The 56,262-nt window shown below is 69.3% G+C and carries 58 protein-coding genes and 2 pseudogenes (1 of these 60 only partly in view); 30 read left to right on the top strand and 30 right to left on the bottom strand.

What is annotated here, in order from left to right; translation table 11 throughout:
* Positions 1 to 571, top strand: the 3' portion of a protein-coding gene (locus DQP57_RS10920) for a tyrosine recombinase XerC (protein ID WP_112632990.1). Its footprint begins 326 nt before the window's first position; 571 of the gene's 897 nt are visible here — the last part of the coding sequence; its start codon lies beyond the left edge, outside the window; its stop codon occupies positions 569 to 571.
* Between the two features lie 12 nt (positions 572 to 583).
* On the opposite strand, the pseudogene DQP57_RS10915 reads toward DQP57_RS10920, so the two are convergent.
* Positions 584 to 1,069: pseudogene (locus DQP57_RS10915) on the bottom strand (M23 family metallopeptidase); the annotation flags it as partial.
* Positions 1,070 to 1,369: 300 nt separating this feature from the next.
* Between DQP57_RS10915 and rpsB the strand changes: the two are divergent.
* The 3 genes from rpsB to DQP57_RS10895 all read left to right on the top strand — a co-directional run bounded on the left by rpsB (position 1,370) and on the right by DQP57_RS10895 (position 4,513).
* Entirely contained in the window at positions 1,370 to 2,203 is an 834-nt protein-coding gene (gene rpsB, locus DQP57_RS10905) for a 30S ribosomal protein S2 (protein WP_112632987.1), read from the top strand.
* Between the two features lie 12 nt (positions 2,204 to 2,215).
* Entirely contained in the window at positions 2,216 to 3,031 is an 816-nt protein-coding gene (gene tsf / locus DQP57_RS10900; protein ID WP_112632986.1) for a translation elongation factor Ts, read from the top strand.
* A gap of 78 nt (positions 3,032 to 3,109) precedes the next feature.
* Positions 3,110 to 4,513 carry an amidase gene (locus tag DQP57_RS10895; RefSeq protein ID WP_112632985.1) on the top strand — a complete coding sequence of 468 codons (1,404 nt, stop codon included), beginning with the start codon at positions 3,110 to 3,112 and terminating at the stop codon, positions 4,511 to 4,513.
* A gap of 32 nt (positions 4,514 to 4,545) precedes the next feature.
* Here the strand turns inward: DQP57_RS10895 and DQP57_RS10890 are convergent, their stop codons facing one another.
* Positions 4,546 to 4,965 carry a MarR family winged helix-turn-helix transcriptional regulator gene (locus tag DQP57_RS10890; protein ID WP_112632984.1) on the bottom strand — a complete coding sequence of 140 codons (420 nt, stop codon included), beginning with the start codon at positions 4,963 to 4,965 and terminating at the stop codon, positions 4,546 to 4,548.
* 122 nt (positions 4,966 to 5,087) lie between these two features.
* Here DQP57_RS10890 and DQP57_RS10885 point away from each other — a divergent pair, with 122 nt between their 5' ends.
* The gene (locus tag DQP57_RS10885; RefSeq protein ID WP_112632983.1) at positions 5,088 to 5,501 is read left to right on the top strand and encodes a ChaB family protein; all 414 of its coding nucleotides are present in this window, start codon (positions 5,088 to 5,090) and stop codon (positions 5,499 to 5,501) included.
* Between the two features lie 61 nt (positions 5,502 to 5,562).
* Here DQP57_RS10885 and DQP57_RS10880 read toward each other — a convergent pair whose 3' ends face one another.
* A complete protein-coding gene (locus DQP57_RS10880; RefSeq protein ID WP_112632982.1) occupies positions 5,563 to 6,402 on the bottom strand; it encodes an SDR family oxidoreductase in 840 nt (279 codons plus the stop codon).
* 395 nt (positions 6,403 to 6,797) lie between these two features.
* Here DQP57_RS10880 and DQP57_RS10875 point away from each other — a divergent pair, with 395 nt between their 5' ends.
* On the top strand, positions 6,798 to 7,361 hold the full coding sequence (locus DQP57_RS10875; protein WP_112632981.1) for an MPT63 family protein: 564 nt from the start codon (positions 6,798 to 6,800) through the stop codon (positions 7,359 to 7,361).
* 97 nt (positions 7,362 to 7,458) lie between these two features.
* Positions 7,459 to 8,397, top strand: a complete 939-nt coding sequence (locus DQP57_RS10870) for a lysophospholipid acyltransferase family protein (RefSeq protein WP_112632980.1) — start codon at positions 7,459 to 7,461, stop codon at positions 8,395 to 8,397.
* A gap of 50 nt (positions 8,398 to 8,447) precedes the next feature.
* On the opposite strand, the gene DQP57_RS10865 is transcribed toward DQP57_RS10870, so the two are convergent.
* Together DQP57_RS10865 and mbp1 are read right to left on the bottom strand one after the other, a co-directional pair.
* A complete protein-coding gene (locus DQP57_RS10865) occupies positions 8,448 to 9,158 on the bottom strand; it encodes a winged helix-turn-helix domain-containing protein (RefSeq protein WP_112632979.1) in 711 nt (236 codons plus the stop codon).
* A 201-nt stretch (positions 9,159 to 9,359) separates the two neighbouring features.
* On the bottom strand, positions 9,360 to 9,599 hold the full coding sequence (mbp1, locus tag DQP57_RS10860) for a microaggregate-binding protein 1 (protein ID WP_112632978.1): 240 nt from the start codon (positions 9,597 to 9,599) through the stop codon (positions 9,360 to 9,362).
* A gap of 343 nt (positions 9,600 to 9,942) precedes the next feature.
* On the opposite strand from mbp1, the gene pyrH reads away from it, so the two are divergent.
* From pyrH to DQP57_RS10830, 6 genes are all read left to right on the top strand, one after another.
* Positions 9,943 to 10,776: a UMP kinase gene (gene pyrH / locus DQP57_RS10855; RefSeq protein WP_112632977.1), complete on the top strand. Its 834-nt coding sequence runs from the start codon at positions 9,943 to 9,945 to the stop codon at positions 10,774 to 10,776.
* A gap of 64 nt (positions 10,777 to 10,840) precedes the next feature.
* Entirely contained in the window at positions 10,841 to 11,398 is a 558-nt protein-coding gene (frr, locus tag DQP57_RS10850) for a ribosome recycling factor (RefSeq protein ID WP_112632976.1), read from the top strand.
* A gap of 32 nt (positions 11,399 to 11,430) precedes the next feature.
* Positions 11,431 to 12,360 (top strand): phosphatidate cytidylyltransferase, encoded by a 930-nt coding sequence (locus tag DQP57_RS10845; RefSeq protein WP_112632975.1) that lies wholly within the window; start codon positions 11,431 to 11,433, stop codon positions 12,358 to 12,360.
* A 33-nt stretch (positions 12,361 to 12,393) separates the two neighbouring features.
* Entirely contained in the window at positions 12,394 to 13,488 is a 1,095-nt protein-coding gene (gene rlmN, locus DQP57_RS10840; protein ID WP_112632974.1) for a 23S rRNA (adenine(2503)-C(2))-methyltransferase RlmN, read from the top strand.
* Between the two features lie 74 nt (positions 13,489 to 13,562).
* Positions 13,563 to 14,069: a protein disulfide oxidoreductase gene (locus DQP57_RS10835; protein WP_112632973.1), complete on the top strand. Its 507-nt coding sequence runs from the start codon at positions 13,563 to 13,565 to the stop codon at positions 14,067 to 14,069.
* 5 nt (positions 14,070 to 14,074) lie between these two features.
* Complete coding sequence (locus DQP57_RS10830; protein ID WP_112632972.1) at positions 14,075 to 14,932, top strand: cytochrome c biogenesis CcdA family protein; 858 nt, start codon at positions 14,075 to 14,077, stop codon at positions 14,930 to 14,932.
* Positions 14,933 to 14,949: 17 nt separating this feature from the next.
* Here the strand turns inward: DQP57_RS10830 and DQP57_RS10825 are convergent, their stop codons facing one another.
* Positions 14,950 to 15,204 (bottom strand): DUF2631 domain-containing protein, encoded by a 255-nt coding sequence (locus tag DQP57_RS10825; protein WP_112632971.1) that lies wholly within the window; start codon positions 15,202 to 15,204, stop codon positions 14,950 to 14,952.
* A gap of 109 nt (positions 15,205 to 15,313) precedes the next feature.
* Between DQP57_RS10825 and dxr the strand changes: the two genes are divergently transcribed.
* The 13 genes from dxr (at position 15,314) to DQP57_RS10760 (ending at position 29,978) form a co-directional block, all read left to right on the top strand.
* Complete coding sequence (gene dxr / locus DQP57_RS10820; protein WP_165821797.1) at positions 15,314 to 16,525, top strand: 1-deoxy-D-xylulose-5-phosphate reductoisomerase; 1,212 nt, start codon at positions 15,314 to 15,316, stop codon at positions 16,523 to 16,525.
* Positions 16,526 to 16,544: 19 nt separating this feature from the next.
* Positions 16,545 to 17,759, top strand: a complete 1,215-nt coding sequence (locus tag DQP57_RS10815) for a M50 family metallopeptidase (RefSeq protein WP_112632969.1) — start codon at positions 16,545 to 16,547, stop codon at positions 17,757 to 17,759.
* Between the two features lie 16 nt (positions 17,760 to 17,775).
* Positions 17,776 to 18,954: a flavodoxin-dependent (E)-4-hydroxy-3-methylbut-2-enyl-diphosphate synthase gene (gene ispG, locus DQP57_RS10810; RefSeq protein WP_112632968.1), complete on the top strand. Its 1,179-nt coding sequence runs from the start codon at positions 17,776 to 17,778 to the stop codon at positions 18,952 to 18,954.
* A gap of 54 nt (positions 18,955 to 19,008) precedes the next feature.
* On the top strand, positions 19,009 to 19,863 hold the full coding sequence (locus DQP57_RS10805; RefSeq protein ID WP_112632967.1) for a GNAT family N-acetyltransferase: 855 nt from the start codon (positions 19,009 to 19,011) through the stop codon (positions 19,861 to 19,863).
* Between the two features lie 165 nt (positions 19,864 to 20,028).
* The gene (locus DQP57_RS10800; RefSeq protein WP_112632966.1) at positions 20,029 to 21,843 is read left to right on the top strand and encodes a penicillin-binding transpeptidase domain-containing protein; all 1,815 of its coding nucleotides are present in this window, start codon (positions 20,029 to 20,031) and stop codon (positions 21,841 to 21,843) included.
* A gap of 92 nt (positions 21,844 to 21,935) precedes the next feature.
* Positions 21,936 to 22,520, top strand: a complete 585-nt coding sequence (locus DQP57_RS10795; protein WP_112632965.1) for a DUF1707 SHOCT-like domain-containing protein — start codon at positions 21,936 to 21,938, stop codon at positions 22,518 to 22,520.
* Positions 22,521 to 22,617: 97 nt separating this feature from the next.
* Positions 22,618 to 23,475: a type I methionyl aminopeptidase gene (gene map / locus DQP57_RS10790; protein WP_112632964.1), complete on the top strand. Its 858-nt coding sequence runs from the start codon at positions 22,618 to 22,620 to the stop codon at positions 23,473 to 23,475.
* Positions 23,476 to 23,485: 10 nt separating this feature from the next.
* Positions 23,486 to 24,991 carry a cobyric acid synthase gene (locus tag DQP57_RS10785; RefSeq protein WP_112632963.1) on the top strand — a complete coding sequence of 502 codons (1,506 nt, stop codon included), beginning with the start codon at positions 23,486 to 23,488 and terminating at the stop codon, positions 24,989 to 24,991.
* A gap of 129 nt (positions 24,992 to 25,120) precedes the next feature.
* Entirely contained in the window at positions 25,121 to 25,672 is a 552-nt protein-coding gene (locus DQP57_RS10780; protein WP_112632962.1) for an alpha/beta hydrolase, read from the top strand.
* Between the two features lie 65 nt (positions 25,673 to 25,737).
* On the top strand, positions 25,738 to 27,090 hold the full coding sequence (locus DQP57_RS10775) for a glutamine synthetase family protein (RefSeq protein ID WP_240631737.1): 1,353 nt from the start codon (positions 25,738 to 25,740) through the stop codon (positions 27,088 to 27,090).
* Entirely contained in the window at positions 27,071 to 27,829 is a 759-nt protein-coding gene (locus DQP57_RS10770) for a gamma-glutamyl-gamma-aminobutyrate hydrolase family protein (RefSeq protein ID WP_240631736.1), read from the top strand. The genes DQP57_RS10775 and DQP57_RS10770 overlap by 20 nt, the downstream gene beginning before the upstream one ends.
* 1 nt (position 27,830) lies before the next feature.
* Entirely contained in the window at positions 27,831 to 29,195 is a 1,365-nt protein-coding gene (locus tag DQP57_RS10765) for an aldehyde dehydrogenase family protein (RefSeq protein WP_112632960.1), read from the top strand.
* Positions 29,196 to 29,198: 3 nt separating this feature from the next.
* Positions 29,199 to 29,978, top strand: coding sequence for a 3-oxoacyl-ACP reductase (locus DQP57_RS10760; RefSeq protein WP_112633016.1), 780 nt, complete (start codon positions 29,199 to 29,201; stop codon positions 29,976 to 29,978).
* On the opposite strand, the gene DQP57_RS10755 is transcribed toward DQP57_RS10760, so the two are convergent.
* From DQP57_RS10755 to DQP57_RS10655, 22 genes and pseudogenes are all read right to left on the bottom strand, one after another.
* Positions 29,975 to 30,937, bottom strand: a complete 963-nt coding sequence (locus DQP57_RS10755) for a PPE family protein (protein ID WP_112632959.1) — start codon at positions 30,935 to 30,937, stop codon at positions 29,975 to 29,977. The genes DQP57_RS10760 and DQP57_RS10755 overlap by 4 nt on opposite strands.
* 122 nt (positions 30,938 to 31,059) lie before the next feature.
* The gene (locus DQP57_RS10750) at positions 31,060 to 31,515 is read right to left on the bottom strand and encodes a hypothetical protein (RefSeq protein ID WP_112632958.1); all 456 of its coding nucleotides are present in this window, start codon (positions 31,513 to 31,515) and stop codon (positions 31,060 to 31,062) included.
* A gap of 85 nt (positions 31,516 to 31,600) precedes the next feature.
* Positions 31,601 to 32,734, bottom strand: coding sequence for an alkaline phosphatase family protein (locus DQP57_RS10745; protein ID WP_112632957.1), 1,134 nt, complete (start codon positions 32,732 to 32,734; stop codon positions 31,601 to 31,603).
* A 22-nt stretch (positions 32,735 to 32,756) separates the two neighbouring features.
* Positions 32,757 to 33,491 carry a DUF6390 family protein gene (locus tag DQP57_RS10740; RefSeq protein WP_276310824.1) on the bottom strand — a complete coding sequence of 245 codons (735 nt, stop codon included), beginning with the start codon at positions 33,489 to 33,491 and terminating at the stop codon, positions 32,757 to 32,759.
* Positions 33,488 to 34,618, bottom strand: a complete 1,131-nt coding sequence (hypD, locus tag DQP57_RS10735) for a hydrogenase formation protein HypD (protein WP_112632955.1) — start codon at positions 34,616 to 34,618, stop codon at positions 33,488 to 33,490. Before hypD ends, DQP57_RS10740 begins: the two co-directional genes overlap by 4 nt.
* A gap of 12 nt (positions 34,619 to 34,630) precedes the next feature.
* Positions 34,631 to 34,903 carry a HypC/HybG/HupF family hydrogenase formation chaperone gene (locus DQP57_RS10730; RefSeq protein ID WP_112632954.1) on the bottom strand — a complete coding sequence of 91 codons (273 nt, stop codon included), beginning with the start codon at positions 34,901 to 34,903 and terminating at the stop codon, positions 34,631 to 34,633.
* 21 nt (positions 34,904 to 34,924) lie between these two features.
* Complete coding sequence (gene hypE, locus DQP57_RS10725; RefSeq protein ID WP_112632953.1) at positions 34,925 to 36,040, bottom strand: hydrogenase expression/formation protein HypE; 1,116 nt, start codon at positions 36,038 to 36,040, stop codon at positions 34,925 to 34,927.
* Positions 36,037 to 36,711, bottom strand: a complete 675-nt coding sequence (locus tag DQP57_RS10720) for a D-sedoheptulose-7-phosphate isomerase (protein WP_112632952.1) — start codon at positions 36,709 to 36,711, stop codon at positions 36,037 to 36,039. The genes hypE and DQP57_RS10720 overlap by 4 nt, the downstream gene beginning before the upstream one ends.
* Positions 36,708 to 37,499, bottom strand: coding sequence for a HypC/HybG/HupF family hydrogenase formation chaperone (locus tag DQP57_RS10715; protein WP_240631735.1), 792 nt, complete (start codon positions 37,497 to 37,499; stop codon positions 36,708 to 36,710). The genes DQP57_RS10720 and DQP57_RS10715 overlap by 4 nt, the downstream gene beginning before the upstream one ends.
* Positions 37,496 to 39,859 carry a carbamoyltransferase HypF gene (gene hypF, locus DQP57_RS10710; protein WP_112633015.1) on the bottom strand — a complete coding sequence of 788 codons (2,364 nt, stop codon included), beginning with the start codon at positions 39,857 to 39,859 and terminating at the stop codon, positions 37,496 to 37,498. The genes DQP57_RS10715 and hypF overlap by 4 nt, the downstream gene beginning before the upstream one ends.
* A gap of 5 nt (positions 39,860 to 39,864) precedes the next feature.
* Entirely contained in the window at positions 39,865 to 40,125 is a 261-nt protein-coding gene (locus DQP57_RS10705; protein WP_112632951.1) for a HypC/HybG/HupF family hydrogenase formation chaperone, read from the bottom strand.
* A gap of 3 nt (positions 40,126 to 40,128) precedes the next feature.
* Complete coding sequence (locus DQP57_RS10700) at positions 40,129 to 40,620, bottom strand: hydrogenase maturation protease (RefSeq protein WP_112632950.1); 492 nt, start codon at positions 40,618 to 40,620, stop codon at positions 40,129 to 40,131.
* A 17-nt stretch (positions 40,621 to 40,637) separates the two neighbouring features.
* Positions 40,638 to 40,757: a DUF6893 family small protein gene (locus DQP57_RS27615; RefSeq protein WP_430918788.1), complete on the bottom strand. Its 120-nt coding sequence runs from the start codon at positions 40,755 to 40,757 to the stop codon at positions 40,638 to 40,640.
* Positions 40,748 to 42,101 (bottom strand): annotated as a pseudogene (locus tag DQP57_RS10695) (hypothetical protein); the annotation flags it as partial. The gene DQP57_RS27615 and the pseudogene DQP57_RS10695, both read right to left, overlap by 10 nt.
* Complete coding sequence (locus DQP57_RS10690; protein WP_112632948.1) at positions 42,098 to 42,739, bottom strand: DUF6084 family protein; 642 nt, start codon at positions 42,737 to 42,739, stop codon at positions 42,098 to 42,100. The gene DQP57_RS10690 and the pseudogene DQP57_RS10695, both read right to left, overlap by 4 nt.
* Complete coding sequence (locus DQP57_RS10685) at positions 42,736 to 43,380, bottom strand: DUF5947 family protein (RefSeq protein WP_112632947.1); 645 nt, start codon at positions 43,378 to 43,380, stop codon at positions 42,736 to 42,738. The genes DQP57_RS10690 and DQP57_RS10685 overlap by 4 nt, the downstream gene beginning before the upstream one ends.
* A 46-nt stretch (positions 43,381 to 43,426) precedes the next feature.
* Positions 43,427 to 44,338, bottom strand: coding sequence for a NifU family protein (locus DQP57_RS10680; RefSeq protein ID WP_112632946.1), 912 nt, complete (start codon positions 44,336 to 44,338; stop codon positions 43,427 to 43,429).
* 58 nt (positions 44,339 to 44,396) lie between these two features.
* Positions 44,397 to 46,196, bottom strand: a complete 1,800-nt coding sequence (locus tag DQP57_RS10675; RefSeq protein ID WP_112632945.1) for a nickel-dependent hydrogenase large subunit — start codon at positions 46,194 to 46,196, stop codon at positions 44,397 to 44,399.
* Between the two features lie 102 nt (positions 46,197 to 46,298).
* Positions 46,299 to 47,354, bottom strand: coding sequence for a hydrogenase expression protein HypE (locus DQP57_RS10670; protein WP_066870342.1), 1,056 nt, complete (start codon positions 47,352 to 47,354; stop codon positions 46,299 to 46,301).
* A 247-nt stretch (positions 47,355 to 47,601) separates the two neighbouring features.
* Positions 47,602 to 48,375 (bottom strand): hydrogenase nickel incorporation protein HypB, encoded by a 774-nt coding sequence (hypB, locus tag DQP57_RS10665; protein WP_112632944.1) that lies wholly within the window; start codon positions 48,373 to 48,375, stop codon positions 47,602 to 47,604.
* Positions 48,376 to 48,402: 27 nt separating this feature from the next.
* A complete protein-coding gene (locus tag DQP57_RS10660) occupies positions 48,403 to 48,738 on the bottom strand; it encodes a hydrogenase maturation nickel metallochaperone HypA (RefSeq protein WP_112632943.1) in 336 nt (111 codons plus the stop codon).
* A 97-nt stretch (positions 48,739 to 48,835) separates the two neighbouring features.
* On the bottom strand, positions 48,836 to 49,948 hold the full coding sequence (locus DQP57_RS10655) for a HoxN/HupN/NixA family nickel/cobalt transporter (RefSeq protein ID WP_112632942.1): 1,113 nt from the start codon (positions 49,946 to 49,948) through the stop codon (positions 48,836 to 48,838).
* A gap of 159 nt (positions 49,949 to 50,107) precedes the next feature.
* Between DQP57_RS10655 and DQP57_RS10650 the strand changes: the two genes are divergently transcribed.
* The gene (locus DQP57_RS10650; protein ID WP_112632941.1) at positions 50,108 to 50,608 is read left to right on the top strand and encodes a Fur family transcriptional regulator; all 501 of its coding nucleotides are present in this window, start codon (positions 50,108 to 50,110) and stop codon (positions 50,606 to 50,608) included.
* A gap of 2 nt (positions 50,609 to 50,610) precedes the next feature.
* On the opposite strand, the gene mtr is transcribed toward DQP57_RS10650, so the two are convergent.
* Both mtr and DQP57_RS10640 read right to left on the bottom strand, forming a co-directional pair.
* Complete coding sequence (mtr, locus tag DQP57_RS10645) at positions 50,611 to 51,990, bottom strand: mycothione reductase (protein ID WP_112632940.1); 1,380 nt, start codon at positions 51,988 to 51,990, stop codon at positions 50,611 to 50,613.
* A gap of 4 nt (positions 51,991 to 51,994) precedes the next feature.
* Positions 51,995 to 52,999, bottom strand: a complete 1,005-nt coding sequence (locus DQP57_RS10640; protein WP_112633014.1) for an alpha/beta hydrolase — start codon at positions 52,997 to 52,999, stop codon at positions 51,995 to 51,997.
* Positions 53,000 to 53,158: 159 nt separating this feature from the next.
* On the opposite strand from DQP57_RS10640, the gene mqo reads away from it, so the two are divergent.
* From mqo to DQP57_RS10625, 3 genes are all read left to right on the top strand, one after another.
* Entirely contained in the window at positions 53,159 to 54,697 is a 1,539-nt protein-coding gene (gene mqo / locus DQP57_RS10635; RefSeq protein ID WP_112632939.1) for a malate dehydrogenase (quinone), read from the top strand.
* Positions 54,694 to 55,164: a GNAT family N-acetyltransferase gene (locus DQP57_RS10630; protein ID WP_112632938.1), complete on the top strand. Its 471-nt coding sequence runs from the start codon at positions 54,694 to 54,696 to the stop codon at positions 55,162 to 55,164. Before mqo ends, DQP57_RS10630 begins: the two co-directional genes overlap by 4 nt.
* Positions 55,161 to 56,262 (top strand): ATP-binding protein (locus tag DQP57_RS10625; RefSeq protein WP_165821796.1); only part of this gene is annotated, 1,102 nt, incomplete at its 3' end. The genes DQP57_RS10630 and DQP57_RS10625, both read left to right, overlap by 4 nt.

The following is a 56,262-nucleotide window of genomic DNA, read 5'->3' as shown; positions in this document are numbered from 1 at the left end:
GCTGCGCCAGGACCAGGCCGCCGACGCCATGGCCGCTGCCAAAAGCGGTGCGCAGCAAGGTGATCCGCTAGCGCTGCGCGACCGGCTGATCGTCGAGATGTTGTACGCCACCGGGATCCGGGTCAGCGAGCTGTGCGGCCTGGACATCGACGACGTCGACACCCATCACCGGCTCGTCACAGTGCTCGGCAAGGGCAACAAGCAGCGCAGCGCGCCGTTCGGCCGGCCCGCCGCCGAGGCCCTGGATGCCTGGCTGGCCGACGGACGCCCCGCCCTGGCCAACGCGGAATCGGGGCCGGCGCTGCTGCTGGGTGCGCGGGGCCGCCGGCTCGACGTTCGCCAGGCGCGCACGGTGGTGCATCAGACCGTCGCCGCGGTCCACGGCGCGCCGGACATGGGCCCGCACGGCCTGCGGCACAGCGCGGCCACCCACCTGCTCGAGGGCGGCGCCGACCTGCGCGTGGTCCAGGAGCTGCTCGGGCATTCCAGCCTGGCGACCACCCAGCTCTACACCCACGTCGCGGTGTCCCGGTTGCGCGCGGTGCACGACCAGGCCCACCCCCGGGCCTGAGCCGGCTCACGGGTTCAGCGGTTTGAGCCGGATCGGCGTGGACGTCAGCAATCCCCGCGGATCGACATAGCGGGCGCCCGACGCCGGCCCCCACATCGCGCCCCAGTGCAGACACGCCGCGACCGGGCACCCGGCGTGCCCCGCGACCAGCGCGCCGATCACGCTCGCGGCCGTCACCTGCTGGCCCACCCGCACGCTCGCCCGCACCGGCTCGTAGCTGGTGTGCAACCCACCGGGATGGGCCAGCGACACCACGGGCCGCCCGGCCAGCACACCGGCGAACACCACCGTCCCCGCGCCCGCGGCGTACACCGGCTGACCGGCCGCCCCGGCCAGGTCGACCCCCCGGTGCCCGGGATGCCAGTCCTGGGCCGGGGCGTCGAATCCCCGGACAACGGCCGGCGGCGGGCGCAGCGGCCACTCCAGGCGATCCTCGGCGGCAACCGCCGGCGCCGCGCTGACCAGGGACGCGCACACCAGCAGCGCACTCCACCGCATCCAGCCAGTTCAGCGCGTCCCCGCGGGCCGGTCCACCCGGATCCGGCCGGTCTGTGCAGGAGCGGCCCGGTTGGGGAAGCGTGGCAAAAGCACCTGCTGAGACGGTGTAAACTGCTGGTCGCAGCTCGTTCGCGGGCTGACTTCGCGCGTCTGCATCGCGTCTCTGGTTCCACTAGGAGAACGCAATCGCATGCCGGGCGGTCCCGACCGGGTTTCCCGGCTGGGTCCGGCATCGCAGCAGCCGCCAGGGCCCGGCGTCACCCGATGCCAGGCGACAACCGACACACGTAAGGCACAAGCATGGCCGTCGTAACCATGAAGCAGCTGCTCGACAGCGGCACCCACTTCGGGCACCAGACCCGTCGCTGGAATCCCAAGATGAAGCGGTTCATCTTCACCGACCGCAACGGCATCTACATCATCGACCTGCAGCAGACGCTGACCTTCATCGACCAGGCGTACGAGTTCGTCAAGGAGACCGTCGCCCACGGCGGCAGCATCCTGTTCGTCGGCACCAAGAAGCAGGCGCAGGAATCGGTCGCCGCGGAGGCGACCCGCGTCGGCATGCCCTACGTGAACCAGCGCTGGCTGGGCGGCATGCTGACCAACTTCTCCACCGTGCACAAGCGGCTGCAGCGCCTCAAGGAACTCGAGGCGATGGAGCAGACCGGTGGCTTCGAGGGCCGCACCAAGAAGGAAATCTTGATGCTGACCCGCGAGAAGAACAAGCTCGAGCGCAGCCTCGGCGGTATCCGCGACATGGCCAAGGTGCCGTCGGCGATCTGGGTCGTCGACACCAACAAGGAGCACCTCGCGGTCGCGGAGGCCCGGAAGCTCAACATCCCGATCATCGCGATCCTGGACACCAACTGCGACCCCGACGAGGTCGACTACCCGATCCCGGGCAATGACGACGCGATCCGCTCGGCCGCGCTGCTGACCAAGGTGATCGCCTCCGCGGTCGCCGAGGGCCTGCAGGCCCGCGCCGGGGTCGGCCGCGGCGACGGCAAGCCCGAAGCCGAGGCCGCCGAGCCGCTCGCCGAATGGGAGCAGGAGCTGCTGGCCTCCGCTACCACCACCGCCCCCACCGACGCCGCTGCGGGCACCCCCGAATCAACCACTGAATCCTCATAGGAGGGCTGACCATTGGCGAACTTCACCGCTGCCGACGTCAAGCGGCTTCGGGAACTCACCGGTGCCGGGATGCTCGACTGCAAGAACGCGCTGGCCGAAAATGACGGTGACTTCGACAAGGCCGTCGAGGCGCTGCGGATCAAGGGCGCCAAGGACGTCGGCAAGCGCGCCGAGCGTGCGACGGCCGAGGGTCTGGTCGCGGCCCAGGGCGGCGCGCTGATCGAGCTGAACAGCGAGACGGACTTCGTCGCCAAGAACGCGGAGTTCCAGGCGCTGGCCGACCAGATCGTGGCCGCGGCCGTGTCGTCGAAGGCCACTGACGTCGACGAGCTCAAGGCCGCCAGCGTCGGTGATAAGACCGTCGAGCAGGCCATCGCGGAGCTGTCGGCCAAGATCGGCGAGAAGCTGGAGCTGCGCCGCGTCGCGAACTTCGACGGCACCGTCGAGACCTACCTGCACCGGCGGGCCGCCGACCTGCCGCCCGCGGTCGGCGTGCTGGTGGAATACCAGGGCTCGGACACCGAGGCCGCGCACGCCGTCGCGCTGCAGATCGCCGCGCTCAAGGCCCGCTACCTGTCCCGCGACGACGTGCCCGAGGACGTGGTGGCCAGCGAGCGCCGCATCGCCGAGGAGACCGCCAAGGCGGAGGGCAAGCCGGAGCAGGCCCTGCCCAAGATCGTCGAGGGCCGGCTGAACGGTTTCTTCAAGGACGCGGTGCTGCTCGAGCAGCCGTCGGTGTCCGACAGCAAGAAGACCGTCAAGGCGCTGCTCGACGACGCCGGTGTCACGGTCACGCGGTTCGTTCGCTTCGAGGTGGGTCAGGCCTGATCGAGGCCTGACCGCCCCGGCGGCGGACAAGGCGGGAAACCTCCCGGTGGGGCGGGTGCGCGGGTTAGCGTCAGTGCTATGCGACACGTGCACGCGTTCGGCGACGATGCCCTTGGCGATCTGGACGCGGTCGGCCTGGCCGACGCCCTTCGGTCCGGCCGGGTGGGCCGCGCCGAGGTCATCGAGGCCGCGATCGCCCGCACCGAGGCGGTCGACCCGCTGCTGAACGGCTTGGCGTACGCGGCTTTCGAGCAGGCGCGGGCCGCCGCGGGCGCCCCGGCAACGGGCTACTTCGCCGGCGTCCCGACGTTCATCAAGGACAACGTCGACGTCGCTGGTCAGCCGTCGATGCACGGCACCGACGCGTGGACGCGCCGCGATGCCGCCACCGACAGCGTGTTCACCGAACTGTTCCTGGCCACCGGGCTGACGTCGGTAGGCAAGACGCAGCTGTCCGAATTCGGGTTCAGCGCGTCGGCCGAGCATCCTCGGCTGGGCCCGGTCCGCAATCCGTGGGACACCGACTACACCGCCGGCGCGTCGTCGTCGGGATCGGGCGCCTTCGTCGCCGCCGGCGTGGTGCCCATGGCGCACGCCAACGACGGCGGCGGCTCGATCCGGATTCCGGCCGCCTGCAACGGATTGGTGGGCCTCAAACCGTCGCGCGGCCGGTTGCCGCTGGACGCGACGCTGCGCCGGATGCCGGTCGGTGTCGTCGTCAACGGCGTGGTGACCCGCTCGGTGCGCGACACCGCGGCCTTCTACCGCGAGGCCGAGCGCATCTGGCGCAACCCCAAGCTGGCACCGATCGGCGACGTCACGGCTCCCGGCCGGCAGCGGCTGCGGATCGCGGTGCTCACCCGCTCGATACGGCGCGAGTGCAGCCCCCAGGTGCGGGAGCTGACGCTGAAGTCCGCGGGTCTGCTCGAGGAGCTGGGCCACCGCGTCGAACACGTCGACGAGCCCCCGGTCGCCGCCAGTTTCGTCGACGACTTCGTCATGTACTGGGGGTTTCTGGCGCTGGCCCAGGTGCGCGGCGGGCGACACATGTTCGGCGAGACGTTCGATCGCACCAAGTTGGACAGCCTGACGCTGGGTCTGCTTCGCCACACCAGCCGCAACCTCCACCGCCTGCCGACGGCGATCGTGCGGCTGCGGCGCGCGCGCAGGCGCACCGCGCGCTTCGCCCGCACCTACGACGCGGTGCTCACGCCGACGCTGGCCGACGAGACACCGCGCATCGGGTTCCTGGCACCGACCGACTACCGGCAGGTGATCAGCCGGCTGATCGACTGGGTCTCGTTCACCCCGCTGCACAACGTCACCGGGGAACCCGCCATCTCGCTGCCGCTGGCCCAGTCCGCCGACGGCATGCCGGTGGGCATGATGCTCTCGGCCGACATCGGGCAGGAGGCGCTGCTGCTCGAATTGGCCTTCGAGCTCGAAGAGGCGCAGCCGTGGGCGCGCATCCAGGACGGGTGATCGGGACCCGATGGTCGCTCGTGTGATCGCCGCTAGTCGGAGCCGAGTTTCTCGAGCATCCTTTTGAATTCCCGCTGCTGAGTTTCGGTGAGCTTGCTCAGGATGCGGGCGTCGGCGCCGCGGACCGCTCCTTCGGCGCGCTTGAGCAGCGCGCGGCCCTGGCCGGTCAGGTTGGCCGGCAGCGCGCGCCCCGAGGACACCGACGACGGGCGCGCCACCGCCCCGATTTCTTCCAGCTTGCGCAGCACGGTGTTCATCGCCTGCGGGGTGACGTTGGTGTGGCGAGACAATTCGGCGCTCGACATCCCCGGGAACATCGAAAGAATGCGCAGGCAAACGAATTCGGGCAGGGTCAGCCCCAGCGGGCCCAACACGGCGGAGACCTCGGGTCGCAGCACCGCGCCCACCCGGTAGAGCAGATAACCCAGCGGAGCGTCGTCGGCCTGAATCATGTCAACGATATTGACATATTTCCGCCGGACCGACGCGCACATCGGGCCGACCGTGATTGTCCGCGCCGCAACGGGGTAATCGGTTGGCTACCCGAAGCGGGTGTGGTACACGAGGAGGTTCGATGCCGAAGACGACGAAGGGCGGCGCGGCCAAAAAGAGCGAATTGCCCAGCACGTTGCAACGTTCCAGCGCCAAGGCCCAACGCACGTTTGCGAAGGCCCATGATGCGGCCGCCGACGAGTACGGCAGCGAGGAGCGCGCCCACCGGGTGGCGTACGCGGCTGTCAAGCACAGTTTCGAGAAGGTCGGCGACCACTGGGAGGCCAAGGACGAGAAGGGCCCCTCCGACGAGCGCGCCGAGCGCGGTGGTCTGCGGCCGACCGGGGAGTCGGCCGAGGGCGTCAACGCCAATGCCAGCAAAACCCACCTGCTCGACGTGGCCCGCCGGCTCGACATCGCGGGACGGTCCCGCATGAACAAGTCGGAGTTGGTGGACGCGATCAAGAAGCACAACCGCCGGGTCCGGGGTCGCTGAGCGGGCCGACGGACCGCGTCCAGACCGTCGGCGAGAAGTCGCTGCGGTGCAACGGTTTTGGCTACAGGATCGGTCGGCCGCCCGTCACGGCCACCCGGGCCCCGGAGATGTAGCTCGCGTCGTCGGAAGCCAACAGCACGTAGATCGCGGCGAGTTCGGCCGGCCGGCCGGCACGCCCCAACGGAACGTTGTCCCCGAAAGATTCCACGCTGTCCGGCGGCATCGTCGACGGGATCAAGGGGGTCCAGATCGGACCGGGCGCCACGCTGTTGACTCGAATCCCCTTGTCGCCCAACAGCTGAGCCAGGCTGGCCGAGAAATTCGCGATGGCCGCCTTCGTCGCCGCGTACGGCGCCAGGGTGGGATTGGGGGAATCGGAATTGACCGACGAGCTGCCGATGATCGACGAGCCGGGCCGCATGTGCGGCACGGCGGCCTTCGCGAGGTAGAAGTATGCACCGATGTTGAGCCGGAAGGTGTACTCCCACTCCTCGTCGCTGATCTCGTCGAGACTCTGGTGCATCATCTGGAAGGCGGCGTTGTTGACCAGGACGTCCACGCCGCCCAACTCCTGCACCGCCCGATCCACCACGGCGCGGCAGTGGGCCGCGTCGGAGAGGTCGCCGGGCATCAGCACGCACTTGCGACCGGCGTTGGTGACGTAGCGGGCGACGTCCCGCGCGTCGTCGTCCTCGTTGAGGTAGGCGATCAACACGTCGGCGCCCTCGCGCGCGTAGGCGATGGCGACCGCGCGCCCGATGCCGCTATCGCCGCCAGTGATGATCGCCTTTTTGCCCAGCAGTTTTCCCGAGCCCTGGTAACTGTTTTCGCCACAGTCGGGAATCGGATCCATCTGCCCCTGTACGCCGGGTACGGATTGTTGTTGCGCCGCGAAGCCCATGCCATTTCCTTTACCGATTCAAAGTTGGTTGTGCGATTCACGTTCCGGCCACGCCGAGCAACGGGTGTTGGGAGTTTCCGCGTTGCACCTCACTGCCCCTTTTGCGGCTGTCTCTCGGCCTGCCCACCCTCGCAATTGCGGGCGCGGGCCTCAGCGCACCGGTTACCCGTCGACACCCGCCCTAATCGCGGTGCCCGATGTGAGTGATGATGCGGCTGTTATGAACTGTGGCGAAAGATGCTGTCGCGGAAAACTTCTCTTTTCCGCGGTTAACCGGGCGGTTTGGCTCCATAGGGCGGGGGCGGGCGTTTAAAGCGAAGGCCGGCTGGATATTTGCTGCGTATACCTCTATGCCCTTCTGGGGGGGCAATTGTTCGACACGAAAGGAATGAACAATGAAGGTCACCAAGAGCGCCGTCGCCACAGCCGCCGCTGCCGGGGGGATAGCGATGGCAAGTGTTTTCGCGGCGACGCCCGCTGCTGCCGCGCCCAACATTCAGGGGTTCGGCACCAGCGAACAACTCGTCGACGGGCCGCTGGTCACCAATTACACCGTCAGCAACCTGCAGCCCAGTAATGTCACCATTCCCGGTTACACGCCGAAAGGCACCCTGTACCAGGCCGACATCAGCGCCAGGTCGGACGGTGGGCTGGTCACCCCGATGGTCAACGACTTCATCGCCCGCGGGCCGAACGGCCAGAACTACCGCGTGATCGACAAGGTCGGGGCGCCCAACGGGCTCAACCCCGCGCCGATCGCGCCGGGCAATGAATCGACCGGCACGCTGTACTTCGACGTGACCGGCGCGCCCCCGAACGGAGTCGTCTACAACGACGGCAACCAGGACATCCTGATCTGGACGTCCAACGTGGAGGGTGGGGCGGCGCCCGGTGCGCCGAACAGCCCGGCACCGGGTGCCCCGCCGGCTCCCGCGCCTGCGCCCGCAACCCACACCTGATCTGAGTAGGAAATCTCCCCGCGCCACACCGTCGTGGCGCGGGGAGATTTTGTATTGAGGGGAATCGTGCGCGGCGGAATCGGGTATGCGACTACTCATGAGTAACCCGGATCATAGGACGGCGCCGGTGCGCGCTCAGGCGAAGCGGCACGCCGAGCAAGCCCGCGAGGCCATGGACGAACGACGCCACAAGCAGAGCGGCGGGGTGAGCGGCTGGGTCGCCGAGCGCGCGGCGAGATGGGATCTGTCCGGCCAGGACGAGGCCACCCTGCAGCGTCAGAAGTATCTGTGGAACGTGCTGGTGGACTATTGGTTTCGCATGGAGATCGACGGCTGGGAGAACATTCCCGAGTCGCCGCCGGCGCTGTTGGTGGGGATTCACTCCGGGGCGCCGTTCGTCTGGGACGCGTGGACCGTCGGCCTGCAGTGGTGGCGGCGGTTCGGACAGGAGCGCCCCCTGCACGGGACGGCCCACGACGCGTTGATGGCAATTCCGTTGTTCGGGCGTTACTTCCGGTCGATGGGCGTGCTGCCGGCCGCGCCCGACGCGATTGCCACCGCCTTGGCGGAGGGGCGTGACGTGGCGTTGTGGCCGGGCGGGGAAGTGGACTCGCTGCGCCCGTGGACGGAGCGCGATCAGGCCAACCTGGCGGGGCGGACCGGCTTCGTCAAGATGGCGATCCGGGCCGGCGTGCCGATCGTGCCCATCGCCACCGTCGGCGGTGCCGACGCGATGCCGGTGCTGATTCGCGGCGACCGCTTGTCGAAAGCCCTGCGCCTGGACCGGATCCTGCGGCTCAAGGTGTTTCCGTTGGCGGTCTCGTTGCCGTGGGGGGTCGCGCCGGCGGCGCTTCCGCAGCTGCCCCTGCCGGCTAAGATCCGGACGCGGTTCATGCCCGCGGTGGAACTCGACAACGATCCCGCGCGCGCTGACGACGACGAGTACGTCGAACACAAATACCATGAGGTGCAAGACGCCATCCAGGACGGAATGGATGCGCTTGCCCGTAAGCGCGCCTTCCCCTTATTCGGCTGAGTGACCACCAAAGCCCTTGCGGCCAAACATATTCGGCTCGGGAGGGGTGTTCAGGTGAGGGCTGGCGTCAGCGGGGCGTCGGCGACGGTCCATTGTGGTTGCGGCGGCGTGGCCGCCCGGTAGCCGACGCCCCTCACGGTGTCGACCAGGAATTGGTGCCGGACGCCGAGCTTGGCGCGCAGCCGCCGGATGTGGACGTCGACGGTGCGCACCTTACCGGTGCCGTCATAGCCCCACACCTCCTGCATCAGCCGGGTCCGGGTGAACGCCTGACCGGCATGTTGCACAAGGAAATTCAGCAATTTGAACTCGGTGAGGGTCAGGCACAGGTCGCGGCCGTCCAGCGATGCGGTGAAACTCGCCGGATGCAGGACGAGGTCGCCGAACTTCAGCGTGCCGTCGACCAGGCTGCGTCGGCGCCCGACCGCGAGACGCAACCGGGCTTGCAACTCTTCGGCGCCGGTGCCGGGCAGCATCACGTCGTCGAAATTGCAGTCGACGTCCACGGCCGCGCAGTCCGACGGCGCCACCAGGGCCACCACCGCGGTCGCGGGGTTGTCGGTCGTCAGGCGATGGCTGACCGCCTGGGCCAGTGACACGTTGCTGCGCGCATCGATGATCGCGATGTCGGCCGTCGCGTAGTGCCCGTCGGTGTCGGCCGTCAGCGTGATACGCCGAATCGGTTGGGCGAACGTGGCCAAATCCGGCAGGGCCGATTCGAAATCATCCTCGTCGGTGAGCACCACCACGTCCAACAACATCTCCAAACCTCGTCACGTCCCGGCTTCCCCCCGGTCCGTAGGCACCTCTGCGGAGATGTCTTACAGCGCTACGCCTGGATACCCGTCCCGCCGAAAACTATGCAAAGCCATGCGGGCCGGGCCTGTCTACCGGCCGCTCGGCCGGAAGAAAGACGATGGGCCCGACCCGTTTTCACGGATCAGGCCCATCGCTAACACCTGCTACTGGTTGTCCTTCTGGCGCTCCTCGGCCGCCTTGGCGCCGCCACGCGCGGCCTCCGCCTCGGCTTCCTTCTTGGCCGCGTCGCGCTGCGCGTCGGCCTTGTCCTGCTGCGCCTGTCCCTCGCGGGTCAGGTCGTCACGGCCGGCCACCGCGCCGGCGGCCTCCTTGGCCTTTCCTTTGACGTCCTCGACGACGCCCTTGACAGCTTCGGCAGGTCCCGACTTGTTTTCTTCAGCCATGGAAAGTGTTCCTCCTCGTTGGCGTACTCTGAGCGATCCACGCTCAACGGCGATCGCGAGCGATCCACCCGGTCATACGGCGAGGCTGGTCCTCGTTGCTTAAGACCGCGTAATTCTGCCGCGTTGTTGCGGGTTCCCAAGCCATCCATCGCTCAAACGCGGGGCCGCCAAGCGCATGGACGCCGATGCATTCCGGTACCGAGAGACTCGAAAATTGGTCCGGCACGCCAACTATGCGCATAATGCACCCCGTCGACGTCGCATTGTGCTGCGATGAGGCAGGATGTGAAATGCCGTTCCGGATGGAGATCGCCCGGGATGGCACTCTCATGCGAGGAGTCTGATGACGGAGTCCAGGGAGCCCCAAGTCGCCGGCTCGGCGGCTCCGAGGCCGGAGCCGACAACCGCCAGCAACGGCATACCGAAATCTGCACCGGACAACGGGCTGGCTTCCGACCGGTCGCCGAGCCGGTCCAGGTATTCGCGAGTGCTGCTCAAGCTCGGCGGCGAAATGTTCGGCGGCGGCCAGGTCGGCTTGGACCCCGACGTCGTCGCTCGGGTGGCCCGGCAGATCGCCGAGGTGGTCCGCGACGGTGTCCAGGTGGCCGTCGTGATCGGCGGTGGCAACTTCTTCCGGGGCGCGCAGCTGCAGCAGCGCGGCATGGAACGCACCCGGTCGGACTACATGGGCATGCTGGGCACCGTCATGAACAGCCTGGCGCTCCAGGATTTCCTGGAGAAGGAAGGCATCGTCACCCGGGTCCAGACCGCGATCACCATGGGCCAGGTGGCCGAGCCGTACCTACCCCTGCGCGCCGTGCGTCACCTGGAGAAGGGGCGCGTGGTGATCTTCGGGGCCGGCATGGGACTGCCGTACTTCTCCACCGACACCACCGCCGCGCAGCGCGCCCTGGAGATCGGCGCCGAGGTGGTCCTGATGGCCAAGGCCGTCGACGGCGTGTTCTCGGCGGATCCGCGAGAGCATCCGGACGCCGAATTGATCGCCGCGATCAGTCATCGTGAGGTCATCGACCGCGGGCTACGAGTGGCCGATGCCACCGCCTTCAGCCTGTGCATGGACAATGGCATGCCGATCCTGGTGTTCAACCTGCTGACCAATGGCAATATCGCCCGGGCGGTCGCTGGTGAGAAGATCGGGACTCTGGTCACCACCTGAACCGAAGACGCGATGATTTGCGCTTGCGATGGATCCGCAACGCAGCTGAGGAGGAGCGGCGCACATGATTGACGAGGCTCTCTTCGACGCGGAAGAGAAAATGGAGAAGGCCGTAGCGGTCGCCCGCGACGACTTGTCGACCATCCGGACGGGGCGCGCCAACCCCGGCATGTTCTCGCGGATCGTGATCGACTATTACGGCACGGCCACGCCCATCACCCAACTGGCCAGCATCAACGTCCCCGAGGCGCGCCTGGTCGTCATCAAGCCCTACGAGGCCAGCCAGGTGGGCGCGATCGAGACGGCGATCCGCAACTCCGACCTGGGCGTCAACCCCACCAACGACGGCACCCTGATCCGGGTCGCGGTGCCGCAGCTCACCGAGGAACGCCGCCGCGAACTGGTCAAACAGGCCAAGGGCAAGGGCGAGGACGCCAAGGTGTCGGTGCGCAACATCCGTCGCAAGGCGATGGAGGAGCTGCACCGCATCCGTAAGGACGGCGAGGCGGGCGAGGACGAGGTCGGCCGGGCCGAAAAGGACCTGGACAAGACCACCCACCAGTACATCACCCAGATCGAAGAGCTGGTCAAGCACAAAGAAGGCGAACTGCTGGAGGTCTAGCGACCGCTCAGCAGCTAAGTTCATCCAGGCCAGTGGCTACCCCAGAACCCGGCGCAGGCAACCCGCCCGACCGTTCGGCGCGCGCCGCCAAAAAAACGAGCGCCCAGCCGGGCAAGAAGACATCCCGGGCCGGACGTGACCTGCGCGCCGCCATCGCGGTGGGGGCCGGTATCGGCGGCGTGCTGATCGTCACGCTGGTGTTCGCCCCGCGCTTCTGGGTCCCCATCGTCGCGCTGGCCATCATGGTGGCCACCCACGAAGTGGTGCGTCGATTGCGCGAGGCCGGCTACGTCATACCGGTCATCCCGCTGCTGGCCGGGGGGCAGCTCACCGTCTGGCTGACCTGGCCGTTCCACGCCGCGGGCGCCCTGGCCGGCTTCGGTGTCACCGTCGTGGTCTGCAACGTGTGGCGGCTGTTCATGCAGGACAACAGCAAACGGCCCGAGCCGTTCGACGGGTCACCGTCGGCCAACTACCTCAGGGACGCCTCGGCGACGGTGTTCCTGGCCGCCTGGGTGCCGCTGTTCGCCTCCTTCGGCGTGCTGCTGGTCTACCCGCACGACGGTGCCGGGCGGGTGTTCTGCCTCATGATCACCGTCGTCGCCTCCGACACCGGCGGATATGCCGTGGGGGCGCTGTTCGGCAAGCACCCGATGGTCCCGGCGATCAGCCCCAAGAAGTCCTGGGAGGGATTCGCCGGCTCGATGGTGTTCGGAATCACCGCCGCGACGCTGGCCGCGGTCTTCCTGGCCCACAAGCCGCCGTGGATCGGCGTGCTGCTGGGCGTGGTCCTGGTGCTGACGTGCACGCTGGGCGATCTGGTGGAATCCCAGGTCAAGCGGGATCTCGGCATCAAGGACATGGGCCGGCTGCTGCCCGGCCACGGCGGTCTGATGGATCGCCTCGACGGCGTGCTGCCCTCGGCGGTCGCCGCCTGGACGGTGCTGACGCTCGTTCCTTAGGCCGACCCGGCGACAGGGGATACTGGACGGGTCATGGTTGCACAACTGGTTTTCTCCGAGCCGCGTCCCGGCAGGCCGCCGCGGCACCTCGCCGACCTCGATGAGGAGGGTCGCGCGTCGGCCATCGCGGAGCTGGGCTTGCCGGCGTTTCGCGCCAAGCAGCTGGCGCATCAGTACTACGCGCGGCTGATCGCCGACCCCCGGCAGATGACCGACCTTCCGGCGGGGTTGCGCGACGCCATCGCCGAGACGATGTTCCCGATCCTGCTCACCGCGGCCTCCGAGGTGACCTGCGATGCGGGCCAGACGCGAAAGACGTTGTGGCGGGCCCTCGATGGGGTCACCGTCGAGTCGGTGCTGATGCGCTATCCGCAGCGCAACACGGTGTGTATTTCGTCGCAGGCGGGCTGCGGCATGGCGTGTCCGTTCTGCGCGACGGGGCAGGGCGGGCTGAGCCGCAACCTGTCGACGGCCGAGATCCTCGAGCAGGTGCGCGCCGGCGCCGCGGCCCTGCGCGACGACTTCGGGGACCGGCTGTCCAACGTGGTGTTCATGGGCATGGGGGAGCCGCTGGCCAACTACGCCCGCGTGGTGGCCGCGGTGCGGCGCATTACCGCCGCGCCGCCCCACGGCTTCGGCATCTCGGCGCGTTCGGTGACCGTGTCGACGGTGGGGCTGGCCCCCGCCATCCGCAAGCTGGCCGACGAACGGCTCGGGGTGACGTTGGCGCTGTCGCTGCACGCGCCCGACGACGAGCTGCGCGACGCCCTGGTGCCGGTGAACAACCGCTGGAAGATCAGCGAGGCCCTCGACGCCGCGCGGTATTACGCCGACGCCACCGGCAGGCGGGTGTCGGTGGAGTACGCGTTGATCCGCGACGTCAACGACCAGCCTTGGCGCGCAGACCTTTTGAGCCAACGGCTGCACCGCGCGCTCGGGCCGCTGGTGCACGTCAATCTGATTCCGCTCAACCCGACCCCGGGAAGCGAGTGGGACGCCAGCCCCAAGCCGGTCGAGCGGGAATTCGTCCGGCGCGTCCGCGGCAAGGGGGTTTCCTGCACGGTGCGCGACACGCGCGGGCGGGAGATCAGCGCCGCGTGCGGACAGCTGGCCGCCGAAGGCGGGTAGCTGCCGGGCGAATGAACCTGCGGGGCGGCGCGCACGTCTTAAAGGCATAACGTCAGCAAACCCGGGGGTGCGCCGTGATCCGCTTGTTCTCTCCACTCAAGTTGTTTGTCGCGGCCGTCATCGCCGCCGCGCTACTAGTGGTACTCGGCGGCGCGCCGCGCGCGGCCGCCGCCGATGACCGGCTGCAATTCAGCGGGACGACCCTGAGCGGTGCGCCGTTCAACGGCGCCAGCTTGCAGGGCAAGCCCGCGGTGTTGTGGTTCTGGGCGCCGTTCTGCCCGTTCTGCAACGCCGAGGCGCCTGGCGTCAGCCAGGTGGCGGCCGCCAATCCCGGTGTCACCTTCGTCGGGATCGCGGGGCACTCGGACGTCGGCGCCGAGCAGACCTTCGTCGACAAGTACGGCCTGAGATTCACCAACCTCAACGACGCCGACGGCTCGATCTGGGCCCGCTACAACGTCCCCTGGCAGCCGGCCTACGTGTTCTACCGCGCGGACGGCAGCTCGACGTTCGTCAACAACCCGACCTCGGCGATGTCCCAGCAGGAACTCTCCGACCGGGTCTCGGCCCTGAGGTCCTGAGCTCGGTGGACCAGGGTCTGGTCGGCCTGGCCTTCGCCGCCGGACTGGTGGCCGCGCTGAACCCGTGTGGGTTTGCCATGCTGCCCGCCTACCTGCTGCTGGTGGTGCGCGGCCAGGGTTCGGGGGCGGCGTCGGGCGGGGCCGCCGCCGGGCGGGCGCTGGCGGCCACCGCGGGGATGGCGCTGGGCTTCCTGACGGTGTTCGGCGCGTTCGGCGCCCTGACCGTCTCGGCGGCGACGACGGTGCAGCGGTGGCTGCCGTACGCCACCGTCGGCGTGGGCGTGGTGCTGATCGGGCTCGGGGGGTGGCTGCTGTCGGGCCGGGAGCTGTCGGCCCTGACCCCGCGACCGCTGGGCCCCCGGTGGGCCCCCACCGCCCGGCTGGGCTCCATGTACGGCTACGGCGTCAGCTACGCCATCGCCTCGCTGTCGTGCACCATCGGGCCTTTTCTGGCCGTCACCGCCGCCGGCCTGCGCGGGGGATCGGTCGTCACCGGCGTGGCGATCTACCTCGCCTACAGCGCCGGGCTGACCCTGGTGGTCGGGGTGCTCGCCGTCGCCGCGGCCACGGCCAGCACGGCGATGGTGGACCGGCTGCGCCGCGTCCTGCCGTTCGTCAACCGGATCGGCGGCGCGCTGCTGCTGCTCGTCGGGCTGTATGTGGCCTACTACGGCAGCTACGAGGTTCGGCTGTTCGGCGCGAACGGCAATCCGCGGGACGCGGTGATCACCGCGGCCGGGCGCCTGCAGGGCGCGGCGGCCGGCTGGGTGCATCAGCACGGGATGTGGCCGTGGGTGATCGCCGTGCTCGCGTTGACGGTCGTGGTGATCGGCGGCGCCCGGCATCGCCGGGCGCGGCGCTAGGACAAGGGGCGGGGCGGCTACCTGATCCAGCCGCGGCGGCGGCCCCACAGGTCGCGGATCAGCACCACGAGGATCAGCGCGGCAAACCCGATCAGGAACCAGTTCTCGATGTGGCCGACGTGGTTGCCGCGCAGCATCGCGAGCAGGAAGCCGAATCCGATCAGCCCGGCGATGTGCCAGGTCCGGTGGTTGATCCTGCTCCAACCCCACGCTGCCGACGGCACCTCGACGGCGTCGACGCCGTTGAAGTGCTCCACCTCGGTACTGGCCACGGCGAATCCCCTTCGGATCGGATTGGCTTGTCGAACCCAAATTCTGGCATACCCGCCACCGGGCTTGCGGGGCATGGCCCGCGTCGGCGCTGGGCGGCACAATGAATGGGTGACCAACCCGACCACCGATGGGCAAACGCGGGACCGCCTGCGCGTGCTGGTGCTGGGCAGCACCGGCTCCATCGGCACCCAGGCGCTGGACGTCATCGCCGCCAACCCGGACCGCTTCGAGGTGGTGGGCCTGGCCGCGGGCGGCGCCAACCTGGACACGCTGTTGCGCCAGCGCGCCGAGACCGGTGTGACCAATGTCGCGGTCGCCGACGAGCGCGCGGCGCAGCGGGCCGGCGACATCCCGTTCTGCGGCCCCGACGCGGCCACCCGACTGGTCGAGGAGACCGAGGCCGACGTCGTGCTCAACGCCCTGGTGGGGGCGCTGGGCCTGCGGCCCACGCTGGCCGCGCTGGAATCGGGCGCCCGGCTGGCGCTGGCCAACAAGGAGTCGCTGATCGCCGGCGGTCCGCTGGTGCTGCGGGCCGCCGGGCCGGGACAGATCGTGCCCGTCGACTCCGAACACTCCGCGCTGGCCCAGTGCCTGCGCGGCGGGACCCCCGACGAGGTCGCCAAGCTGGTGCTGACCGCCTCCGGCGGCCCGTTCCGCGGCTGGACCGCCGCCCAGCTCGAGGGCGTCACCCCGGAACAGGCGGGGGCCCACCCGACGTGGTCGATGGGCCCGATGAACACGCTGAACTCGGCCTCGCTGGTCAACAAGGGCCTCGAACTCATCGAGACCCACCTGCTGTTCGGCATCCCCTACGACCGCATCGAGGTCGTGGTGCACCCCCAGTCGATTGTTCATTCGATGGTCACCTTCATCGACGGCTCGACCCTGGCCCAGGCCAGCCCGCCGGACATGAAGCTGCCGATCTCGCTGGCCCTGGGCTGGCCGCAGCGGGTTGCCGGAGCGGCCGCGAGCTGCGACTTCAGCACGGCGTCTAGCTGGGAATTCGAGCCGCTGGACGCCGACGTTTTTCCCGCCGTCGAGTTGGCCCGGCACGCCGGGCAGACCGGCGGCTGCATGACCGCCGTCTACAACGCGGCCAACGAGGAGGCGGCGGAGGCCTTCCTCGCGGGCCGCGTCGGATTCCCCGCGATCGTCGAAACCATCGCCGACGTGCTGCACGCCGCCGACCAATGGGCCGTTTCACCCGCTACCGTGGATGAGGTACTCGACGCGCAGCGCTGGGCACGTGAGCGGGCTCGGCGTTGCGTCGCACACGCCCGCCCCGCCACGGTCTCAGCAAAAGCCTCCGGAATGGTGTGAGAAAGGTCCAGCAGTCCAGATGATGTTCGTAATCGGCATTGTGCTGTTCGCACTGGCCATCCTGATCTCGGTGGCCCTGCACGAGTGCGGGCACATGTGGGTCGCGCGCGCCACCGGCATGAAGGTGCGCCGCTACTTCGTCGGGTTCGGGCCCACGCTGTGGTCGACTCGGCGCGGGGAAACCGAGTACGGCCTCAAAGCCGTTCCGCTGGGGGGCTTCTGCGACATCGCCGGCATGACCTCGGTGGAGGAACTGGCCCCCGACGAGGCCGACCGCGCCATGTTCAAGCAGAAGGTCTGGAAGCGGGTCGCGGTGCTCTTCGCCGGCCCCGCCGCGAACTTCATCATCTGCCTGGTGCTGCTCTACGGCATCGCGCTGATCTGGGGGCTGCCGAACCTGCACCCGCCGACCCAGGCCGTCGTCGGCGAAACCGCTTGTGTGGCACCGGAAGTGGCGCCGGGCAAGATCGCGGACTGCACCGGCCCCGGGCCGGCGGCGCTGGCCGGGATCCGGCCCGGCGACGTCATCGTCAAGGTGGGCGACACCCCGGTGTCGAGCTTCGAGGACATGGCCGCCGCCATCCGCAAGGTGCACGGCAACGTCCCGATCGTCGCCGAGCGCAACGGCACCAAGATCACCACCTACGTCGACGTCACCACCACCCAGCGTTACCTGAGCAACGGGCAGGGCGCTGCGCAGCAACCCTCGACGGTCGGCGCCATCGGCGTCGGCGCCGTCAAGGTGGCGCCCACGCATTACGGGGTGTTCACCGCGATCCCGGCCACCGTCGCCTTCGCCGGTGACCTCACCGGCGAGGTCGGCAAGGCGCTGGTGGCCATCCCGACCAAGGTCGGCGCGCTGGTGCACGCCATCGGCGGCGGGCAGCGCGACCCGCAGACCCCGATGAGCGTCGTCGGGGCCAGCATCATCGGCGGCGACACCGTCGATCACGGGCTCTGGGTGGCGTTCTGGTTCTTCCTGGCCCAGCTGAACCTCATCCTGGGCGCGATCAACCTGGTGCCGCTGCTGCCCTTCGACGGCGGCCACATCGCCATCGCGGTGTTCGAGAAGATCCGTAACCTGGTGCGGTCGGCGCGGGGCATGGTCGCGGCCGCGCCGGTGAACTACCTCAAGCTCATGCCCGCGACGTACGTCGTGCTGGTGTTCGTCGTCGGCTACATGCTGCTGACCGTCACCGCCGACCTGGTCAACCCGATCAGGCTCTTCCAATAGCTAAGGAACTACCACAGTGACCGTTGGCCTGGGCATGCCGGACGCGCCGGCGCCCACGCTCGCCCCCCGCCGCAAGACGCGCCAACTCATGGTCCGCGACGTCGGCGTGGGCAGCGACTATCCGATTTCGGTGCAGTCGATGTGCACCACCAAAACCCACGACGTCAACACGACGCTGCAGCAGATCGCCGAGCTGACCGCCGCCGGTTGCGACATCGTCCGGGTCGCGTGCCCGCGCCAGGAGGACGCCGACGCGCTGGCCGAGATCGCCCGGCACAGCCAGATCCCGGTGATCGCCGACATCCACTTCCAGCCCAAGTACATCTTCGCCGCGATCGACGCCGGGTGCGCCGCGGTGCGGGTAAACCCCGGCAACATCAAGGAATTCGACGGCCGGGTGGGCGAGGTCGCCAAGGCCGCCGGCGCGGCCGGCATCCCGATCCGCATCGGCGTCAACGCGGGCTCGCTGGACAAGCGGTTCATGGAGAAGTACGGCAAGGCCACCCCCGAGGCGCTGGTCGAGTCCGCGCTGTGGGAGGCCTCGCTGTTCGAGGAGCACGGCTTCGGCAACATCAAGATCAGCGTCAAGCACAACGACCCGGTGGTGATGGTGGCCGCCTACGAGCAGCTGGCCGAACAATGCGACTACCCACTGCATCTGGGCGTCACCGAGGCCGGTCCCGCCTTCCAGGGCACCATCAAGTCCGCGGTCGCCTTCGGCGCCCTGCTGTCGCGGGGGATCGGCGACACCATCCGGGTGTCGCTGTCGGCGCCGCCGGTCGAGGAAGTCAAGGTCGGCATCCAGATCCTCGAGTCGCTGAACCTGCGCCGGCGGGGGCTCGAGATCGTGTCGTGCCCGTCGTGCGGTCGCGCCCAGGTCGACGTCTACACCCTGGCCAACGAGGTCACCGCCGGCCTGGACGGCCTCGACGTGCCGCTGCGCGTGGCCGTGATGGGGTGCGTGGTCAACGGTCCGGGCGAGGCGCGCGAGGCCGACCTCGGCGTCGCATCCGGAAATGGCAAGGGCCAGATCTTCGTTCGCGGCGAGGTGATCAAGACCGTGCCCGAAGCCCAGATTGTCGAGACGCTGATCGAAGAGGCCATGCGGCTCGCCGCTGACATGGGCCACGAGATGAACAGCGACGACGGACCGGAAGCAACATCAAGCGGTTCACCTGTTGTCACCGTAAGCTGATGAAGGCCAGCGCCGTTCTGGCCTAAGGAATTCGCACACAGAGAGTTCGCCCCCATGTCGGCTCCGCCCCTGTTCCGCCTTGTCGGTGAGCGACGGGTGTCGGTGGTGCGCGACGCGGCCGCCGTCTGGCGGGTGCTCGACGACGATCCGGTCGCCGCGTGCATGGTCGCGGCCCGGGTGGCCGACCACGGCATCGATCCCAACTCGATCGGCGGCGAACTGTGGACGCTGCGCGGCGCCGACGAATCCCTGTGCTTCGCCGGCGCCAACCTCATTCCGCTGCGGGGCGCGCCGGCCGATCTGAGTGCGTTCGCCGATGAGGCCATGCGCGGGACGCGGCGCTGCTCGTCGCTGGTCGGCAGGGCCGAGCTGGTGATGCCGATGTGGGAGCGGCTCGAGGCGGCCTGGGGCCCGGCCCGCGACGTGCGCGACCACCAGCCGCTGCTGGCGTTGTCCAGCCACCCCAGCTGCGGGCTGGATCCCGGGGTGCGGCAGGTGCGGCCCGAGGAGCTGGACGCCTACCTGGTGGCCGCCGTCGACATGTTCATCGGCGAAGTGGGCGTCGACCCGCGGCTCGGCGACGGCGGACGCGGTTACCGGCGCCGGGTGGCCAGCCTGATCACCGCCGGGCGGGCCTGGGCGCGGTTCGAACACGGCCAGGTCGTCTTCAAGGCCGAGGTGGGTTCGCAGTCGCCGGGCGTGGGCCAGATCCAGGGGGTGTGGGTGCACCCGGAGTGGCGCGGCCTGGGCCTGGGCACCGCCGGCACCGCGACGGTCGCCGCGGTGATCGTCGGCACCGGGCGCACCGCCAGCCTCTACGTCAACGACTTCAACACCGTCGCGCGTGCCGCCTACGCCCGCGTCGGCTTCACCGAGATCGGCACCTTCGCGACGGTCCTGCTCGACTAGCGCGCGTTCACCCCTTTCGGGCCAGTGTGCGGTTGTCCGCACCCTCGGCACCGACTGCGCGGCTGGCCGCACACTCGCATCGATGGGCCCTCAATCCGCGGATAACGGTTGGGTCTCGGTGTGTCGACGCCCCCGCGGCGGTCCACATTCATAACATCTGTACCGATGGTCACAAGAACCCCATTGGTATCGACGGCGGCGGGCGCGCTGCTCGTCGCGGTCGTCGCCCTGTCCGGATGCACGCCGCGGCCCGACGGCCCGGGCCCGGCCGCCGAGAAGTTCTTCCGCGCCCTGGCCATCGGCGACACCGCGACCGCCGCGCAGCTCAGTGACAGCCCGAACGAGGCCCGCGAAGCCCTCAACGCGGCGTGGTCCGGCCTGCAGGCGACCCACCTCGACGCCCAGTTGCTCAACGCCAAGTACGCCGAGGACAGCGGCACGGTCGGCTACCGCTTCACCTGGCACCTGCCCAAGAACCGCACCTGGACCTACGACGGCCAGCTGAAGATGGCCCGCGACGAGGGGCACTGGGCCGTGCGCTGGACCACCACCGCGCTGCACGCCAAGCTGGGCGAGCACCAGACGTTCGCGCTGCGCGCCGACCGGCCGCACCGCGCTTCGGTGAACGAGCTCGGCGGCAGCGACGTGCTGGTGCCGGGCTACCTGTACCACTACACGCTGGACGCCACCCAGGCCGGGCCCGCGCTGATCGGCACGGCGCACGCCGTCGTCGACGTGCTGCACACCTTCAACGGCGCGCTCAACGATCCGCAGCTGCTCGCCGAGCAGGCCAGCTCGACGCCCCATCCGGTGGATCTCGGGGTGACGCTGCACCCCGACGACAACGACAAGGTGTCCCCGCTTGTGGGGCACCTGCCCGGCGTCGTGGTCACGCCCCAGCCCGAAATGCTGCCCACCGACCCGCATTTCGCCCCGGCGGTCATCTCCGCGGTGAAAAAGGCGGTGGTCGACCAGCTCGACGGCGAGGCGGGCTGGCGGGTGGTCAGCGTCAACCAGAACGGTGTCGAGGTCGAGGTGCTGCACGAGGTCGAGGGGTCACCGGCGCCGTCGGTGTCGATCACCCTGGACCGCACGGTGCAGAACGCCGCCCAGCGCGCGGTCGACAACAAGGGCGGCAAGGCGATGATCGTGGTGATCAAGCCGTCGACCGGAGAAATCCTCGCGATCGCGCAGAACGGCGGGGCCGACGCGGACGGATTGCCCGCCACCAACGGCCTGTTCCCACCGGGGTCGACGTTCAAGATGATCACCGCCGGCGCGGCCGTCGACCGCGACATGGCCACGCCCAACTCGATGCTGGGCTGCCCGGGCCACCTCGACATCGGGCATCGCACCGTGCCCAACTACGGCGGCTTCGATCTCGGCGTGGTGTCGCTGTCACGCGCGTTCGCCAGCTCGTGCAACACCACGTTCGCGGAGTTGAGCAGCCGGATGCCGCCCCGCGGCCTGACCCAGACGGCGGCGCAATACGGGATCGGCCTGGACTACACGGTGGACGGCGTCACCACCGTGACGGGGTCGGTGCCGCCGACGGTGGACCTGGCCGAGCGCACTGAGGACGGCTTCGGCCAGGGCAAGGTGCTGGCCAGCCCGTTCGGCATGGCGCTGGTGGCGGCCACGGTCGCCGCCGGCAAGACGCCGGTGCCGCAACTGATCGTGGGCCGGCAGACCGCGGTCCAGGGGGACACCACCCCGATCAGCCCGAAGATGATCGACGCGCTACGGCCGATGATGCGGCTGGTGGTGACCAACGGGACCGCCAAGGAGATCGCCGGCTGCGGCGAGATCTACGGAAAGACCGGTGAGGCCGAGTTCCCGGGCGGATCGCACTCCTGGTTCGCCGGCTACCGCGGCGACCTGGCGTTCGCCTCGCTGATCGTGGGGGGCGGCAGCTCCGAGTGGGCGGTCCGGATGACCAAGTTCATGTTCGAGGCGCTGCCGCCGAACTTCCTTGCCTAGCGCCGTTCGCAAGCGCGGCGCCCGCGCCGGGCGCAGCGGGGCGGCGCCATCCTGCAAGCGCCGCTGGCCCGCATCGGCGGTAAATTGCGAACATGACCGATACCGGCGGCGACATGGTGGCCCTGCGGGTCTCCGACGCCGACCGCAACGGCACGATGCGGCGACTGCACAACGCCGTCGCGCTCGGGCTGATCGATATCGACGAGTTCGAGCAGCGTTCGTCGCAGGTGTCCTACGCGCGCACGCGCGGCGAGCTCGACCATCTGGTCGGCGACCTGCCGGGGCCGGGCGCGATCGTCACCTCCGCGGCCGACCGGGTGGAGCTGCGGGGCTGGGCGGGTTCGCTCAAGCGCCACGGCGAATGGCAGGTGCCCACCCGCCTGGCGCTGGTCCGCCGGCTGGGCTCGGTGGAACTCGACCTCACCAAGGCCCGGTTCGCCGGCCCGGTGGTGGTCATCGAACTCGACATGAGGTTCGGCTCGGTGGAGATTCGATTGCCCGACGGCGCCAGCGCCTCGATCGACGACGTCGAGGTCTATGTGGGCAGCGCCAGCGACCGCCGCAAAGACCCGCCCGGTGAGGGCAGGCCGCACGTCGTGTTGACCGGGCGGGTGGTGTGCGGCTCGGTGATCATCCGGGGGCCGCGCCGCTCGCTGCTGCGCCGCCAGCGGCCCTAGCCGAGCCTGAAAAGTTGCGGCGGAAAAGCGAGTAGCGGCCCGCGGGATTACCGCCTGGGCGAACCCGACGCCCGGTGCGCATCGTTAAGCTGGTCGCATGCCTGCTCGCACCGCGCTTTCCCCCGGAGAGTTGTCCCCGACTCTGCCGGTGCCCGGCAGTATCGCGCGCCCGGAATACGTCGGCAAGCCCACGGCCCAGGAGGGCAGCGAACCGTGGGTGCAGACGCCCGAGGTGATCGAGAAGATGCGCGTCGCCGGACGGATCGCGGCCGGCGCGCTGGTGGAGGCGGGCAAGGCCGTCGCCCCGGGGGTCACCACCGACGAGCTGGACCGCATCGCCCACGAGTACATGGTCGACCACGGCGCCTACCCGTCCACACTGGGCTACAAGGGCTATCCGAAGTCGTGCTGCACGTCGCTCAACGAGGTCATCTGCCACGGGATCCCCGACTCGACGGTGATCGAGGACGGCGACATCGTCAACATCGACGTCACGGCCTACATCAACGGCGTGCACGGCGACACCAACGCGACCTTCCTGGCCGGCGACGTGTCCGAGGAGCACCGGCTGCTGGTGGAACGAACCCGCGAGGCGACGATGCGGGCCATCAACGCCGTCAAACCCGGGCGGGCGCTGTCGGTCGTGGGACGCGTCATCGAATCGTACGCAAACCGGTTCGGGTACAACGTCGTTCGTGACTTCACCGGTCACGGCATCGGCACCACGTTCCACAACGGCCTGGTCGTCTTGCACTACGAGCAGCCGTCGGTGTCCACCATCATGCAACCGGGGATGACGTTCACCATCGAACCGATGATCAACCTCGGCGGCCTGGACTACGAGATCTGGGACGACGGCTGGACGGTGGTCACCCGCGATCGCAAGTGGACCGCGCAGTTCGAGCACACCCTGCTGGTCACCGACACCGGCGTCGAAATCCTCACCTTGCCATGACGTTTGCCGGATGACCGGAGCCCTGCTGGTCGCGGGCACCAGCTCCGACGCCGGGAAATCGGTGGTGGTGGCGGGGCTGTGCCGGTTGCTGGCCCGCGGTGGGGTCCGCGTCGCCCCATTCAAGGCGCAGAACATGTCCAACAACTCCGTGGTGACCGTCGAAGGCGGCGAGATCGGCCGCGCCCAGGCCATCCAGGCGCGCGCGGCGGGGCTGGAACCCAGCGTGCGATTCAACCCGATCCTGCTCAAGCCGGGCAGCGACCGCACCTCGCAGCTGGTGATCAAGGGTCGGGTCGCCGACACGGTCAGCGCGAAAAGCTATGTGCGACACCGGGATAAGCTGTCATCGATCGTTCTCGACGAATTGTCCTGTCTGCGTGACGAATTCGATGCGGTGATCTGCGAGGGGGCCGGTTCGCCGGCCGAAATCAACCTGCGCGCCACCGATCTGGCCAACATGGGGCTGGCCCGGGCGGCGGATCTGCCGGTGGTGCTGGTCGGCGACATCGACCGCGGCGGGCTGCTGGCGCACCTGTTCGGGACGGTCGCGGTGCTCGATCCCGACGACCAGGCCCTCATCGCGGGCTTCATCGTCAACAAGTTCCGCGGCGACCCCGCGCTGCTCGAGCCCGGGTTGCGCCAGCTGCGTGACATGACGGGCCGGCCCACCTACGGCGTGCTGCCCTACGCCGACGAGCTGTGGCTGGACGCCGAGGACTCGCTGTCGGTGGTGGCGCACCGCGTCATCGGCACGCCCACACCGCCGTGCGGGGACGAGTGGCTGCGGGTGGCCGCGGTCCGGCTGCCCCGGATCTCCAACTCCACCGACGTCGAGGCGCTGGCCTGCGAACCGGGTGTGCTGGTGCGCTGGGTCACCGACCCCGCCGACGTCACCGACGCCGACCTGATCGTCATCCCCGGCAGCAAGGCCACCGTCGCCGACCTGGCGTGGCTGCGCGGTCACGGCCTGGCCGACGCGATCACCGCGCACGCCCGCGCCGGCAAGCCGGTGCTGGGAATCTGCGGCGGCTTTCAGATGCTGTGCACTCGCCTAGACGATCCGGTGGAATCCGGGGCCGCGGGCGTGGCCGGGCTGGGGTTGCTCGACGCCGACATCGCCTTCGATCCCGACAAGACCCTGCGCCGCTGGCAGCGGCCGCTCACCGGATACGAGATCCACCACGGCCGGGTCACCCGCTGCGCCGAGGCGAGCTGGTTCGACTGCGACGCCGATCCACACCCGCAGGGCGTGGTGCGCGGGGCGGTCTTCGGGACCCACTGGCATGGACTGCTCGACAACGACGCGTTCCGGCGCGCGTGGCTGCGCCGGGTCGCCGACGCGGCCGGGCGCGGCGGCTTCGTGGTGGGCGACACCGACGTCGCCGCCCGCCGCGATGCCCAACTCGATGTCGCCGCCGATTTGCTGGCAACCCATCTCGACATCGACGCCATTCTCAGCCTGCTTGATGGTCCGCCGCCGCGGCGACCGCAGCTGGCAAGTACCTTGCGGCCGTAGGGCATTCGCGCCGAACGCAGTGTGAACGCCGCCGTTGACGGCGCGGTCAGTAAACGGATCCGGGTATTAGATGCGCAAGAATCGTCGCGCACACATGCCGTTTGGTTGTAGCGTGCGGGGGTGTCCTCGATGATGACCACCCTGGACGGGTTCGGTGTCCCGGTGGTTGTGGCCGGCCCGGAGAACGGCGTCGTCGTTGTCATACTGGCCGACGAAGACCGCGCCCCGGCCGCGTACGACGCGGTCTGCGAGCGCCTGCACACCGCATCGCTTCGCACGGTCGTGGTGGGCTTCGACGCGCGGCTGACCCCCAAGTCGGTTATCGGCATCCTCGACGCGCTGGGGATCGGCTGGGCCGTGGTGATGGGTGATCGCGCCGGCGCTGAGCTCGCCTGGGAACTGACCGCCACCCGGCTGGGCCGCTTCGTCGGACTGGTGGTGATCGACCGCGGCCACCCGCGGGCCGCCAACTACGAGGGCGCCGTCACCGACGGGCACTGCCCGCCGGTCGAGATCGGCACCACCGTGTTGGTCAGCTCGCCGGCCGCCCGGGCGGTGGCCCAGGCCAGCCAGCGCTACGTGTACGCCGATTACCGGGTGGTGCACCTGGGGCGGCGCACGGTGCAGGAGTCGACGGCCCAACTGGCCGCCGAGATCATCTTGCGCACCAGCACCTGGTAGGGCCTGGTTGACTGACGGTCATGGCCAGTGACGAACCCGCCGTGACCGATGCCGAGGGCGGCGGGATGCTGTCGTTGACCGCGCTGCAGCGGCTGGTGGGCGCCGGCGCGGTGGACACCGTCATCGTGGCCTTCGCCGACATGCAGGGGCGGCTGGTCGGCAAGCGGGTCGACGCCCGGCTGTTCGTCGACGAGGTGGCCACGCACGGCGCCGAGTGCTGCGGATACCTGCTCGCCGTCGACGTCGACATGAACACCGTGACCGGCTACGCGATGTCGAGCTGGGACACCGGGTACGGCGACACGGTGATGCGCCCCGACCTGTCCACCCTGCGGCGCATCCCCTGGCTGCCCGGGACGGCGTTGGTGATCGCCGACGTGGGCTGGGCCGACGGCAGTCCGGTCACCGTGTCGCCGCGGGCGATCCTGCGCCGCCAGCTGGACCGGTTGGCCGAGCGCGGCCTGGCCGCCGACGTCGCCACCGAGCTGGAATTCATCGTCTTCGACGAGCCCTACCGCCAGGCGTGGGCCGCCGGCTACCGCGGGCTGACCCCGGCCAGCGACTACAACATCGACTACGCGATCGCGGCGTCGTCGCGCATGGAGCCGCTGCTGCGCGACATCCGGCAGGGGATGATCGGCGCCGGCCTGCGCTTCGAGGCCGTCAAGGGCGAATGCAACAGGGGGCAGCAGGAAATCGGATTCCGCTACGCCGACGCCCTGGTCACCTGCGACAACCACGTCATCTACAAGAACGGCGCCAAGGAGATCGCCGACCGGCACGGCAAGAGCCTGACGTTCATGGCGAAATACGATGAGCGGGAAGGAAACAGCTGTCACGTGCACCTCTCGCTGCATGACCCGCAGGGCGGTGCGGTGTTCGCCGACCCCAGCGGTCCGCACGGCATGTCCTCGACGTTCCGCAGCTTCCTGGCCGGCCTGCTGGCCAGCTTGGGTGAGCTCACAGTGTTCTACGCGCCGAACATCAACTCCTACAAGCGATTCGCCGACGGTAGCTTCGCGCCCACCGCGTTGGCGTGGGGGCTGGACAACCGCACCTGCGCGCTGCGGGTGGTCGGCCATGGGCGCAGCACCCGCGTCGAGTGCCGGGTTCCCGGCGGCGACGTCAACCCGTACCTGGCGGTGGCGGCGATCGTCGCCGGAGGGCTGTACGGTATCGAACGGGGCCTTGCGCTACCGGAGCCGTGCGCGGGGAACGCCTACCAGACGCCCGGGGTCGAGCGGTTGCCCGTCACCTTGGCCGACGCGGCCGCGGTGTTCGAGCGCTCGACGCTCGCGCGCGACGCGTTCGGCGACGACGTCGTCGCCCACTACCTGAACAACGCGCGGGTGGAGTTGGCGGCGTTCAACGCGGCGGTCACCGACTGGGAGAGGATGCGTGGGTTTGAACGGCTTTAGGTCCGACTGCGACCGGCGCCGCCCGGTTGTCGGCCTCACGACGTACCTGGAGCGAGTCCAGACCGGCATCTGGGACATCCCCGCCGGGTACCTGCCCGCCGACTACTTCGAGGGCGTCATCCTGGCCGGCGGGATCGCGGTCCTGCTGCCACCGCAGCCTGTGGACGCCGAGATCGTCGAATCGGTTCTCGACAGCCTGCACGCGCTGGTGATCACGGGCGGCTACGACGTGGACCCCGCCAGCTACGGCCAGCGACCGCACCCCAGCACCGACGAGCCCCGGACCGACCGCGACGCGTGGGAGTTCGCGCTGCTGCGCGGCGCGCTGCGGCGGGGCCTGCCGGTGCTCGGAATCTGCCGCGGCGCACAGATTCTCAACGTCGCGCTGGGCGGCACGCTGCACCAGCACCTGCCCGACGTGCTCGGGCACAGCGGACATCGGGCGGGCAACGGGGTGTTCACCAGGCTGCCGGTGCGCACCGTGGCGGGCACCCGGCTGGCCGCGCTGATCGGGGAGGCCACCGACGCGCCGAGCTATCACCACCAGGCCATCGACGAGGTGGGGGACGGTCTGGTGGTCAGCGCGCGGGATGGCGACGGCGTGGTCGAGGCGCTGGAGCTGCCGGGGGACCGGTTTGTGCTTGCCGTGCAATGGCATCCGGAACAGTCGCTGGACGATGTGCGGCTGTTCACCGCGATCGTGGACGCGGCCCGGTCCTACGCGGGACGCGTGAGCTGAGGTGAGTACCGCGCAACTGATCAACCCGGCGACCGAGGAGGTGTTGCGGTCGGTCGAGCACGCCGACGTCGCGGCGGTCGACGACGCGGTGGCCCGGGCGCGGGCCGCCCAGCGCAGGTGGGCGCGGTTGGCCCCGGCCGAACGGGCCGACGGCCTGCGGGCCTTCGCCGCCGCCGTCGACGCCCATCTCGACGAGCTGGCCGCCCTCGAGGTCGCCAACTCGGGGCATCCCATCGCGTCGGCCGAGTGGGAAGCCGGTCATGTCCGCGACGTGTTGAGCTTCTACGCCGCCAGCCCGGAACGCTTGTCCGGCAAGCAGATTCCCGTGGCCGGCGGTCTGGATGTGACGTTCAACGAGCCCATGGGCGTGGTCGGTGTGATCACCCCGTGGAACTTCCCGATGCCCATCGCGTCGTGGGGTTTCGCACCGGCGCTGGCCGCGGGCAACGCCGTGCTGGTCAAACCCGCCGAGGTGACGCCGCTGACCACGATCCGGCTCGGTGAGCTGGCGGCCCAGGCCGGACTCGACGCGGACCTGCTGCAGGTGCTGCCGGGGCGGGGCGCGGTGGTGGGGCAGCGGTTCGTCACCCACGCGGGAGTCCGCAAGGTCGTGTTCACCGGCTCCACCGAGGTCGGCAAGACGGTGATGACCGGTGCGGCCGCCCAGGTCAAGCGGGTGACGCTCGAACTCGGCGGCAAGAGCGCCAACATCGTCTTCGCCGACTGCGACCTCGAGCGCGCCGCCGCGACCGCGCCAACCGGGGTGTTCGACAACGCGGGCCAGGACTGCTGCGCCCGCAGCCGGATCCTGGTGCAGAGCAGCGTCTATGACCGGTTCATGGAGCTGCTCGAGCCCGCCGTCACGCGCGTCGTCGTCGGCGACCCGGCGTCGCGGGACACCGAGATGGGGCCGCTGGTGTCGGCGGCGCACCGCGACAAGGTGGCGTCCTACGTGCCCGACGACGCCCCCGTCGCGTTTCGCGGCACCGCGCCGTCCGGCCGCGGATTCTGGTTCCCGCCGACGGTTCTGACGCCGAACCGCACCGACCGCTGCGTCACCGAGGAGATCTTCGGCCCGGTCGTCACGGTGCTGCCCTTCGACGACGAACACGACGCCATCACGCTGGCCAACGACACCAGCTACGGGTTGTCCGGCTCGATCTGGACCGACGACCTGTCCCGCGCGCTGCGCGTCTCCCGGGCGGTGGAAGCCGGTAACCTGTCGGTGAATTCGCACTCGTCGGTGCGCTACAACACCCCGTTCGGCGGGTTCAAGCAGTCGGGGCTCGGCCGTGAGCTGGGCCCGGATGCGCCGCTGCATTTCACCGAGACCAAGAACGTGTTCATCGCGATCGGAGAGGAGTAGGTGGTGGCGGTCGATCTCACCCAACGACTGGCGGGACGGGTGGCCGTCGTCACCGGCGCCGGTGGCGGCATCGGGCTGGCCGCGGCGCGGCGGATGCGGGCCGAGGGCGCCACGATCGTGGTGGGCGACGTCGACGCCGACGCGGGTGGCGCGGCGGCCGAGGAGCTGTCCGGCTTGTTCGTGCCCACCGACGTCTCCGACGAGGGCGCGGTCGACGCGCTGTTCGATACCGCGGCGCGCGCGCACGGGCGCATCGACATCGCGTTCAACAACGCCGGCATCTCACCGCCCGACGACGACCTGATCGAGAACACCGAGCTGCCGGCGTGGCAACGCGTCCAGGACGTCAACCTGAAGTCGGTGTACCTGTGCTGCCGGGCCGCGTTGCGCCACATGGTGCCCGCGCGCACGGGTTCGATCATCAACACGGCGTCGTTCGTCGCCGTCCTGGGGTCGGCGACGTCGCAGATCTCCTACACCGCGTCCAAGGGCGGGGTGCTGGCCATGTCGCGCGAGCTGGGCGTGCAGTTCGCCCGGCAGGGCATCCGCGTCAACGCCCTGTGCCCGGGGCCGGTCAACACCCCACTGCTGCAGGAGCTCTTCGCCAAAGACCCCGAGCGGGCCGCGCGCCGGCTGGTGCACGTCCCCGTCGGCCGCTTCGCCGATCCTGACGAAATCGCTTCAGCGGTGGCGTTTTTGGCCAGCGACGACGCGTCGTTCATCACCGCTTCGACGTTCATGGTCGACGGGGGCATCAGCGCCGCCTATGTCACCCCGCTCTAACCCGACTCATGGGCCGCATGCGGGCCGGGCGGCGCGCTGACCGCGACCAGGTGGATGGGTTCGCCCGCCAGCTCCTCGAGCGACCGCTCCAGCGCGGGTGCGGCGGCCGCCCAGGCGCGTGGCACCGACAGCACGCCGACCGGCGTCGCGCGACCCAGGCCCGCCTTCACGCCGTTGGTGGCGACCGGCTTCGGGAAGAGCGATTGCAGGGCCGCGGTCTTGTTCACCGAATTCAGGTGGGCGATTGCGAAATCCGACGGCGCGGTCATCGAGTTGAGCTTCGACAGCGGCGCGGTGATCGGTGCGAGGGACGCGTCGATCGTGTGCACGGGCGACGACGACAGCCGTGCCAACGCGACGGGGATCACCGACATCACCTGGCCGCCGGCCGATATGACGTCGGGGGCCGACTGCAAGGCCCAATTACGGGTGGCCACAGCGGGATTGCCGGGTGGTGCGGGGAAGGGGGCCATCGCCGCGGCGCCGGCCGCGGCCCGGGCGTAGGCGTACATGGCGCCCGTGTTCTGCGCCCACATCGCGTCGTACTCGGCATCGACATCGGCGATCGCCGTGCTGTGGTGGCCCAGACAATTCGTCGAGGCCAGCGACAAGCGTCGGGTGCGGTTGCCGGCGATCGCCGGTGGCGGGACCGTCGCCGTGAAGGCCGACTGGTGCGCATCCGCCGCCGCGGCGAGCTGGATGGCCGCGTGCTCGCTGCGGGCCGCGACGGTGTCGAGCCAGTCGGCGTAGGGCGCGGCGGCTTCGGCGAGCTCCGCCGCGGCCGGGCTCTCGCCGGTCGCCGCCAGCTTCGCGGTCACCGCCCGATAGTCGGCCGCCGCGGTAAACAGCCGCGCGGCCAACGCATCCCATGCCGCGGCGGCCTGCGTCATCGAGCCCGCCCCGGGACCGGAGTACATCAGCCCGGAGTTGACTTCCGGGGGTAGCGTCGCGAAATCCATTACAGCCTCCGCCCCGCTGTGGCGGTATGAGTTGTGCCCGAAAGCATGAGGGTGTTCCTTCACGAGATAGACGCCGGGGTTACAAGCCGGTGGGCCAGGCACGTTCGGCCCGGGCGTCACGCTCAGCTGCGGGCGACGCAGATCTGGGTCAAGATATCTCGGTCGGACGGAATGGCCGCCGGCGCCCGCGAGGGGGCGCCCGCGGGCGCAAACCCTATTGGGGTGAACGACAATGGCGCCGTCGTCAGCACCGACTGTGCCGACGTGCGGTTCCACGTCGGGGGCCGTTCCTTCGTCATCCACGCGCCGCCGAACGGCTTCTTGTTGGTCTTGTTCGCGGGCGCGCCGAATCGCGAGGCGGCCACGGCGGACTGGTTGAGGGCGGCGGGACGGCCATGGGTTAGGCCCGCGGACGCGCCGACGCCCGCGGACCACGCGGCGGGCTCCGGCAGTGCCGCCGCGGAGAAGGTGGACCGCAGCGCCGAACCCGTGATCAGGGCGGTGAACGCGGCCAGCGCCGCGGCAACCGCGATGGCCGACTGCCATCGCCGAGTTTCGCCAACGCCCCGGAAAGTCACAGTGCACCGAATGTACCGCGCGAAAATCGGCGAACGGTCGCAACGAGCTGTGAACTCGATCCGAGTCCGGTGTGTGTTTGCGCAGCTACGGCCGGAAAACGATGAGCGGTATCGCCATCTCCGCCGCGGTGGCCCCGCCGTGAAAGCCCACCAGCCGAGACGTTTCCGGGGGCTCATGCGCGCTCGCCAGCACCGCGGTGTCGCCGGAACAGACGACGACCACGTCGCCGAGGCGCTCCAGGTGTGGCGCGGCGACCGGCCCGAACATGCCGGTGGCCACCGCCTGCTCGCGGCTGTACACCGCGGCGCGGCCGTCCAACAGCTCGGCCCACGCGGCCTGCACGTCGCCGGCCGCACCCGGCGCGGTGTGCAGATACCGCACCCGGGGCTCGCCGGCCACCACCTCGATTCCCTCGGCCAGCCCGGGGGCGGTGTCGAGGTCGATGCGCGCCTCGGCCGGGACGTTGATGCCGCCATGGTCGGCGGTCACCAGCATCGCCGCGTTCGCCGGCAGCGCCTCGAGCAGGCGCGTCAGCAGCGTGTCGACATTCGTCGCCGCGGCGTGCCACTGCTCCGAGCCGACGCCGAAGACGTGGGCGGCGGTGTCGAGCTCGGCGGTGTAGCCGTAGACCAGGCCGGGTGCCGCGCGCAGCACGTCGGCCACCAGCCCCGGGTAGTCGTCGGTCGGTTCCGCCGGGTGGAGCTCGGCGCCCCGGTAGGCGGCCTCGGTCAGGCCGCTGCCCACGAACAGCGCCGGCAGCACGGCGCGGGCGCTCACGCCCGCATTCTTGAGCCGTTCGAACCAGGTCGGCACGGGCTGCCAGATGGCGGGGGCCGGGTCGTCACGCCACCGGACGTGGTGCAGCACCCGATCGGTGCCCGGCACCCTGAGCGTGAAGCCCAGGATCCCGTGCTCGCCCGGCAGCGCGCCGGTGCCCAGCGACACCAGGCTGGTGGGCGTGGTCGACGGGAAGGTGCAGTCCAGCTGGGTCAGCCGTCCGGTGCCACCGGCCAGCACGGACGCCAGCAGTGGGGCGCTGCCGGCCAGCTGCGGCAGCAGGTGCCAGCCCAGACCATCCACCAGCACGACGAGCACCCGGTCGGTCCGGTCCGCGTCCACCCAGTCCGCCACCGCCAGGGCGTCCGGCTGGTTCGGGCCGTCCGGGACCCCGAGCAGTCCGGCGGCGGCGGGCAGCACGTCGCAAAGAGAACCGGGCACGCAGGCCAGTCTGGTGGCGAAGTCAGACGCGCGCCAGTCGGTGGCCGGTCACCAGCAGCTGCCGCGCCGTGCTGTCGGTCAGCGCGCACAGCTGCGCCGGCGAGAGCCGGCCGCACAACCGGCCCCAGTGCATCGCCACCACGTCGCCGGCGGCCACGTCGGGCACCGCGCTGTACCCGTCGACCCACACGTCGAGCACGCGCGCCGACGGTTGCGACAGCGCCAGCGCCCGACCGTCCCAGGTCAGGTTTCGGCACACCACCTCGACGCGGTCCGCGGCGCGGGAAACCACTGTGCCGGAAGTGATTCGGCAGTTGTCCAGCACGCTCAGCGGTTGTTCGTCGATACCTCGCCCCAAAAAGCGCGTCCACGGATACACCCCGAACACGTGGAAACAGTGGTTGCCGGCGGCCTCACACGCCAGATCCGCGGTGAGGTGCGACCAGTAGTGGCCCGCCTGCGGGCCGATGATCGCGAGCAGCGCGTCGAAGAATTCCTGGGGGTCCAGCTCGGCGGCGACCCCGCCGCCGAGCCAATACGATTCGACCAGACGGTAATCCAGCGGATCGGCGATGCCGGTCAGCTCCGAGAGCACCCGCAGATACGGCCAGGCCCCGGAGAACCTGGTCGCCGCCCTGCGCACCTCGGCGACCGACCCGTCGCGCAGGGTCGCTCCCAGCGGCGGGCCGCAATAGCCGAGCGCGTTGGGGGCATAGGCGTAGCGGGCGAACATCTCTGCGCCCTCGGCAGAGGTCAAGTGCGCCCCACCAGCTTGACCGCGTCGCGGTGCATGCGCCCGAAGTTGTAGTAGGCCGCGCACGCCCCTTCGGGCGAGACCATGCACGTCCCGATCGGGGTCTCGGGGGTGCAGGCGGTGCCGAAAACCTTGCATTCCCAAGGCTTGAGCACACCCTTGAGCACCTCGCCGCACTGGCACGCCTTCGGGTCGGCGACCCGCACGCCGGGCATCGCGAACCGCAGCTCGGCGTCGAATTCGGCGAAATCGTCGTGCAGTCGCAGGGCGCTTTGCGAGATGAAGCCCAGCCCGCGCCATTCGAAGTGCGGCCGCAGCGTGAACACCTTGCCCATCAACGCGAGCGCCGCGGGGTTGCCGCGCTCGGGTACCACGCGCTTGTACTGGTTTTCCACTTCGCAGCGACCCTCGCGGATCTGGCGCAGCAGCATGGCGACCGAGGCCAGGATGTCCAGCGGCTCGAAACCGGCCACCACCAACGGCTTTCGGTACACCTCGGGCACGAACCGGTAGGGCCGGTTGCCGACCACGGTGGAGACGTGCCCGGGGCCGATGAAGCCGGACAGCCGCAGGTCCGGCGACTCCAGGATGGCCCTGATCGGGGGCACGATCGTGACGTGGTTGCAGAACACGGAAAAGTTCGGCAGGCCCAGCTCGCGGGCCCGCACCAGCGTCACCGCGGTCGAGGGTGCGGTGGTCTCGAAACCGATGGCGAAGAACACCACCTGCTTGCCGGGGTTGTCGACAGCGATCTTGCACGCGTCCAGCGGCGAGTAGACGAACCGCACGTCGGCCCCGCGGGCCTTGGCGTCCAGCAGGCTGCCGTGCGAGCCGGGCACCCGCATCATGTCGCCGAAACAAGTGAAGATCACGTCGGGCTGGCCGGCCAGCCACATCGCGTCGTCGATGCGCCCCATCGGGATCACGCAGACGGGACAGCCCGGGCCGTGCACCAGTTCGACGTTGTCGGGCAGCAGGTGTTCGATGCCGTGCCGGTAGATGGTGTGGGTGTGACCGCCGCACACCTCCATGAACTTGAACTCCTCGCCGTCGGTCCCGGCCAGGTGCTCGATGGCCACCAGCAGCTTGCGCGCCGCGGCCGGGTCGCGGAATTCGTCAACGAATTTCATTGCCGCTCCTCGTCAAACGATGGCCGACGAATCGAAGGCCTGCATTTCGGTCGTGTAGGTGTCGCCGAGCTTCTTGATCGCGGCCAGGGTCAGCAGCGCCTCGGTCTCGTCGATCTTGGCCATCGCGAACCCGACGTGCACCAGCACCCAGTCATCCGGTGCGGGCGGGTCGTTTTCCAACAGCCGGACGCTGATGGTCCGCTGCACACCGCTGACGTCCACCTTCGCCAAGCAATTGGCTGGGTCGGTGATCTCGACGATCCGGCCCGGAATCCCTAGGCACATGTTGGTGTATCTCCTCATCTATCAACAGATCCGGGGCAGCGGGTCGCCGACCAGCATGTCGACGATCCGGGTGCCGCCGAATCCCGTACGCAGCACCACGCTTTCGGCGGGCTCGGCGACGATTTCGCCCACCACGGCCGCATCGGCGCCCAACGGATGCGAGCGCAACGCGTCCAGTCCGGCCTGGGCCTCCTGCGGTGCGACGACGGCGACGAACTTGCCCTCGTTGGCGACATAGAGCGGATCGATGCCGAGCAACTCACAGGCGCCGGTGACCATGGGCGCCACCGGGAGTCGCTCCTCGTCGAGCAACACCCCGAGTCCGCAGGCCTGGGCCAGCTCGTTGCACACGGTGCCGACGCCGCCGCGCGTCGCGTCACGCATCCATCGGGTGGACGGGGCGGCCGCCATCAACAGCTCCACCAACGGGCTCAGGCACGCGGTGTCGGAGGCGATGTCGGCCTCGATGGCCAGATCGCCCCTGGCCAGCATCACCGCCATGCCGTGGTCGCCCATCGACCCCGACAACAGCACCTTGTCTCCGGCGCGCACCGACTGCGCCGACAGCGCGCGGCCCGCGGGGATGACGCCGATTCCGGCGGTGCTGATGAACAATCCGTCGGCAGCGCCCCGGGGCACCACCTTCGTGTCGCCGGTGACCACCTGCACACCGGCGGCCGCGGCCGCCGCGGCCATGTCGGCGACGATCTCCTTCAATTCGGCGATCCCGAAGCCCTCTTCGAGCACGAACGCCGCCGAGATCCAGGACGGCACGGCACCGGCCACCGCCAAGTCGTTACAGGTGCCGTGGATGGCGAGGGCGCCGAGGGACCCGCCGGGAAACCGGCGGGGTTGCACCACAAACGAATCCGTCGACATCGCCACCCGCTCGCCGCCGGGCAACGCCAGGACGGCGCCGTCACCGAGCGACTCGAGCAGCGGATTGCGGAACGCCTCCAAGAACACGGCGTCCACCAGAGCCGCCGATGCCTTGCCGCCCGCGCCGTGTGCCAGGGTCACGTGATCGTCGAGCAGTCGGGGCCGGCGCCGGCGGAACGACTCGATCCGCTCGATCACGTCGCCTTCGCCGAACCGCGGCCCCGAGGACAGGTAGTCGCTGGCCTGTTTGTTCGTCATGCGGCCCCCAAACCTTGGTCGCCGCCCAGGCTTTCGTGGACGGCCAGCCACAACTGGTAGCCGACCAGCGCCTGCGATTCCTGAATCCGGTGCACGCTCTGCGAGCGAACGACGATGCAGGCGTCCACGTTCGGGTTGTTCACGAAGGCGCCGCCGTCGTAGCCGGCGAAGCCGATGGTGTAGAGCCTGCGCTTGTGCGCCTCGGCCAGCGCGGTGAGCAGGTTGGGTGAGTTGCCGCTGGTCGACATCGCGATCGCGATGTCGCCGTCGCGCGCGCGGGCGATCAGCTGCCGGGCGAACACCAGCTCGAACCCGACGTCGTTGCCCAGTGCGGTCAGGATCGCCTGATCGGCGGTCAGCGACCACGCCGGCAGCGGCTTGCCCAGCGGCGGCCGGGCGAACAATCTCGCCAGCGTGGTGCAGTCGGTGCAGCTGCCGCCGTTGCCGAAGGTGAACATCCTTCCGCCAGCGGCGAATCGGCGGGCCAACTCGGCGGCGGCCGCCGCCAGCAGGTCGGCGTTGGCCTCGAGGGTGGAACGCCGCAGCGCCAGGCTTTCGGCCGCTTTGGCGTGGGCGGACGCGGCCAGGTCGGCGAGCAGGGCGCAGGGATCGTCTTCCTCGGCGTCGATGAACGGGTACAGGAAGTTGGTGGGTTCGTCGGCGGGACTCATGAAACACCTTCCTGCTCTTCGTCACAGACGGGGACCGATGGCGCTGCTCCTCCGATCCCGGCTGCGCCGGCATCTTCGTCACAGACGCGGCTGATCGCCATGCCGGCGTGCACCAGCACCAGCTCGCCGGGCGCGACCGGGTCGACGAGTGTGGTGATCACGTCCTCGATTCCCCGCGCCGTGCGCACCCGCGCCTGGTCACCGACCGCAGCGCTCACCACCTCACCCAGGCGGCCTTCGTCGCTACACGTCACGCACGCCTCGTCGTCCTCGCACCGCGTGGGTTTGAGCAACCCGGAATGCTCGAAACATACGTGGGTCAGCTCCCACAGCAGGTGGTAGAACAGCACGAAGCCGCCGGTGGCGGGCACGCGTGGGTCGGGATCGTCAAGCCAGAGCACGTGATCGGCCATCGCGGCCGCGGGCGGGTCGCCGCTGCCGATCCAGATCGTGGTGGCCCCCCAGGCCGGGCCGCGGCGCATCACCGACCGCACTTGCGCGTTGTCCGCACCCGCGATCGCGACCACGATGTCGCCGGGCCGCACCGAGACCCGTACCAGATCCACCAGATCCGGGCCGGTCAGCGCGACCGCCGGCAGCGCCCGCTTACCCATGATCACCGGATGCACGAATTCGACCGCGATGTGCAGCGCATGGGGTTCCCACGACGGGGCGATGGACCACATGGTGGCGCCGGCGGCGAATCGCTTGGCCAGCGTCAGTGCGGTGGCGGCGAGGTCTTCGGCCAGTTCGGCACTCAGGCCGCGATCGATCGCTGTGGTGATCATCGCGTCGATTCCTCCTCTTGCGCGATCAGCGCCGACACCGCGGCCTGGCCCAGGGCCAGCCCGCCGTCGTTCGGCGGCACGACGTGGTGGGTGAGCACTTCAAACCCCTTGTGCTGCAGCCGGGTACGGCATGACCGCAGCAGCAGCACGTTCTGGAAGACCCCGCCGGTGAGACCCACCAGCGCGGTGCCGCCCGGCACCCGGCCGACCACCTCGGCGACGGCGTCGGCGACGGCATGGTGAAACGCCGCCGCCAGCGCCGCCGGCGGTGTCCCGGCGTACAGCGCGGCGACCATGGCCTGCACCATCGGGGCGGGGTCGATCACCCGGTCGGGGCGCACCGCCAGCGGCAGGGAGGGTTGCGGGCGTGCCACACCGGCCGACTGCGCCAGCGCCTCGAGTTCGATCGCGGCTTGCCCTTCATAGTCGATGCGCTGCCGCACGCCGAGCAGGGAGGCGACGGCGTCGAACAGCCGGCCCATGCTCGAACATGGCACACAACCCGTCCCGGTCTCCAATTGCGAACGGATGAGGCGCAGTTCGTCGGCGCTCGCCGCGGCCACCGGCGCCAGGTCGGGCGTCCAGTCGATGTCGGCCATCCACAGTTGCGACAGCGCCATCCGCCATGGGTTGCGCACCGCGGCGTCGCCGCCGGGCAGCGGCACCGCTAACAGGTGCCCGGCCCGCACGAAACAGTGGCTTCGCGTTCCGAGGGCCAGAATCTCTCCGCCCCAGATCGTGTCGTCGCTGCCGTAGCCGGTGCCGTCGAAGGAGACCCCGATGATGGGTTCGCCGAGGCGCCCGTGTTCGGCCAGCAGTGAGACCACGTGGGCGTGGTGGTGCTGCACCAGGTCCAGCGGGCGCTCGCCCGCGTGGCGCTCGGCCCAGGCGCGGGTGTGGTAGCCGGGATGCAGGTCGGCGGCCAATCGCGCCGGCCGGCCGCGGATTTCGCTGAGTTGGGTCACCGCGCGCTCGAAAGCGCGCAGTGTCGCCCAGGTGGCCATGTCGCCGAGGTGGCCGGACAGGTACGCCCGACCCCCGTCGGTGAGGCAGCAGGTGTTCTTCAGTTCGCCGCCCACGGCCAGCACGGCGGGCCCCTCGAGGCGCAGGTCGATCGGCAGCGGCGCATAGCCCCGGGACCGGCGGATGGGCAGCTCGTGGGGTCCCGTCTCGTCGTGGACGACGCGCACCACCGAGTCGTCGCACGGCACATGGATGGGCCGGTCGTGGTCGAGGACCGCGTCGCACAAGGCGGGAAGCCGTTGCGCCGCATCGTCATCGGTGAAGCAGATGGGTTCATCGGAGCGGTTGGCGCTGGTCAGCACCAGGGCCTCGGGCGCCGGTCCGGCGTTGCCCGGCGCCGCCGACAGCAGCAGGTGATGGATGGGGGAGTAGGGCAGCATCAGCCCCAGCAGCGGGCTGCCGGGCGCGACACCCTCGGCGACCGCCGCGAGCGGCCGCCGCCGCAGCAGCACGATCGGGCGGGCCGGGCCGGACAGCACCGCGGCCTCGGTGTCGTCGACGTGGGCGTAGCGGCGGGCCACCTCGAGATTGCGGACCAGCATGGCAAAGGGCTTGGCGACGCGGGCTTTTCGGGTCCGCAACACGGCGACGGCCGTGGCGTCGTCGACGGCGCAGGCCAGGTGGTAGCCGCCGATGCCCTTGATGGCCACCACCGCGCCGGAGGCCAGCGCGAGCTGGGCGGCGCTCAGTGCCGCATCCGAGCCGCTCACCCGCCCGGCCGGCGAGGTGAACCACAGCGTCGGCCCGCAGTCCGGGCAGGCGACCGGCTGCGCGTGGAACCGGCGATCCGCCGGATCGTGGTATTCGGCGGCGCAGCGCGCACACATCGCGAACGCCGACATGGTGGTGGCGGGCCGGTCGTACGGCAGTCCCCGGATGATGGTGAACCGCGGACCGCAGTTGGTACAGGTCACGAACGGGTGCCGGTAACGCCGGTCGTGCGGGTCGAACAGTTCGGCGAGGCAGTCGTCGCACACCGCGATGTCGGGCGGGATCGGGGTGGTGGCGCCGGGCGCCAATTGGCTTGACACGATCCGGAATTCGGTCGGGCAGGCGGGGTCGGCCGCGACGTCCGCGACGCGGACCCCGGTGATCCGCGCCAGGGGTGGCGCCTGCGCGCGGAGCCGGCGCCCGAACTCCGCGACCCGGGCGGGCCGCCCCTGCACCTCGAGAAAGACCGCACCCGAGTCGTTGCCGACGAACCCGGCCAGGCCCAGTTCGGTCGCGATCCGATGCACGAACGGGCGAAAGCCCACCCCTTGAACCACGCCGGTCACCGTGACGCGCTGGCGCACCTGGGTCTCGGCGGGCCGCAACAGCAGGGGGGCTTGCGCCATGTCGGTCATCTCCACGGCCCTTCGGGATCGCCGTGACCGCGGCCCATCAGCTCCAGCCCGGCCATGGCCTGGTCGGCGCCGGCCCGATCGGTCTTCTCGACGACGAAGCCCATGTGGATGATCACCCAGTCACCGGGAGCGAACGTCTCGTCCGGCAGCATGCCGACGTTGACCTTGCGCTGTTCGCCGGCGACGTCGACCAGTGCGAGCTGCCCCTCGAAACCGTCCAGCATCCCGACGACCTGGCCCGGTATCCCCAAACACATGGCTCAGCACCACTTTTCGGCCGACAAGGACGGCTGCAACGCGGCGACGATCTCCTCGACCGCCCTTGCCGCCCGGGGGACGGCCTGGGCGACCGGTTCGGTCAGGCCGATGCCCTCCTGGACGCTGCCTGCCTCGCACCCGACGACCACCGTGTAGGGCGGGCGCCCGCCGAGTGCCCGCAGGCTGGCGAAGACGGCGGCCGGGTCCATGCTGTGACCGTCCAGGCCGCTGGTCTGCGACGGCTGGTCGTGGTCGGCCTGGAAGACGTGCAATGTGCCGGGATGGCCCTGGCTGGGGACGGCATCGACGAGCACCAGCGTGTCCCACTCCTCGAGCAGGTCATAGGCCAGGTGCATGCCACGGATGCCGTAGTCGATGACCTGAACCGTCGGATCGTCCTGGGGCAGCGCGGCGTTGCGGACCACTTCGGAGCCGAAGCCGTCGTCGCTGAGGAAGATGTTGCCGATCCCGGCTACCAGGATGCGCGCAGTCATGGTGGCTCCCGCGTCGGCTACATCCGCCTCAACTTCAGATAGCGGCGGGCATCCGGTACCGATATCGCGCCGAGCGCCAATGCGATCGTGACCACCAGCGCGACGAGGGCGATGAAGATCCAACCGAGGACTTCCATGGCGAACTCCTTTCAGGGGTTTGTACTGTGCTGCGATTGCAGCGGTTCGACTTCGTCCGGGGAGAAGTACAGGTAACGGCCGTACCAGTCGTGCAGGTCGGCGGCCGGGTCCTCGTCGACGACGACGCCGACGTGCTTGTTGCCCTCGACGTCGGAGTGCACCGAGGTGACGCGGGCGGTCTTGCCGGCGACGAAGATGTCCTGAGCGTCGGCGTTGCGCCGCGGCCGCAGCCGGACCCTGCTGCCCCGCGCCACCCGGATCCCGTTTACCAGCACCGCGTCGACCTCGGGACGGACGGCGTTGTCGGCCAACGGGTCCCACCAATCCACCCCGTCGGGAACCTCGGGCACCAGGGCGGCGCAGACATCGGGCGCGTGCGGGTCGCGCAGCACGCCGTGCAGCCGGGCCATGGCCTCGGGCGACATGGCGTCGCATTCGTCGATGATCCGCGCCGCCCGCGGGTCGGTGGCCCGGGCCTGTGCCTTCTCGTCGTCGGTCATGGTCATGACGCGCAGGGTGAGGATCTCGTCGATCTCGGTGCAGTCGTACAGCGCGGTGTCGCTTTGTTCGGCGACCTCGGGGTGGTCGTAGAGGATGATCGGCGAGATCAGCAGAATGTCGTCGGTGCCCGGCGGCCCGGCCAGCACGGGGAAGCAGCGATGCTGGGCGCACCGGGCCGCCGCATCGGTCGCGGCCTGCGGCGCCTCGAGCAGCGAGATGAACCGGCCGCCAACCACTTCGGCGATGAGGTGTGTTCCGATCATGGATCGCTCGATGGCGTCGGCCTTGTCGTGTGCGGGTGCACCGGTGTTGGTGATCCGTACCGATACTCGCCGCAGGTCGCCGTCGGGCTCGGCGGTGACGGTCAGTAAGCCCGCAATCTCGTGTCGTTCGCGGACCAGCCGGCCGCCGTCCACGGCTTCGAGGTCGGTTGCCGCGCGGACCGTCACCGGCAGCGACCAGGGTTGATCACCGAACGCGAGGGGTCCGAAGGAGATCTCGCACTCCACGGCTTCGTCCCAGGTCAGCCACGACGCGGTCGCGGTCCTCAGTTCGTCGACGTGTTCGAAATCGCCATCACCGGTGGCCCGTTCGGCCCGCCGGTGCTGCAACTGCAGGAAACGCAGCACCAGCGTCAGCGCCCGGGCGTCGTCGACCAGGAACTGCGCGGACAGGGTGTCGTCCTCGCCCAGACCGGCCTCGGCCGCACCGGTCGGCCCCACAACCCCGAACTGCCAACGTGATTGGTTCTTGCTCGACGTCCCGCGGTACGGGTAGAGCAGGTAGCCCTCGTAGAGCACCGCGTCGGCGACGGCACGGGCCCGATCCCAGCTCGAGGTCATCGCGTCACCTCGCGCTCGGTGGCATCCAGCAGTGAGGTGACCGCGTGGTCGAGGTCGAGCATCCCGCGCGCCGACTTGTAGCGGGCCAGTTCGCCGATGGTGCCGTGGCTCAGCCGGATCCATCCGCTGTTCGGATAGTGCTGTGCGATCAGGTCGCGCCAGACGGTGACGGGCATAGCGTAGTCGTCCTCGCAGTCCCAGGACACCTGCTGCACCGAGAACCCGCGCTCGGAGTTGACGAAAACCGTTCCGCTAAACAGAAACTGCAGCGGTACCGCGCCGTCGCGCAGCGCGTGCAGATATTTGGCGGCGGCCACCTCGAAGTCGTAGGTGCACTCCAGCGACAGCGTCGTGGTGGTGTGGCCGGTGAACCCCGGCACCATGGCGGTGCAGTGCTGCCACAGGAAGGTGCGCTGGGTGCTGGCCCAGCGCTCGCGGCCGCCGAACAGGTCCATCAGGCCGGCCGCTTCGTCATCGGTGTAGGAACGGCGCAGCGGCTCGATGCGGACCTGGCAGCGCAGGGCGATGGCGTGCACCGGGTCATCGCCGTCGGCGGTGACGGCGACACGGGCGGTCAAAACCGGGCTGACCGTATAGGGTTCGGCCGCCACGTCCAGCACTTCAAAGCTGACGTTCATTGCGGTGTCTTTGCGGCGCGGGCGGCCAGGCGGTCGAAGAAACCGTCGATGAATTCGCGGGCCTGCTGGCCCCCGTCGAAGCCGCGCCACACCATGCGCAGCCGTCCGACGAATTCGTAGCAGGCGTCGATCGGCACCAAATACGTTTCCGGTTGTGGCAATTCGCCGTCCTGGGTGTTGTCGGCGACCCGGACCAGCAGCGCCTCCACGTCGTCGGCGAGCAGGTTCACCCGCGGGTCGGCGTCGCGGATGGTCTCCCAGACCTGCATGTCCAGCTCGGATTCGCATGCCCCGGCCGGTCCGGGGTAGAAGGCCACGGTGTGGCCCAGGGCGGAGTTGGTGAAGAAGAAGGCGACCCCGACCGGGATCTGCAGTGCCTCCCACACCAGGCGATCCAGCGCGAAATCGGGAAACGACAAATACCGGTCCGGCACCGCGCGGTACCGCAGGTCGGCCGCCGAGTCGGTGAAGAGCAGATAGCAGGCGCGGCAGACGCACATGAGTTGGCGGCCGGCCACGTTGACCACGTGCTGATGTTCGTCGGCGATCGGCTCCGCGCACATCTCGCAGCGCTCGCCCGCGGGCTCGGGGGCGAGCCGGTCGCTTCTGATGCGGGCCAGGACGTCGAACGGGCCGGTCATATGCGCCGCTCCTCAGCATCACGTCGTTCTGCATCGTCGTCGGCGGTCATGCCGGCGCCCCCAACGCGTCCGCCGGCAAGGCCACCGACAGAACGCCGTCTCGGGTCAGCAGCGGCGTCGGCTCCAGATGCCCGGCCGAACCACCGGTCGCGGCGGCTCCCGCACCGACTACGTCGAACTCCGTGCGGCAGCGCGCACACCGCAGCATTCGACCGTGCAGGCGCGAACCCGCCAGTGAGTCGTCACACACCGGGCAGTGATCCCGGTAGGCGACGGTCTGGTCCCCGACCCGGCACGCCAGCAGGGCCACCCCGTCGATGACGAATCCCGCGGCTTCGCCGGGGGATAGCTCGGCCAGCTCGGGGGCCCGGTGCCAGGCGGCGGGTCGGTGTCCATTCGAATGCACATGCGCCAGTAGCGATTCGGCGGGGATGACGTTCGCCGGGGCGGTCGTGTCCGCGGCGGTGACCACCTCGATCGAGGAGATCTCCGGTGCCGCCGCGCGCACCGCGTCCTGCACCGCCAGTTCCAGCGTCACCGCCGACGACGGGCAACTCTTGCAGCTGCCCGTGAACGCCAGCCGCACGGTGTCGCCGGCGACCTCGAGCAGGTCGACGTCTCCGCCATGCGAGCCCAGGTAGGGCCGCACCCGATCCAGGGCGTCGGCGACCCTGCGGCGCACGTCGTGCGGATGCAGCCCGTGCACCAGGAGCAGGCTGGCCACCAGGTCGTCGGTGGCCAGCCGCTCGGCCAGCCCCCCGTCGGGCCCGGGCTGGCCGGCCATCCGCATGATGCGCTCCAGCCCGGCGCCGTAGAGCCCGACGACTTCGCGGACCAGTTGTTGCGCGCGGTCATACGCGGCGGTCCCGCCCGCCGCGCAGGAATCCAGCAGCGTCTGGATCCGATCGCCCGCCGCGCGCCACTGCGTGTCGTTATCGGGGTTCGGGCGATCCGCCATGTCTTACTCCGTTAATGGTGTCGACCCGCTGCGCCCGGCTTCGCCGCGCTTGCGATCGTCACGGCTCGACGGGTGACTGGGTGGGCGTGTGCAGTCTGTCCAGGGACTTGCCCTTTCCCAGGTACATGTGCACACCACAGGGCAGGCACGGATCGAAGCTGCGCACCGTGCGCATGACGTCGATCCCCTTGAAGTTGTCGCGGCCGTTCTCCTCGAAGATCGGCTGCCCCTGCACCGCGTCCTCGTACGGACCCGGCGTGCCGAAGCTGTCGCGGGGGTTGGCATTCCACGGGGTGGGCGGGTACGGGTGATAGTTGGCGATCTTGCCGTCCCGGATCACCATGTGGTGGCTGAGCACGCCGCGCACCGCCTCGGTGAACCCGCATCCGATGGCCTCGTCGGGCACCTCGAATTTCTCCCACGTCTTGGTGCGCCCGGCCCGGATCTCCTCGAGCGCCTTCTCGGCGAAGTGCAGAGCGCAGGCCGCCGCGTAGGCCTGGAAGTACGTGCGCGCCCGGTCGCGTTCGAGCGTGTTGCTGCCGTACTTCGGGATCGTCCACTCCAATTCGACGGGCCCCTTCAGCGCCGTCTTGGGCAGGTTGATCTTGACGCTGTTGCCGGTCGCCTTGACGTAACCGATGTCGACCAGGCCGGCCAGCGCGGTCGACCACAGCCGGGCCAGCGGGCCGCCGCCGGTATCCAGCGCCAGGTGATCCTTGCCGTCGAACCAGCGGGGCGACATCACCCAGCTGTACTTGCCACCTTCGATGTCCCGCTTCTGCGGGTGCGGGTTGGTGTGCTGGTTCCACGGGTGGCGCCGGTCCACCGCGTTGCCCAGCGGATCGGTCTTGACGAACATCTCCTGGTCGGTCCAGTCGTCGTAATACGAACTGCCCAAAAGGATTCGGATGCCCAGGTTGATGTCCACCAGGGAGTGGGTGACAAGCTTGCCGTCGACCACCACGCCCGGGGTGACGAACATGGCGTTGCCCCAGCGCTCCATGTCCTTGTACTCGAAGTTGCACACTTCCGGGTCCTGGAAGGAGCCCCAGCAGCCCAGCAGGGTGCGGCGCAGCCCGACGTTCTCATAACCGGGCAGCGCCTCGTAGAAGAAGTCGAACAGGTCGTCGTGCATGGGCACGACCTTCTTCATGAACTCGACGTAGCGCATCAGGCGCGTCATGTAGTCGGTCATCAGCTGGACGGTCGCCACGGTGCCCACCCCGCCCGGGTAGAGCGTCGACGGGTGCACGTGGCGGCCTTCCATGAGGCAGAACATCTCTCGCGTCCAGCGGCTCACCACCAGGGCCTCGCGGTAGAACTCCCCGCTGAACGGGTTGAGCGAGCGCATGATGTCGGCGATCGTCTTGTAGCCGTGGGCGTCCGCGTGCGGGGCCGGCGTCTTCTCGGCCAGCGACAGCATGCTCGGGTTGGTCTCGGAGACCATCTTCTCGCAGAAGTCCACGCCGACCAGGTTCTCCTGAAAGATGTTGTGGTCGAACATGTATTCCGCGGCCTCACCGAGGTTGACGATCCACTCACCCAGGTGCGGCGGCTTGACGCCATAGGCCATGTTCTGGGTGTAGCACGAACAGGTGGCGTGGTTGTCACCGCAGATGCCGCAGATGCGGCTGGTGATGAAGTGGGCGTCGCGAGGATCCTTGCCCTTCATGAAGATCGAGTAGCCGCGGAAGATCGACGAGGTGCTGTGGCACTCGACGACCTCCTTGTTCTCGAAGTCGATCTTGGTGTAGATGCCCAGGCTGCCCACGATCCTGGTGATGGGATCCCAGGCCATGTCGACCAGTTGGCCAGGTTCCCGCTTGGCTGAGGTGGCTTCAGGGCTGATGGTTGTCATCGCGTTACTTCTTCCCGCTGTGGCTGTTTCCGCGTTGGCTGATGCGGCGACGGCTCTTCGGCTACGAATGTGATAAAGGAACGCACCGACCCGGTAGGTGACCTACCAGGTGCGGCGCGCTCCAGTGGTGAGTTGGTCGCCGTTGTGGCGCCACCGCGGCTCTTTGTCGACGGTGCGTTCCGTGATACCCCTCAAACTGCGAATCACGGCTCCGTACAACCCCGACGCGGTGCTCGAGATCTTGCCGCCCGGCGGCTCGTCCATGAACGGCATGAACTTGTCCGGGAATCCCGGCATCGTGCAGCCGATGCAGATCCCGCCGACATTGGGGCACCCCCCGACGCCGTTGATCCATCCGCGCTTGGGCACGTTGCACTTGACCACGGGCCCCCAACAACCAAGCTTCACAATGCATTTCGGCGACCCGTACTCGGTGGCGAAGTCACCCTGCTCGTAGTAGCCGGCCCGGTCACAGCCCTCGTGCACCGTCTTGCCGAACAGCCACTGCGGCCGCAGCGCGTCGTCGAGGGGGATCATCGGTGCCTGACCGGTCGCCATGTACAGCAGGTAGGTCAGCGTCTCCGACAGGTTGTCCGGGTGGATCGGGCAGCCCGGCACGCACACGATCGGAATGCCCGCCTTGCTCTTCCAGTCCCAGCCCAGGTAGTCCGGCACGCCCATCGCCCCCGTCGGGTTGCCGGCCATCGCGTGGATACCCCCGTAGGTGGCGCAGGTTCCCACCGCCACGATGGCGGTGGCCTTGGGCGCCAACCGGTCGAGCCACTCACTGGTGGTCATCGGCTGTCCGGTGGCCGGGTCGTTGCCGAAGCCGCACCAGTAGCCCTCGTCCTTGATCTTCTCGTTCGGGATGGAACCCTCGACCACGAGCACGAACGGTTCCAGCTCGCCGCGGTCGGCTTTGAAGAACCACTCCAGGAAGTCGTCCGCGCCTCCGTTGGGTCCGCATTCGAAGTCGATCAACGGCCAGTGCACGGCCACCTGGGGGAGTCCGGGCAACGCCCCCAAGGCGATCTCCTCGACGCTGGGCTGGGTGGCAGCAGTCAATGCCACCGAATCGCCATCACAACTGAGGCCCGCGTTGATCCAGAGAACATGGATCAATGTTTGTTCTGCCTTGACTGCTGCTTCCGTTGGCATGCTGCAGCTTTCCGGAGCCGGGCTGGGGGCTCCTGGCGCCGCCGGAGTCGACCGTCGGCCCACTTGCGCAGCGCTATTTTTTGGGTCTACTCCCGCTATCGTGCGTTGTCAACGGTTCCACATTACCGATTAGTAGGCACGTGTTGCACACCACCGAAAAGCCTTGTCGCGCTTGGCTGACCCGCCCCAACGGGTGAACCAAAGCGGGCCGATCGTCCTGCGAATGTTTCGCAGGAGTGCGGGCCGTTCAGGCCCCCTCGGTGGCGAAACGGCGCAGCCAGCCGAACCACGCGGCCATGCCATCGCCGGTGCGGGCACTGACGGGCAGAATCGTCGCTGTCGCATTGACTTTGCGAACGTGGGCGATGTAGGTGTCGACGTCCACGTCCAGGTGGGGCACCAGGTCGATCTTGTTCAGCAGCACCACGTCGACCGACCGGAACATCACCGGATACTTCAGCGGCTTGTCCTCGCCTTCGGTCACCGAATAGACCATGGCCTTGGCATGCTCGCCGACGTCGAATTCCGCCGGGCAGACCAGATTGCCGACGTTCTCGATGACCACCAGGTCCAGCGCGCCCAGATCGAGGCCGGGCAGTGCCCGGTTGACCATGGGCGCGTCGAGGTGGCACTCGCCGCCAAATCCGTTGCTGGTATTGAGCAGTGACACCTGGGCGCCGCGACCGCTGAGCTTGGCCGCGTCCAGGTCGGTGGCGATATCACCCTCGATCACCCCGATGGCCAGGTCGCCGGCGAGCTCGTCGAGCGTCGCCTGCAGGATGGTGGTCTTGCCCGAGCCCGGCGAGCTCATCAGGTTGAGGGTGCGTACCCCGTTGCTCTCGAACGCCGCCCGGTTGGCGTCGGCGAGCGCGTCGTTCTCGGCGAAGATCGCCTCCAGCACCTCGACGCGCTGGCCGCCGGTCCGATAGCGGCTGTGGTCGCCGCGATCGTGGTCGTGGGGAAGGTCATCGTGGGAGTGACTGTGCACGGTCCCGTCGTCGTGCCGATGAAATCTACCCATCGTCAACGCCTTTCACGATGCGGCCGTTCATGACACATCCAGTGAGGTCACCAAGAACTCGTTGCCGCGCAGCACCTCGACATCGGAGCTGTCGCAGCGCGGGCACCAGATCGACCATGGGGAGGTGATCTCGGATCGCCCGCCGCAGGCGCGGCACCGGACTTCGGCGCTGACGCATTCGAGTTCCAGTTCGGCGTCGGGCATGTCCTCGGCGTCGCGGACCAAGGTCCAGCAGAAGGACAGCGACTCGGGCACCACCTGGCGCAGCGCACCGACGCGGACCCGGACCACCTCGACGTGCCGGCCGTCGGCGTGCTGCCTGACCACACCGGCGATCGCTTCGCACAGCGACAGCTCATGCATCGCCGGTCACCGGCGATCCGAGCCGGGCGCAGGCCAACGAGCCCATGAGCACTGTTCTACACCCGAACGGCGCTTGGCGGTCAGGCTCTTGGTCGACTCACGAGGTCCACTTCTCTTCGATGCGCCCGTAGCGCCACACGAGGAGGGCCACCGCCCAGGTGGCGACGAACATGGCGACGACGGCGTAGCCGATCGCGTTGAGGTCCAGCCCGCCGATCCAGCTCCAGAACGCGCCCCGCCAACCGAACTGGTCGGCGAACAGGACCAGCAGTTCGACGCTGCCGATCAGCAGCGCCACGGCCACCGACAGCGCGGTGATCGTGATGTTGTAGTAGATCTTGCGCACCGGGTTGGAAAAGGCCCAGCCGTAGGCGAAATTCATGAACGAGCCGTCGATGGTGTCCAGCAGGCACATGCCCGCGGTGAACAGGACCGGCAGGCACATGACGGCGTACCAGGGCAGCCCGGCCGCGGCGCTGGTGCCGGCCAGCACCAGAAGCGCGATCTCGGTGGCGGTGTCGAAACCGAGCCCGAACAACAGCCCGACGGGATAACAGTGCCAGGACTTGGTGATCGACGCGGTGAAGCGGCCGAGCAACCGGTTCATCAGTCCACGGTTGCCCAGTTGCCGCTCCAGTTCGGCGGCGTCGGTGTCGGGATCGTATTCGCCCCGGCGCAGTCGGGTGGACACCCGCAGGATCCCGACCAGGACGACGAGGTTGAGCAGGGCGATGGCGTAGAGGAACAGTCCGGAGACGCTGGTGCCGATGAGGCCGGTGTAGTGGTGCAGCGCCGAGGAGTCGTCCTCGACCGGGCCGACGACCGTCTTCACCCCGCACGCCAGCAGCAGAGCCAGCCCGAACACCACGGTGGAGTGGCCCAGGGAGAAGAAGAAGCCCACCGCCAGCGGGCGCTGGCCGGAGTTCATCAGCTTGCGGGTGGTGTTGTCGATGGCGGCGATATGGTCGGCGTCGAACGCGTGCCGCATGCCCAGGGTGTAGGCCGTCAATCCGATGCCGACGCCAAATGCCTTGCCGCCCAAGCTGTATTGGGCGGGCGCCACCAGGAGGACCATGGTGAGCCAACCGAGCAGGTGCAGCGCGACGATCACCGCCAGCATCGCCGCCAGGCGCCACCACTCCGCCCGCGTCAGGGCGCCGAGAAGCCTGCTCGCCCGTGACGGCTGCCAGTCGATCTCGGTGCTCGCCACGGGGGTCCTTCCGGCGCGTCCTTGCGGTAGGGGACTGAGAACCACCGGCACGACTGTAAGTACCACGCGTCGCCAGATGCAAGTGAGTCGCAGGAATTCGCGAGGCCTCGATCGCGCCGGGGACTGGCGATTCCGCCGCGTCGGCGCGACACTGAACCCGTGGCGTCCACGCCGTCGGTACTGGATGCGTCGGTCACCGAGAGGATCGGCGATTTCCTGCGCGCCCGGGGGCTGCGGCGGATGGCCTCGCGGATCCAGGTCCTGGCGGTGCTGGAACCCGTCAACGGGCACCTGCCGGTCGCCGAGATCCACCGGCGGATGCGTGAGTGCCTGCCGCCGGGCACCCACGCGCCCGACGTGGCGACCGTCTACCGCACGGTGACCACTCTGGTGGAGCAGGGGGTGCTGCACGCGTTGGCGCTCGACGGCGGTGTGACGACCTACGGGCTGGCCACCGCGCCGCACCATCACGCGGTTTGTACCCACTGCGGCACCATCATCGAGGTGCCCGCCCGCCAGCTGAGTTCGGCCCTCGAGCAGGCGATGGAGGGCAGTTCCTTCGCGCTGTCGGACGCGGCGGGGCTGACGCTGCACGGCCTGTGCCCGCAGTGTCAGGACGACCAGGACGACCAGGCCGACCCGCGATCGCGCCGCCGCTGAGGTCAGCACAGACCCAGTAGCGCGTTCTCCACCACCTCGGGCAGCGCCGGGTGGATCCAGTACTGCCCGCGGGCCATCTCCGGTGCGGTGAGGCCGAAGCTCATCGCCTGGACCAGCGGCTGGATGATCGACGATGCCTGCGTGCCCATGATGTGCGCGCCCAGCAGCCGCCCGGTGCCGCGCTCGGCGATGAGCTTGACGATCCCGGTGGTGTCCTCCGACGCCCAGCCGTAGGCGACGTCGGCGTAGTCCTGAATCTTGGTCGAGATCTTGAAACCCTGTGCGATGGCTTCGTTTTCGGTCAACCCGACGTAGGCGATCTGCGGATCGGTGAACACCGCCGACGGCACGTAACGGTGGTCCGTGAGGGCCATCGCGTCGGTGTCGTCCCAGTCGCAGAGCAGGTTGTGCTGTACGACGCGCGCCTCGTGGTTGGCGACGTGCTTGAGCTGATACGGCGAGGACACGTCGCCGAGGGCGAAAACCCCGCGCGCCGTGGTGCGCTGGTAGCAGTCGACGGCCACCAAACCGTCCTCGACGGCGACGCCGGCCTGCTCGAGGTCGAGTTGGTCGGCGTTGGACACCCGCCCGGTCGCCACCAGCAGCGCGTCGGCGTGCACGGTGTGACCGTCGTCGAGTTCCACCGCGACGCCCGAGCCCCGGTTCTCGGCGCCCACGACGTTGCGGTGGGTGTGTAGCTCCCATTTGCTCGACGCGATGCGGGTGAAGCGTTTGCACACGACGTCGTCGCAATGCCGCAGCAAGGCGGAGCCGCGGACCACCAGGGTGACCCGCGAGCCGAGCGAGGAGAAGATGTGGGCGAATTCGGCTGCCACGAAACCGCCCCCGACGATCACCAGATGCTCTGGCAGCTCGGAGAGTCGCATGATCGTGTCGCTGGTGTGGTAGCGGGCGCCGCACTCGAGGATCGCCGGGGGGACCACGGCCCGTGCCCCGGCCGCGATCACCACCTGGTCGGCCGCGAATTCGTCGCCGGCATCGGTGCGCAACAGGTAGCGTCCGTCCGGCTGCACCGCACCGAATCGGGTGTGCTGCTTGTAGACGTCGATGTTGGGTGAGGCGCACCGGTAATCCTCACCGCTGACCCCGATCGGGTCGATGCGCCCGAAGACCCGCGAGACGATGTCGTCCCAGCGCACCCGGTCGATGCGTGCGTCGATGCCGAAGCGCGCCGCGTCCCGGATCGTCTGGGCGACCTCGGCGGCGTAGACGAACATCTTCGTCGGGATGCACCCGACGTTCAGGCAGGTGCCACCGAAGGTGCCCTCTTCGCAGATCGCCACCCGCTGGTCGGCGAATCGGTCATCGAGAATGCTGTTGCCCGAACCGGTTCCGATGATCGCGATGTCGTAAGTCTCCAAGCCGTCACCCCTTTCGCAACGATGCCGAGGCGTCGTTGTCGGTGCGCAGGTAGCCCTCGAGCCAGAGGTCCAGTTCCCGATAGGCGACTTCGCGCGGGCCCTGCAGGGACAAGAACACGTCGTGTTTGGCGTCGGGCACCGGGACGACGGTGGTGCGGTTGCCGACACAGCCGGCCCAGCGGGCGATCTGGGTGACGTCGAGGACCGCGTCGCCGCGCTGCATGGCCGCCGAATCGGTGCTCTCGCGCACGCTGTGATCCGAGCGCAGGATCAGGTTCGGCACGCCGACGTCCAGGCCGCGATGCAGCCGGGCCTGGCCGCGGCGGATGGCGTGCAGCCAGCCGAAGGTGATGGGGAAGCCGCCGACCGGTTTCCACTGCAGGTCGTAGTCGAATTCCCCGCCGTAGTCGCGGTGCAAGGTGGTGCCGTAACCACCCTCGCCCGGTGCCCGGGCCACCCCCTTGGATCGCACCCGGGACAGGCCCGCGATCAGCGCCACCGTCACGGAGTGCCGCAGAATGGGCGGCCCGGGCAGCTCCAAGAACGGGCTGTTGAGCACCAAGCCGCGAACGGCCCCGTGGGCGGCCGGGTTTCGCCGGCGCAGCCGGTCCAGCCACAGCGACGCGATCAGCCCGCCCGCGGAATGCGCGTACACCAGCACCCGGCCGTGTGCCGCGACCGCGGACAGCGCCCGATCGAGTTCGGTCTCGTAGTTGGTGAGGTCGGTGATGAAGTGCGGCGTCTGGTCGTCGCGCCGCGACCGCCCGCACTTGTGCAGGTCCAGTGCGTAGAACGTGAAGCCACGGGCGGCGAAATGATCGGCAAGTTCGGTGTGGAAGAAGTAGTCGGTGTAGCCGTGCACCGCGAGCACCGCCTGCCCCGTCTCGCCGCCGGACTGCCGGGGCTCGGGTCCGCGCCGGATCAGGGTCGCGACGATGTCGCCCTCGCCGGCCGGATCGGGGCCAAGGGCGAGGCTGCGCTGCCAGTAACCGGGAAGGACATCGGGCACCCAGTCGGTCGCGTCGCCGGTCGCCCTGCCAGTCACCCCGCCTTTCACCAAGCCAGCTTAGAGCTTTTGCTGGCGGCCGGGCGCCGCACGTCGTTCGCGGCCACTTTGCGTCGGGATAACCTGAGGATCGGCCCAGTCGAGGGAAGGACCAGCACGCCGGTGTCATCGCTAGCCACAACCACACGGACGGACGTCGTGTTGGTGGGCGCGGGCATCATGAGCGCGACGCTGGCGGCGTTGCTGCGCCGGCTGCAGCCGGACTGGTCGATGACCTTCGTCGAGCGTCTGGACGCCGTGGCCGCCGAGAGCAGCAGCCCCTGGAACAACGCCGGCACCGGGCATTCGGCGCTGTGCGAGCTGAACTACACACCGCAACGCGCCGACGGCTCGATCGACATCAGCAAAGCGGTGCGCATCAACGAGCAGTTCCAGGTGACCCGCCAGTTCTGGGCCTACGCCGTCGAGAACGGCATCCTGACCGATCGCGGATTCGTCACCGCCGTCCCGCACGCGAGCTTCGTGCGCGGGGCTGCGCGCGTCGACTATCTACGGCGACGGCAACGGGCGCTGGCGGCCAACCCACTGTTCGCCGGCATCGAATTGATCGAGGACGCGGCCGAGTTCGCCCGCCGGTTGCCTTTCATGGCCGCCGGGCGCGACTTCTCCGAACCGACGGCGCTCAACTGGGCCGCCCACGGCACCGACGTCGACTTCGGGGCCCTGACACGACAACTCGTCGGGTTTTGCGTGCGCGGCGGCGCGACCGCCCTGTTCGGTCACGAGGTCCGCAACCTGTCCCGCCAGTCCGACGGCACCTGGACGCTGCTGGTCCGCAACCGGCGCACCGGCGAAAAGCGCCGGCTGAACGCCAAATTCGTCTTCGTCGGGGCCGGCGGTGACGCACTGCCGCTGTTGCAGAAGTCCGGCATCGACGAGGTGAAGGGCTACGCGGGATTCCCGATCGGTGGCCGGTTCCTGCGCGCGGGCAACCCGGCGCTGACCGCCGCGCACCGCGCCAAGGTCTACGGCGCACCCGCTGCCGGCGCCCCGCCCCTGGGTGCGCTGCACCTGGACCTGCGCTATGTCAACGGCAAACCCTGGCTGGTGTTCGGCCCGTATGCCGGCTGGTCGCCGAAGTTCTTGAAACACGGCCACTTCACCGATCTGCCCCGCTCGGTGAAGCCGGACAACCTGGCCTCCCTGGTCGGTGTCGGCATCACGCAGCTGGCGCTGCTCAGGTATTTGCTCGGCCAGCTGCGGTTGTCGACGCCGGATCGGCTGCGCATGCTGCGCGAATTCGCGCCCCGCGCAACGGGTTCGGATTGGGAGCCGACGGTGGCCGGCCAGCGGGTACAGGTGATCCGGCGGGACAGGCGCAAGGGTGGGGTGCTCGATTTCGACACCACGGTGGTGGGCGCCGCCGACGGAAGCATCGCGGGTCTGCTCGGCGGTTCTCCCGGGGCGTCGACCGCGGTGCCGATCATGCTCGGGGTGCTGGAACGCTGCTTCGCCAACCGATTTCCGTCGTGGCTGCCCGCGCTCAAAGAGATGGTCCCGTCGCTGGGGGCGACGCTGTCGGACGAGCCGGCGCTCTACGACGAAGTCTTTTCCTGGGGAACGAAGGTTTTGGGGTTGAGCGATGCGGGGGGACCGCCCGCTTGCGGGGGACGAAGCGATGAGGAGGAGCGGCGCCAGTGACAGAAGCACTGCGACGTATTTGGGCCAAAGACCTTGACGCTCAAACACTCTACGAGCTGCTCAAGCTGAGGGTGGAGGTGTTCGTCGTCGAACAGGCGATCCCGTATCCGGAACTGGACGGGCGCGACCTGCTGGCCGAAACACGGCACTTCTGGCTGGAAACGACTGGGGGCGAGGTGATCTCCACGCTGCGGCTGATGGAGGAACACGCCGGGGGCGAGAAGGCGTTCCGGATCGGGCGGCTGTGCACCAAACGCGCCGCGCGCGGTCAGGGCCACACCACCCGGCTGCTGCGCGCGGCGCTGGCCGAGGTGGGTGATTACCCGTGCCGGATCAATGCGCAGACGTATCTGGCGGAGATGTACGCCCAGCACGGATTCGTGCGTGACGGCGACGATTTCCTCGACGACGGCGTTCCGCACGTGCCCATGTTGCGGCCCGGTTCCGGATTGGCGGTCACGCCGTGAAGCCCTACCCGTTCAGCGCGATCGTCGGCCACGATCAGCTGCGCCTGGCCCTGTTGCTGTGCGCCGTGCGCCCCGAGATCGGCGGCGCGCTGATCCGTGGCGAGAAGGGCACCGCCAAGTCGACGGCCGTGCGCGGCCTCGCGGCATTGCTGTCCGAGGCCACCGGCAGCGACGCCGGCCTGGTCGAAATGCCGCTCGGGGCAACCGAAGACCGGGTGATCGGCTCGCTGGACCTGCAGCGGGTGCTGCGCGACGGGGAGCACGCGTTCTCGCCGGGCCTGCTGGCCCGCGCGCACGGCGGGGTGCTCTACGTCGACGAGGTCAACCTGCTGCACGACCACCTCGTCGACGTTCTGCTCGACGCCGCGGCGATGGGCCGGGTGCACATCGAACGCGACGGCATCTCGCACTCGCACGAGGCCCGCTTCGTGTTGATCGGCACGATGAATCCCGAGGAGGGCGAACTGCGTCCGCAGCTGCTGGACCGGTTCGGGCTCACCGTCGACGTGCACGCCTCCCGCGACGTCGACGTGCGGGTGCAGGTCATCCGGCAGCGGATGGCGTATGAGGCCGACCCGGAGGGTTTCGCCGAGCGCTACGCCGACGCCGACGCCGAGCTGGCCCGGCGCATCGCCGCCGCGCGTGCCCTCGTCGACGATGTGGTGTTGCCCGACAACGAATTACGGCGCATTGCCGCCTTGTGCGCGGCGTTCGACGTCGACGGGATGCGCGCCGACCTGGTGGTGGCCCGCACCGCCGTCGCGCATGCCGCGTGGCGCGGCGCGGACACCGTCGGGGAAGAGGACATCCGGGTGGCCGCCGAACTGGCATTGCCGCATCGCCGCCGCCGCGACCCGTTCGACGATCCGGGCATCGATCGCGACCAGCTGGACGAGGCCCTGGCGCGTGCCGGTGCCGACCCCGACCCCGACCCCGACCCCGACCCGCCCGGCGGCGGTGCATCCACCGAGGCCGAACATGATGCGCCGCAACAGAACCCAGCGCAAAAAGGCAAGCCGCAGGCGCCGACGACCAGGCCCAGCGCGCCGCCATCGGCGACGTTTCGCACCCGCGCGCTGCGGGTTCCCGGTGTCGGGG

This window comes from Mycobacterium colombiense, from assembly GCF_003284935.1.
In the GTDB taxonomy this organism is placed as follows: Bacteria; Actinomycetota; Actinomycetes; order Mycobacteriales; family Mycobacteriaceae; genus Mycobacterium; species Mycobacterium arosiense_A.
This window is presented reverse-complemented; position numbering and strand designations above follow the sequence as displayed.

Coding starts and splice junctions, on each gene's coding strand:
- DQP57_RS10700 (WP_112632950.1), bottom strand. CDS start 40,620: ATGACTGCGCGCATCCTGGTAGCCGGGATCGGCAACATCTTCCTCAGC.
- DQP57_RS10775 (WP_240631737.1), top strand. CDS start 25,738: ATGCTGTCGTTGACCGCGCTGCAGCGGCTGGTGGGCGCCGGCGCGGTG.
- DQP57_RS10815 (WP_112632969.1), top strand. CDS start 16,545: ATGATGTTCGTAATCGGCATTGTGCTGTTCGCACTGGCCATCCTGATC.
- hypE (WP_112632953.1), bottom strand. CDS start 36,040: ATGACGAACAAACAGGCCAGCGACTACCTGTCCTCGGGGCCGCGGTTC.
- hypF (WP_112633015.1), bottom strand. CDS start 39,859: ATGGCGCAAGCCCCCCTGCTGTTGCGGCCCGCCGAGACCCAGGTGCGC.
- DQP57_RS10865 (WP_112632979.1), bottom strand. CDS start 9,158: ATGTTGTTGGACGTGGTGGTGCTCACCGACGAGGATGATTTCGAATCG.
- DQP57_RS10870 (WP_112632980.1), top strand. CDS start 7,459: ATGAGTAACCCGGATCATAGGACGGCGCCGGTGCGCGCTCAGGCGAAG.
- DQP57_RS10780 (WP_112632962.1), top strand. CDS start 25,121: ATGATGACCACCCTGGACGGGTTCGGTGTCCCGGTGGTTGTGGCCGGC.
- rlmN (WP_112632974.1), top strand. CDS start 12,394: ATGGTTGCACAACTGGTTTTCTCCGAGCCGCGTCCCGGCAGGCCGCCG.
- rpsB (WP_112632987.1), top strand. CDS start 1,370: ATGGCCGTCGTAACCATGAAGCAGCTGCTCGACAGCGGCACCCACTTC.
- DQP57_RS10680 (WP_112632946.1), bottom strand. CDS start 44,338: ATGGCGGATCGCCCGAACCCCGATAACGACACGCAGTGGCGCGCGGCG.
- hypB (WP_112632944.1), bottom strand. CDS start 48,375: ATGGGTAGATTTCATCGGCACGACGACGGGACCGTGCACAGTCACTCC.
- DQP57_RS10885 (WP_112632983.1), top strand. CDS start 5,088: ATGCCGAAGACGACGAAGGGCGGCGCGGCCAAAAAGAGCGAATTGCCC.
- DQP57_RS10795 (WP_112632965.1), top strand. CDS start 21,936: ATGACCGATACCGGCGGCGACATGGTGGCCCTGCGGGTCTCCGACGCC.
- DQP57_RS10755 (WP_112632959.1), bottom strand. CDS start 30,937: ATGGATTTCGCGACGCTACCCCCGGAAGTCAACTCCGGGCTGATGTAC.
- DQP57_RS10690 (WP_112632948.1), bottom strand. CDS start 42,739: ATGAACGTCAGCTTTGAAGTGCTGGACGTGGCGGCCGAACCCTATACG.
- map (WP_112632964.1), top strand. CDS start 22,618: ATGCCTGCTCGCACCGCGCTTTCCCCCGGAGAGTTGTCCCCGACTCTG.
- DQP57_RS10785 (WP_112632963.1), top strand. CDS start 23,486: ATGACCGGAGCCCTGCTGGTCGCGGGCACCAGCTCCGACGCCGGGAAA.
- DQP57_RS10675 (WP_112632945.1), bottom strand. CDS start 46,196: ATGACAACCATCAGCCCTGAAGCCACCTCAGCCAAGCGGGAACCTGGC.
- DQP57_RS10800 (WP_112632966.1), top strand. CDS start 20,029: ATGGTCACAAGAACCCCATTGGTATCGACGGCGGCGGGCGCGCTGCTC.
- pyrH (WP_112632977.1), top strand. CDS start 9,943: ATGACGGAGTCCAGGGAGCCCCAAGTCGCCGGCTCGGCGGCTCCGAGG.
- DQP57_RS10730 (WP_112632954.1), bottom strand. CDS start 34,903: ATGTGCCTAGGGATTCCGGGCCGGATCGTCGAGATCACCGACCCAGCC.
- DQP57_RS10660 (WP_112632943.1), bottom strand. CDS start 48,738: ATGCATGAGCTGTCGCTGTGCGAAGCGATCGCCGGTGTGGTCAGGCAG.
- DQP57_RS10805 (WP_112632967.1), top strand. CDS start 19,009: ATGTCGGCTCCGCCCCTGTTCCGCCTTGTCGGTGAGCGACGGGTGTCG.
- DQP57_RS27615 (WP_430918788.1), bottom strand. CDS start 40,757: ATGGAAGTCCTCGGTTGGATCTTCATCGCCCTCGTCGCGCTGGTGGTC.
- DQP57_RS10715 (WP_240631735.1), bottom strand. CDS start 37,499: ATGATCACCACAGCGATCGATCGCGGCCTGAGTGCCGAACTGGCCGAA.
- DQP57_RS10685 (WP_112632947.1), bottom strand. CDS start 43,380: ATGACCGGCCCGTTCGACGTCCTGGCCCGCATCAGAAGCGACCGGCTC.
- DQP57_RS10705 (WP_112632951.1), bottom strand. CDS start 40,125: ATGTGTTTGGGGATACCGGGCCAGGTCGTCGGGATGCTGGACGGTTTC.
- DQP57_RS10895 (WP_112632985.1), top strand. CDS start 3,110: ATGCGACACGTGCACGCGTTCGGCGACGATGCCCTTGGCGATCTGGAC.
- hypD (WP_112632955.1), bottom strand. CDS start 34,618: ATGAAATTCGTTGACGAATTCCGCGACCCGGCCGCGGCGCGCAAGCTG.
- DQP57_RS10670 (WP_066870342.1), bottom strand. CDS start 47,354: ATGCCAACGGAAGCAGCAGTCAAGGCAGAACAAACATTGATCCATGTT.
- DQP57_RS10880 (WP_112632982.1), bottom strand. CDS start 6,402: ATGGGCTTCGCGGCGCAACAACAATCCGTACCCGGCGTACAGGGGCAG.
- DQP57_RS10875 (WP_112632981.1), top strand. CDS start 6,798: ATGAAGGTCACCAAGAGCGCCGTCGCCACAGCCGCCGCTGCCGGGGGG.
- frr (WP_112632976.1), top strand. CDS start 10,841: ATGATTGACGAGGCTCTCTTCGACGCGGAAGAGAAAATGGAGAAGGCC.
- mbp1 (WP_112632978.1), bottom strand. CDS start 9,599: ATGGCTGAAGAAAACAAGTCGGGACCTGCCGAAGCTGTCAAGGGCGTC.
- DQP57_RS10890 (WP_112632984.1), bottom strand. CDS start 4,965: ATGATTCAGGCCGACGACGCTCCGCTGGGTTATCTGCTCTACCGGGTG.
- DQP57_RS10720 (WP_112632952.1), bottom strand. CDS start 36,711: ATGAGTCCCGCCGACGAACCCACCAACTTCCTGTACCCGTTCATCGAC.